40 protein-coding genes are annotated in these 42465 nt (G+C 67.8%); 4 read left to right on the forward strand and 36 right to left on the reverse strand.

What is annotated here, in order from left to right; translation table 11 throughout:
* Positions 1-287: 287 nt before the first annotated feature.
* The 7 genes from glmM to rplM all read right to left on the reverse strand — a co-directional run bounded on the left by glmM (position 288) and on the right by rplM (position 7165).
* A complete protein-coding gene (gene glmM, locus VKZ50_12865; protein HLJ60609.1) occupies positions 288-1655 on the reverse strand; it encodes a phosphoglucosamine mutase in 1368 nt (455 codons plus the stop codon).
* Positions 1656-1660: 5 nt separating this feature from the next.
* Positions 1661-2851, reverse strand: coding sequence for a CdaR family protein (locus tag VKZ50_12870; protein HLJ60610.1), 1191 nt, complete (start codon positions 2849-2851; stop codon positions 1661-1663).
* On the reverse strand, positions 2848-3705 hold the full coding sequence (gene cdaA, locus VKZ50_12875) for a diadenylate cyclase CdaA (protein ID HLJ60611.1): 858 nt from the start codon (positions 3703-3705) through the stop codon (positions 2848-2850). The genes VKZ50_12870 and cdaA overlap by 4 nt, the downstream gene beginning before the upstream one ends.
* Before the next feature lie 48 nt (positions 3706-3753).
* Positions 3754-4710 (reverse strand): ornithine carbamoyltransferase, encoded by a 957-nt coding sequence (argF, locus tag VKZ50_12880; protein ID HLJ60612.1) that lies wholly within the window; start codon positions 4708-4710, stop codon positions 3754-3756.
* Between the two features lie 322 nt (positions 4711-5032).
* Positions 5033-6148: a LysM peptidoglycan-binding domain-containing protein gene (locus tag VKZ50_12885; protein HLJ60613.1), complete on the reverse strand. Its 1116-nt coding sequence runs from the start codon at positions 6146-6148 to the stop codon at positions 5033-5035.
* A 160-nt stretch (positions 6149-6308) separates the two neighbouring features.
* Positions 6309-6689 carry a 30S ribosomal protein S9 gene (gene rpsI, locus VKZ50_12890; GenBank protein ID HLJ60614.1) on the reverse strand — a complete coding sequence of 127 codons (381 nt, stop codon included), beginning with the start codon at positions 6687-6689 and terminating at the stop codon, positions 6309-6311.
* A 14-nt stretch (positions 6690-6703) separates the two neighbouring features.
* Positions 6704-7165 carry a 50S ribosomal protein L13 gene (gene rplM / locus VKZ50_12895; GenBank protein HLJ60615.1) on the reverse strand — a complete coding sequence of 154 codons (462 nt, stop codon included), beginning with the start codon at positions 7163-7165 and terminating at the stop codon, positions 6704-6706.
* 240 nt (positions 7166-7405) lie between these two features.
* On the opposite strand from rplM, the gene VKZ50_12900 reads away from it, so the two are divergent.
* On the forward strand, positions 7406-8008 hold the full coding sequence (locus VKZ50_12900) for a phosphatase PAP2 family protein (GenBank protein ID HLJ60616.1): 603 nt from the start codon (positions 7406-7408) through the stop codon (positions 8006-8008).
* 80 nt (positions 8009-8088) lie between these two features.
* Here VKZ50_12900 and VKZ50_12905 read toward each other — a convergent pair whose 3' ends face one another.
* From VKZ50_12905 to VKZ50_12950, 10 genes are read right to left on the reverse strand one after another with little or no spacing between them, the layout of a single operon-like run.
* Positions 8089-9063, reverse strand: a complete 975-nt coding sequence (locus VKZ50_12905; GenBank protein ID HLJ60617.1) for a sugar phosphate nucleotidyltransferase — start codon at positions 9061-9063, stop codon at positions 8089-8091.
* Positions 9064-9075: 12 nt separating this feature from the next.
* Positions 9076-9786 (reverse strand): nucleotidyltransferase family protein, encoded by a 711-nt coding sequence (locus VKZ50_12910; protein HLJ60618.1) that lies wholly within the window; start codon positions 9784-9786, stop codon positions 9076-9078.
* A 16-nt stretch (positions 9787-9802) separates the two neighbouring features.
* Positions 9803-10798 carry an NAD-dependent epimerase/dehydratase family protein gene (locus VKZ50_12915; protein HLJ60619.1) on the reverse strand — a complete coding sequence of 332 codons (996 nt, stop codon included), beginning with the start codon at positions 10796-10798 and terminating at the stop codon, positions 9803-9805.
* Positions 10795-12990: a bi-domain-containing oxidoreductase gene (locus tag VKZ50_12920; GenBank protein ID HLJ60620.1), complete on the reverse strand. Its 2196-nt coding sequence runs from the start codon at positions 12988-12990 to the stop codon at positions 10795-10797. The genes VKZ50_12915 and VKZ50_12920 overlap by 4 nt, the downstream gene beginning before the upstream one ends.
* A complete protein-coding gene (locus VKZ50_12925; GenBank protein HLJ60621.1) occupies positions 12987-13955 on the reverse strand; it encodes a glycosyltransferase family 2 protein in 969 nt (322 codons plus the stop codon). The genes VKZ50_12920 and VKZ50_12925 overlap by 4 nt, the downstream gene beginning before the upstream one ends.
* Positions 13934-14659, reverse strand: a complete 726-nt coding sequence (locus VKZ50_12930; protein HLJ60622.1) for a sugar transferase — start codon at positions 14657-14659, stop codon at positions 13934-13936. Before VKZ50_12930 ends, VKZ50_12925 begins: the two co-directional genes overlap by 22 nt.
* A gap of 19 nt (positions 14660-14678) precedes the next feature.
* The gene (locus VKZ50_12935; GenBank protein HLJ60623.1) at positions 14679-15929 is read right to left on the reverse strand and encodes a glycosyltransferase family 4 protein; all 1251 of its coding nucleotides are present in this window, start codon (positions 15927-15929) and stop codon (positions 14679-14681) included.
* The gene (locus VKZ50_12940; protein HLJ60624.1) at positions 15929-17089 is read right to left on the reverse strand and encodes a glycosyltransferase family 4 protein; all 1161 of its coding nucleotides are present in this window, start codon (positions 17087-17089) and stop codon (positions 15929-15931) included. Before VKZ50_12940 ends, VKZ50_12935 begins: the two co-directional genes overlap by 1 nt.
* Positions 17086-18627, reverse strand: coding sequence for an oligosaccharide flippase family protein (locus tag VKZ50_12945; GenBank protein HLJ60625.1), 1542 nt, complete (start codon positions 18625-18627; stop codon positions 17086-17088). The genes VKZ50_12940 and VKZ50_12945 overlap by 4 nt, the downstream gene beginning before the upstream one ends.
* Complete coding sequence (locus VKZ50_12950; protein HLJ60626.1) at positions 18624-19862, reverse strand: glycosyltransferase family 4 protein; 1239 nt, start codon at positions 19860-19862, stop codon at positions 18624-18626. Before VKZ50_12950 ends, VKZ50_12945 begins: the two co-directional genes overlap by 4 nt.
* A gap of 172 nt (positions 19863-20034) precedes the next feature.
* Between VKZ50_12950 and VKZ50_12955 the strand changes: the two genes are divergently transcribed.
* Positions 20035-21018, forward strand: coding sequence for a galactokinase (locus VKZ50_12955; protein ID HLJ60627.1), 984 nt, complete (start codon positions 20035-20037; stop codon positions 21016-21018).
* A gap of 27 nt (positions 21019-21045) precedes the next feature.
* Positions 21046-22071, forward strand: coding sequence for a glycosyltransferase (locus tag VKZ50_12960; GenBank protein HLJ60628.1), 1026 nt, complete (start codon positions 21046-21048; stop codon positions 22069-22071).
* Here VKZ50_12960 and VKZ50_12965 read toward each other — a convergent pair.
* The 18 genes from VKZ50_12965 to VKZ50_13050 form a co-directional block, all read right to left on the reverse strand.
* Positions 22068-23531: an O-antigen polymerase gene (locus VKZ50_12965; protein ID HLJ60629.1), complete on the reverse strand. Its 1464-nt coding sequence runs from the start codon at positions 23529-23531 to the stop codon at positions 22068-22070. The two genes, VKZ50_12960 and VKZ50_12965, sit on opposite strands and share 4 nt — an antisense overlap.
* 117 nt (positions 23532-23648) lie before the next feature.
* On the reverse strand, positions 23649-24386 hold the full coding sequence (locus VKZ50_12970; protein ID HLJ60630.1) for a transaldolase: 738 nt from the start codon (positions 24384-24386) through the stop codon (positions 23649-23651).
* Positions 24383-24952, reverse strand: coding sequence for an HAD-IIIA family hydrolase (locus VKZ50_12975; protein ID HLJ60631.1), 570 nt, complete (start codon positions 24950-24952; stop codon positions 24383-24385). Before VKZ50_12975 ends, VKZ50_12970 begins: the two co-directional genes overlap by 4 nt.
* Complete coding sequence (locus VKZ50_12980; GenBank protein HLJ60632.1) at positions 24949-25545, reverse strand: SIS domain-containing protein; 597 nt, start codon at positions 25543-25545, stop codon at positions 24949-24951. Before VKZ50_12980 ends, VKZ50_12975 begins: the two co-directional genes overlap by 4 nt.
* A gap of 89 nt (positions 25546-25634) precedes the next feature.
* The gene (locus VKZ50_12985) at positions 25635-26666 is read right to left on the reverse strand and encodes a glycosyltransferase family 2 protein (GenBank protein HLJ60633.1); all 1032 of its coding nucleotides are present in this window, start codon (positions 26664-26666) and stop codon (positions 25635-25637) included.
* A complete protein-coding gene (locus VKZ50_12990) occupies positions 26663-27676 on the reverse strand; it encodes a glycosyltransferase family A protein (GenBank protein HLJ60634.1) in 1014 nt (337 codons plus the stop codon). Before VKZ50_12990 ends, VKZ50_12985 begins: the two co-directional genes overlap by 4 nt.
* A gap of 5 nt (positions 27677-27681) precedes the next feature.
* On the reverse strand, positions 27682-28419 hold the full coding sequence (locus VKZ50_12995) for a nucleotidyltransferase family protein (GenBank protein HLJ60635.1): 738 nt from the start codon (positions 28417-28419) through the stop codon (positions 27682-27684).
* Positions 28420-28462: 43 nt separating this feature from the next.
* Positions 28463-29539, reverse strand: coding sequence for a Gfo/Idh/MocA family oxidoreductase (locus tag VKZ50_13000; protein HLJ60636.1), 1077 nt, complete (start codon positions 29537-29539; stop codon positions 28463-28465).
* A gap of 34 nt (positions 29540-29573) precedes the next feature.
* Positions 29574-30449 (reverse strand): SDR family oxidoreductase, encoded by an 876-nt coding sequence (locus VKZ50_13005; GenBank protein HLJ60637.1) that lies wholly within the window; start codon positions 30447-30449, stop codon positions 29574-29576.
* Between the two features lie 54 nt (positions 30450-30503).
* Positions 30504-31703, reverse strand: coding sequence for an NAD-dependent epimerase/dehydratase family protein (locus VKZ50_13010; GenBank protein HLJ60638.1), 1200 nt, complete (start codon positions 31701-31703; stop codon positions 30504-30506).
* Positions 31704-31745: 42 nt separating this feature from the next.
* Complete coding sequence (locus VKZ50_13015) at positions 31746-32567, reverse strand: FkbM family methyltransferase (GenBank protein ID HLJ60639.1); 822 nt, start codon at positions 32565-32567, stop codon at positions 31746-31748.
* Complete coding sequence (gene rfbD, locus VKZ50_13020; protein HLJ60640.1) at positions 32564-33463, reverse strand: dTDP-4-dehydrorhamnose reductase; 900 nt, start codon at positions 33461-33463, stop codon at positions 32564-32566. Before rfbD ends, VKZ50_13015 begins: the two co-directional genes overlap by 4 nt.
* Positions 33445-34494, reverse strand: a complete 1050-nt coding sequence (gene rfbB / locus VKZ50_13025; protein ID HLJ60641.1) for a dTDP-glucose 4,6-dehydratase — start codon at positions 34492-34494, stop codon at positions 33445-33447. Before rfbB ends, rfbD begins: the two co-directional genes overlap by 19 nt.
* On the reverse strand, positions 34491-35060 hold the full coding sequence (gene rfbC, locus VKZ50_13030; protein HLJ60642.1) for a dTDP-4-dehydrorhamnose 3,5-epimerase: 570 nt from the start codon (positions 35058-35060) through the stop codon (positions 34491-34493). The genes rfbB and rfbC overlap by 4 nt, the downstream gene beginning before the upstream one ends.
* Before the next feature lie 11 nt (positions 35061-35071).
* Positions 35072-36133 carry a glucose-1-phosphate thymidylyltransferase gene (locus tag VKZ50_13035; GenBank protein HLJ60643.1) on the reverse strand — a complete coding sequence of 354 codons (1062 nt, stop codon included), beginning with the start codon at positions 36131-36133 and terminating at the stop codon, positions 35072-35074.
* A gap of 12 nt (positions 36134-36145) precedes the next feature.
* On the reverse strand, positions 36146-37090 hold the full coding sequence (locus tag VKZ50_13040) for a glycosyltransferase (GenBank protein HLJ60644.1): 945 nt from the start codon (positions 37088-37090) through the stop codon (positions 36146-36148).
* Complete coding sequence (locus VKZ50_13045) at positions 37077-38219, reverse strand: glycosyltransferase family 10 (protein ID HLJ60645.1); 1143 nt, start codon at positions 38217-38219, stop codon at positions 37077-37079. The genes VKZ50_13040 and VKZ50_13045 overlap by 14 nt, the downstream gene beginning before the upstream one ends.
* Positions 38220-38333: 114 nt before the next feature.
* Positions 38334-39737 carry a hypothetical protein gene (locus VKZ50_13050; protein ID HLJ60646.1) on the reverse strand — a complete coding sequence of 468 codons (1404 nt, stop codon included), beginning with the start codon at positions 39735-39737 and terminating at the stop codon, positions 38334-38336.
* Between the two features lie 455 nt (positions 39738-40192).
* On the opposite strand from VKZ50_13050, the gene VKZ50_13055 reads away from it, so the two are divergent.
* The gene (locus VKZ50_13055) at positions 40193-41770 is read left to right on the forward strand and encodes a hypothetical protein (protein HLJ60647.1); all 1578 of its coding nucleotides are present in this window, start codon (positions 40193-40195) and stop codon (positions 41768-41770) included.
* A 12-nt stretch (positions 41771-41782) separates the two neighbouring features.
* On the opposite strand, the gene VKZ50_13060 is transcribed toward VKZ50_13055, so the two are convergent.
* The coding region (locus VKZ50_13060; protein ID HLJ60648.1) for an NAD-dependent epimerase/dehydratase family protein at positions 41783-42465 on the reverse strand (683 nt) is incomplete at its 5' end.

A 42465-nucleotide genomic window follows, 5' to 3' on the forward strand; every position in this document is an offset into this window, starting at 1 on the left:
TGAGGCCTGGACCTGGCCTAGGGTCACCCGCCGAATGGGAGCCGATGGCTCCGCTCGAGATCCCCTACCTCGTCAACTCGCCCTCAACTACAGGCGAGTTCCGGCGCTTCTGTGAAGACGACGTCCCCCGCCACCCCCTTCCTGCCGTCCGGGTGTCGCGACACCCTGGTGCGGCCGATCAAAGCACGTGCCCATGATACCGCATCCAGGCCTCGATCACCATTGCCTCAAGGACGATCCCGCAAGGTCGAACTATTCCAGGTCAATATATCGTACGTGTGTTCGTGTCACGCAGACGGATCACGCGTCGTCACCGTCCCGTCGAGCCGCCGCGCGATGAGGTCGACGAGGCTCCGCGCCGTCTCGTGCGCGAGCGCGGCGACGTCGCATTCGGTCATCACGCGCACCAACGGCTCGGTGCCGGACGCGCGGACGAGCACGCGCCCACGCCCCGCGAGGCGCCGCTCCGCGTCGGCGACCGCGGCGAGAATCTCGGGGTCGTCCTGCCAGCGCTCCGGAAACTGGACGCGCACGTTGAGCAAGATCTGTGGGAACCGGTGCAGGAACGGTTCGGCGTGTTCCTCCACGGGGCGGCCCGATTCCAGCAGCACGTTCATGAGCTGCAGCGCGGTCACCAACCCGTCTCCGGTCGTCGCATGGTCGAGAAAGATCACGTGTCCGCTCTGCTCTCCGCCGACGCGCGCGCCGGTTTCGAGCATCCGCTCCAACACATACCGGTCGCCCACGCGCGCGCGCTCGAGACGGACGCCGCGCGCGTGCAGGGCGACCTCGATCCCCATGTTGGTCATCACCGTCGCCACGAGCAGGTTGCCGGGCAGCGTGCCCCGCGCCGCATGGTGAAGCGCGGTGATGCCCATGATCGTGTCGCCGTCGAGCACGCGGCCGCGGCGATCCGCCGCGATCACGCGGTCGCCGTCCCCGTCGTGCGCAAACCCCAGGTCGGCCTGGTGTTCGAGGACCGCCGCCTGGATCACCTCCGGATGCGTGGACCCGCAGCCGGCGTTGATGTTCGTGCCGTTGGGGGAGGCGTGCAGGGGAATCACGGTTGCGCCGAGGCGCTCCCACAGCCGCGGCGCGACGTGCGCGGTCGCGCCGTTCGCGCAGTCCACCGCGATGCGCCAGCCGTCGAGCCGCGCCCCGGCGAGCCCGACCAAGTAGGCGAGGTACCGCTCCGCTGCGTCGGCCACATCCTGGATGCGGCCGACGGCCGCCCCGGTCGGCCGCGGCAACGACGGAGCCTCGTCCATCATCACCTCGATCCGCGCCTCCATCTCGTCCGGGAACTTGAACCCGGTCGGTGCGAACAGCTTGACGCCGTTGTCCTCCATCGGATTGTGCGACGCGGAGATTACGGCCCCGGCGTGCACGTCGAGATCGCGCGTCAGCAACGCGATCCCCGGCGTCGGCAGGACGCCGAGGCGGAGCACGTCGGCGCCCGCAGAACAACACGCCGCGACGAGCGCGGCCTCGAGCAGGTCACCCGAGATGCGCGGATCGCGGCCGACCGCGAACCGTCCCCGGCCGCCGGGCGAGAGCACGTGCACCGCCGCGCGGCCGAGCCGGTCCACGAGGTCGGTGGACAGATCGGCGTTGGCGACGCCGCGGATGCCGTCCGTCCCAAAGAACCGCCCCATCGCGGCTACGGCGCCACGGTCAGGGTGATCTGGGCCGGCGTGATTGCGAGCAGCCGGACGCCGTTCGGCAGGACGACGCGCGGCGCCACACGGCGGGCGCCGCGTGCGGGCCCGGAGGCGTCCACCTCGACCATGAGGGCGGACGGCGCGAGCCGCTGCACGGCGTCCTGCGGGCCCTCAACCTGGACGTCCACGTGGTCTGGCGCCGCCCGCGCGGCCGAGCCCTTGGGCACGCCCGAGATGCGCACCGGCACCCCCGGGAGGACCCGAGAGAGCAGCATCCGGCCGATGCGCACGACGACCGTGACCTGTTGGGTTTGGGCGGCGCTGCCCTGCGGGAGGGCCAACGCCACCTTCCGCGTCACGTCGCTGCGCGCGCCGCCGATGTCGATCGGCGCGGTGGTCGCGGTCTGGATCGCCTGCAGCGCGGTCACCGACCCCGACACTGCGACGGTCTGCGGCGTGATCGTGACGCCGGTCACGGCGAGCCCCGAGGCCGGCGATCCGACGAGCGCCGGCACCACGGGCACGATCTTGGTGATCGTCCCCTCGCGCACGGGCAGCGTCGCCTGCACGATCGACGGATCGATCGTCAGGCCGCGCACCTCCTGGCCGGTCGCGTCGAGCAGGTGCACGGGGACCGAGCTGAAGAGCTGCTGTCGCAGCTGGGAGGTGTCGAGCGTCACGACGACGTGCCGCACCTCCTGCACCTGCGTCGCCGCGCCGCTGATCGCGACGTGATCGGGCTGGACGCGCGGCGTGCCCAGCGTCACTCCGGGGGGCGGCACGCCGATCAGGCTGACCTCGACCGCGAACCGCTGCCGCATGAGCGCGTCGATCACCACGACGGCCTCGGCCGGGGTCCGCTCGACGACGCGCACCTCGGGAGGCGCGGCGATGTAGACCGGCTCCCGGTGCTCGCCGGGGCGGAGCCCGCTGAGATCCACGGACGCGTCAAGCAGCGCCGGCGTGAGCAGGGCGAGCGCGGAGCGCGGTCCCTGCAGATGCACCTGCACGCGACTGGGCGCCTGCACCACCACCTCGGACGCGCCCAGCCCGCGCACGTGGAGGTCGAGCGTCATGATGCGCTCGACGAGCGGGTTCTGCGCCGTGGCCACATAGAGCCACATCACGGTCGCGATCACGACGGAGAGCACCGCGTAGACGAATCGCGTGTTGGCGAACCGCCGCCTCATGCCTCCTTCCTCCACGGCCAGAACGCTGGCACGCGGAGCGGCGGCACGCGCGGCACGTGAAACACGCCGGCTCGCATCGGCGCCGGGCCGGCGAGCGCGAGCAGGGCCACCTTGAGCTCTTCCTCGCTCAGGCCGCGCCGTACGCGTCCTTCCCGGGCGAGCGAGATCGTCCCGGTTTCCTCAGACACCACGACCGCGACGGCGTCCGTGTCTTCCGTGATGCCCAGCGCCGCGCGGTGGCGCGTGCCCATCCCCCTGGCCAGCCCGGGGCGTTCGCTCAGCGGGAGCAGGCAGCCCGCGGCCGCAACGCGGTTTCCCCGCAGGATCAACGCGCCGTCGTGCAGCGGGGTGTTGGGATAGAAGATGTTGATCAGCAACTGCACCGTCACAACCCCGTCCACACGGATCCCCGTGTCGATCACGTCCTGCAGGCCGACCTGGCGCTCGAGCACGATGAGCGCGCCGATCTTGCGGGAGCCGAGCACGCGCGCCGCCCGTGTGACGTCGTTGATGAGCCGGATCGCGGCTTCGCGGTCCAGCCCGTGGGGACTCAGCCCCACGAGCGAGACGCCGCCCCGGCCGAGCTGCTCGAGCATGCGCCGCAGCTCCGGCTGGAACAGGATCAGCAGCGCGATCGGGACGACCAAACCAACGTAGCCCAACAGCCACTGCAGCGTGTACAGGCCCAACCAGCGGCTGACCACGTACACGCCGAACAGGACGGCCAGCCCGCTGACAAGCTGCACCGCCCGGGTGCCGCGAATCAGCATCAACACCTGGTAGACGATGATCGTGACGACCAGGATGTCGACGAGGTCCCACACGCGAAGCGGAAACGGTACCGGCCAGGGCATCCCGGCCACCTCCGGCGCGGCGCCGGTCGATCGGGGCGCGCAACCCCCTTACAACGCCAACGCGAGAAGGGACTTCTGCACGTGCAGGCGGTTTTCCGCTTCGTCAAACGCCACCGCGCGCGGCCCGTCCAGCAGCTCGTCGGTGATCTCCTCGCCGCGATGGGCGGGGAGGCAGTGCGAGACGACCGCATGGCGCGGGGCGTGGGCGAGCAGCGCGGCATTGACCTGGTACCGCGAGAACGCGCGGCGCCGGCCCTCGAGCTCGGCCTCCTGCCCCATGCTCGTCCAGACGTCGGTGTACACGAGATCCGCGTCCCGCACGGCCCACACCGGATCGTCGGTCACGTCGACGGTCGCGCCGTCCGCAGCGCACACCCGCGCATCCCGCAAGGTCTCCGCGTCGAGCTCGTACCCCGGCGGCGTGGCGATCGCCATCGACGCTCCGAGCCGGACGGCGCCAAGGACGAGCGAGCGAAGCACGTTGTTCCCGTCGCCGATCCACGCGATCCGGACGCCGCCCACGCGTCCGAAGCGCTCCTCGATCGTCAGCAACGCGGCCAGCGCCTGACACGGGTGCTCCCAGTCCGACAGCGCGTTGATCACCGGGACGCGGGCGTGCGCGGCCAGCGCCACCACGTTCGCGTGCGCGAAGGTGCGCGCGGCGATCCCGTCCACCCACCGCTCGAGATTGCGGGCGATGTCGGGGTACGACTCCCGGGTCCCCATGCCGATGCTCCGCGAGTCGAGATAGATCCCGTGGCCGCCGAGGTGCAGCATCGCCGTCTCGAAGGTCACGTGGGTGCGAAGCGACGGCTTGGCAAACACGAGCGCCAGCACTTTGCCGGCGAGGAGCGGTGGGCGGTCACCGTGGCGGCCGCGCTGCTTCAGCTCCGCCGCCACGGCCAGCACGGTGCGCATTTCCTGGACGTCGAGATCGCGGATCGCGAGGAAGTCCCGCCCCCGCAGCTCGACCTGTGCCCGCTCCACCGCGTACGGCCTCTCCACGGTCCGCGCTCCCCTCCGCCGCTTTGGGTTCGAGGCATGTTGGTGATGCATAATTATACATCCTCGGATCATAATAATGCAACACGGAGGTCGCGTCTACGCGGGCCCATCGCCCCGCGCCGTGGACGCGTGTGCGCGTCGAGCGCGGCGTCGGTCGCCTGCGATCGCGCTCTCGTAGTCACCGGGAACCCGAGGCAGCGAGCGTCCCTCGAGGACACAGTCGCGCGCCGCACGACGCCGCGGACCGTGGCAACATGTCCCCACGGCGAGAGGCGGCGTCTCGTTCAGGATCGGTCCGGGGACCGGGTGCCGCACGCGCGATCTACAGGATGCGGCGGGCCCCCAGGTAGTGCGAGACGTAGTACGATTCGTCGAAGCCGTCGACCACGACGCGGTGAGCGGTGCCGGACGCGTGCACGAACCGCCCGTCGCCGATGTAGATGCCGACGTGGGACGCGCCGCTGCCGTCGGTGTCGAAGAACACCAGGTCTCCAGGGGCCAGGGCGTTCGGGCTAACGGGAACGCCCGTCGCCCACTGATCGTACGACAGGCGCGGGAGACCGGGGACGTAGGGCGCATAGACGAGGTACACCAGACCGGAACAATCCACGCCCGCCCGGCTCGTCCCGCCCCAGACGTAGGGCGTGCCGAGGTACTGCATGGCCGTGGCGACCGTTCGTCGCGCCAGCAAGGTGGCCCGCATCGACAGCGGCACAGGGGTTCCCATGCCCGGCGTCGCGCGACCGGGAACCGTCAGCGTGTCGCCGTAGCGCCCGACCGCACTCGAGCCCGCGCCTGGCGCCACTGCGGGCGGCTCCGCGACCGCCACAAGATCGCCCAACGACGCCTGGGGCGTCGACGGCCCCGCGCTGCGGCCGCCTGTGGGAATCACGAGCGCCTGTCCCACGTGCAGGGTGCCGGATGCGCCCAAGCGATTGGCGTCCTGCAGCTCGGCGACGGTCAGCCCGTGCATCCGCGCGAGGTGATAGAGCGTATCCCCCGGCTGCACGATGTACGTCGTCGGGGACGACGCCGGTGGAACGGCGGGAGCGCGGGAGGTCGTCGCCAGCAGCGAGCCGATGGTACTGGGCGATCCAGACGACTCACCGCCTCCCTCTGAACCGATGGAGCCGGTCGGCGGAACGGTGGCGCCCCAGCCCGCGCCGCGGGACGGTAGTGACGCGGGGCCCGCTGCGGCGTGACCGGGCGAGGCGGAATCCGGGATCGTGAGCACCTCACCGACGTTGAGCCTCGACGGATCGGCGAGGCCGTTGGCTTCGATCAGCAGTGACACGGGCACGCCGAAGTGCCGAGCGATGCTGTAGAGAGTATCGTGCGAAGCGACGGTGTACCGGGTCGTTGCGTCGGCCGGCAATGCGGCCGCGAGCGCGACGCCCAGCGCGCCTACCCCGATCATGACCCATGCGACGACGCGCATGCTCCGCTTCCCCTTTCGCCCCATCCCGTTGGTGCCGCTTATTTCGTGCCCGGGACGGGCGTCCGTTAGACCGGAGCAGCTCAGGCTGCGATGAATGCCGGTATGGCGCGTAGAGCGTGCGACGGGCGACGCTCAAAGCGCCGCCCGTCGCGACCTGCCGCTACCGCTTCGAGTATTGGAACCCCTTGCGCGCACGCTTGTGGCCGTACTTCTTGCGTTCCTTCTGCCGCGGGTCGCGCGTCAGGAGACCCGCCTTGCGCAGCGGGGACCGGAGTTCACCGTCGAGCGACAGCAGCGCGCGCGCGATCCCGAGCCGGATCGCGCCCGCCTGGCCCACGACGCCGCCCCCGCGGACGTCCGCGATCACGTCGAACCGTCCCTCAGCGTTCGACACGACGAACGCCTGGCGAATCGAGGTGAGCAACGGCCCCTTCGGGAAGTGCTGCTCGACCGCGCGCCCGTTCACCGTGATCGTCCCGCTCCCCGGCACCAACCGAACCCGCGCCGTGGCCTCCTTACGGCCGCCCGCGGCCAACGTCATCACCGGCGCTTCCATCACTGGTCACGTCCCTTCGTCGAGGTCTCGCCCCGCCGCGGCAGTTCGAGCGCGACGGGCTGCTGGGCCGCGTGCCGGTGCGCATCGCCCCGGTACACGCGCAGCTTCCGCAGGCACTCACGCCCGAGCGGCGTCTTCGGCAGCATGCCGCGCACCGCCTCTTTGAGGACCGTCTCGGGATGCCGCTGCAGCATCTTGCCCGCCGGCGTCGCCCGAAGTCCGCCCGGGTAGCCGGAGTGTCGATGGTACATCTTCTGCTGCGCCTTGCGTCCGGTCAGGCGGATCTTGTCGGCGTTGATGATGACGACGTAGTCTCCGCTCACAGACGGCGTGAACGTCGGCCTCGCCTTCCCCCGCAGCACGGCGGCGACGCGGCTGGCCAGACGACCAAGCACCTGCCCCTTTGCGTCCACGACGTACCACCGCTGGTGTTCGCCCGGCTTTGCCATGATCGTGCGCATCTGGTCCCCCTCACAGCTCGCGCGCGGCACCGGTGGAGGCCCGCGCGCGTCGACAGCACCCGGGATTGTATCATGCGGCTCTCCAGACCGTCAAACGCGTGCGCTCGCGATGATACCCTTCTCCCGCGCCCCAAGTGTAGCCTCACAGCGCTCGTCTGTCGATGGCCTGCGCCCGCGGCCCCCATCGGACACACGGGAGGCCGCGGGGAAACGCCCGCGGCCTCCCGAAGAGATCCGCCCATGCGCGCGTCTCCGGCCCGCCTGATCGCCTCGCTCATTCTGTTCCTGGCACTCGCGGCCGTCGCCGCCCATGAGACCGGCCACCGGTGGGACGTCGCCGTCACGACCTGGGTGCACCGCGCAGCGCCGGCGCCAGACCTCCCGACCGCGCTCTACGTCTTCGCCGGCAACGCCGAAGTCGTCGTCGCGGGCGCCGCCCTCGCCGGGCTGCTCCTCCTCCGCCGGGACCGGACGCGGGCCGAGGCGGCGTTCGGGCTCGCGGGGAGCCTCGTCGTGCTGAGCCTGCTCGCCGTGGCACTGAAACACCTGGTGCCGCATCCCGGGCCGCCGGACGCCCTGCAGCGCCACGTCTTCCGGATGGGGATCAGCGTCCCGACGCCGTTCAGTTTCCCCTCGGGCCATACGCTGCGGGCGACGTTTATCGCGGGGACGGTGCTGCGCGGCGCGCCCGTCGCCGCGATCGCGGTCGTGGGATCGATGATGGCGTCCCTCGTGTACCTGGGCGACCACTGGGCGAGCGACGTCCTCGGCGGGCTATGTCTTGGGTGGGCGGCGGTTGAAACCGCACGCGCGGTGTGGTCCCGCCTGCGAGTGGAGCCGTAGATCCCCGCCGCACAAGCGCGGCCCGGCGGCGAGGAAGGAGCGGTTGCGCGCCTCCCCGTCCGGCATCGCGCCGGGTCGCGTCAGGAGAGCTCGACTTCTGAACTGTCGCCGAGGTTGATGCGTCCGAGCCGCCCGGTGATCGCGGCGTTTTCCCCGATAATCGAGCGGTCGAGTAGCACGCGTTCCACGCGCGCGTTCGCGTTGATGATGCTCTCCTGGATCACGGCGTTGACCACGCGCGCACCCTCGGCCACGGTCACGTAGGGCCCGACCACCGATGCCTCCACGACAGCGGTCTCCGCGACAAACGCCGGCGGGATCACGACCGAGCCGGGCACCTGGATCGGCAGCGGGGCGCGTTCGAGCAGCGCGTGGTTGGCGTGCAGCAGGGCGGACGGCGTCCCGCAGTCGTACCAGCCGTTCACGGGGAACGTCCGGAGGTGCTCGCCTCCATCGATCATGAGCTGCAGGGCGTCGGCGAGCCAGTACTCACCGCGCACGACGTGCCGTTCGTCCACCAGTCGCTCGAGCGCCGCGCGGAACGGCGCCGGGCGCTGAATCATATACACGCCCACGACCGCGAGGTCGCTCGGCGGTGTCTCTGGCTTCTCCCACAGATGCCGCACGAACCCGTCAGTGTCCAGCTCAACGACGCCGAAGGCGCGCGGATCCTGGACGCGGTGCACACCGATCGCCGAGTGCGGCATCCGGACGGCCGCGTGCAGGTCCGCCTCGACGATCGTGTCCCCAAACACGATCAGCGTGGGGCCCGTGAGGTGCTCGCGGGCGAGATAGATCGCGTGCCCGTTCCCCTTCGGCTCGTCCTGATAGACGAAGTGCGCCCGGAACGCGTACTGCTCCTTGACGAACTCCTCCACCTTCTCGGCGAGGTAGCCGACGACAAAGACGATCTCGTCGACGCCGAGATCGCGCAAATCATCGAGGATGTACGCGAGGATGGGCTTACCCGCGACGTTCATCAGGACCTTCGGCTGCGTGTGCGTATGCGGACGCAACCGCTTCCCCTGGCCGGCGACCGGAATGATGGCGTTCATCGCACCGCCTCCTCAGCCTTCGCGGAAGAAGCTCAGCAGCCGACCCTGCAGCTCCGAGCCGACCTCCGTGACGTCCTTGATCGTGTCCACGCCCCGCCAGTACGCCTCGGACCGAAACGCGCCCAGGCGCCGCGCCTTCGCCAACTCGGGGAACGTCGTCGTCTCGTGATCGCCCCGCTCCGGCAACCGGTCGCGCAGCGAGGGCGAGAGCACGTACACCCCGGCGTTGATCCAGTACGGAAGCCGGGGCTTCTCGAGAAACTGCGTGACGAGATCGTCGGCGTCGACGTCCACGATGCCGTAGGGGCTCACGAACGGCGTCAGCACGACCGTCGCCAGCATCCGCCGAGCGAGGTGCCCCTCGAGCACGGGGGTGAGGCGCAGGTTCGTGATGATGTCGCCGTTGGTCGCGATGACGGCGTCGGCGCCTTCGGGCACCTGCGACAGCGCGAGCTTGAGCGCGCCGCCCCGACCGAGCGGTTCCCGCTCGACCGCGTACGCGATCCGAAGCCCGAGACGCGCCCCGTCGCCGAAGTAGCTTTCGATGACCTCGTGGCGGTACCCGCACGAAATCACCACGTCGGTGACCCCCTGCCCCGCGAGCCACTGCAGCTGATATCCGAGGATCGGGATCCCCATGATCTCCACCATGGGCTTCGGCCGGTCCTCGGTGAACGGCCGGAGGCGCTCCCCCTTGCCGCCGGCGAGCACGATCGCATGCATCACCGTCCGTCCTCCCCTAGAACCGCGCGTCCTGGGCGATGCGGTCCCAGTGCGTCATGAACCACTCGCGCGTGCGCCGGACGCCGGCCTCGAAGTCGGTGCCCGGATGATACCCGAGCAACTGCCCCGCCTTCTCCACCGAGGCGCGCCGCCTCGTGATATGATCCCACGAACGCCGCCCCACGTAGCGCACGCCGGCGGAGTTGTCCGTGATCCCGTTGATCAGCGTGGCGAGGGTCTGGACCGTCACCTCCCGCCCCGACGCGAGGTTGACTGCTTCGCCCACCGCGGCCTCCGAGATGCCCGCCGCGAGCAACCCCTGGACGATGTCGCCCACGTAGGTGAAGTCGCGGGTCTCCTCCCCGGTGCCGGTGATCGGGAGCGCCTCCTTCCGCATCGCCCAGTAGAGGAAATTGGGGATGACGTTCCGGTACCGGCCCGGGATCTCGCCGGGGCCGTACACGTTGAAGAACCGCGTCCGCACCACCGGCACCTTGTAGTAGTTCGAGAAGTAATTGCAGTAGAGCTCGCCGAGAAGCTTGGTGATCTGGTACGGGGTGTCGAGGTCGAGCGAGACGAAGTCCTCCGTCAGCGGCAGCGGCGCCTTGCTACCGTACACCGAGCACCCCGACGACGCGTACACGAACCGCCGCACGCCGACGAGCTGCGTGAATTCCAGCATCTTGAGCGTGCCGAGGCCGTTCACCAGCAGGTCCTGCTCCGGGTGATCGACCGAGTTCTGGTTGGCGAACAGCGCCGCCAGGTGGAACACGTAGTCGGGCCGCTCTGAGAACGCCGAGCGCAGCGTCTCTCCGTCGAGCACGCTGCCCTCGATGAAGCGCACCGTGGGATGGTCCGGAATGTTCCACCGGCTGGCGGAGGACAGGTCGTCGACCACAAAGACCCGCGCCGCCCCGGCCTCAGTCAACGCCGAGACAAGGTTGCTCCCAATGCATCCGGCGCCCCCGGTCACCAGGACCGTGCGCCCGTCGTAGCTGTGTTCCGCCGTCATCGCTGGTCCCTCCCGTCGTCCCCATCCCCGCCGCCCCGGCCCGCCCCCGGCACCTCTACCGCCACGGGCGCCCCGGTGCGCACCGAGTCCAACACCGCGAAGCAGCACGCCGTGTTCGCCGCGTACGCCGCCATCTCTACCGGCGGCGGCGCCTCGCCCTGCACAGCGGCGACCCACGCGGCCAGCTCCTCGGCGTGGCCGCGCGCGGCCTCGCGGAGCGTGACCCGGCGCACCCGGCCGCCGCGGGCGAGCGCGGCCCGCCGGAAGTCCTCGAGCGTACACGCGATTCCCCGGCCGAACACGTCCAGCCGCTCCCGCCACGCCGCCCGATCGGCCCCGTCGGCGTACACGATCGTCCCGGCCGACCCGTCGCGAAATCCCAACGAGATCACGAATGACACCCCGGGCTCGCCCTCCGGCGCGCTGGCGCGCGCGAAGACCTGCACAGGGTCCGCGCCGGTCAGGTACTGAAGGAGATCCACGAAGTGGCCGCCCTCGCCCAGCCAGCGTCCGCCGCCCTCCACCGGATCGTGTACCCAATGATCCGCTTCGACGGCGCCGGCGTTGACGTGGTAGGCGAGCGTCAGGGGATGCTCGTCTCCCAAGAACGTCTTGATCCGCCGCACGATTGGCGAGTAGCGGCGGTTGAATCCTACCACAAGGACGCGGGGCGATGCCGCGTACGCGGCCAGCACGCGCGTTAGTTCCTGCGGGGTCAGGGCGAGCGGCTTCTCGACGAAGACGTGCTTGCCGGCGCGCAGCGCGGCCTCCACGAGCGACGCGTGCGTGTCGTTGCGCGTGGCGATCACAACCGCGCCTGCGTGCGGATCGCCGAGCACCGCGTCCGGATCGGTCGTGCAGAACTCGAAACCCAGCCGATCCGCCGCGGTCCGCGCCGACAGCCCCGAGGTGGCGGCGACCCCCCGCAGCCGGACACCGGGGATCTGCCGCAGCGCGGGCAGCAGCACCGTCTGTGCGAACAGCCCGCTGCCGATCACCCCGATGCCGACGCCCGCGCCCGGCTCGCGCGACGCGACCGCACGCGGAAGCGGGATCGTGCGGTCCCGGGGCGTCTCCTCAGGATAGAGCAGGACGACGCCGAGATGCGGGGCGCCGCTTTGGATCAGCGCGTACGCATCGGCCGCGCGGTCGATCGAGAACCGGTGGGTGATCAACGGCTCCGTCCGCACGGTCCCCCGCGCGAGTCCGCCGACGAACGCGGCCATGTTGCGGCCGGCGGTCCACCGGACATACCCCGGCGGATACGCCACGCCGCGGCGCTCGTACGCCGCCTCCTCCGCGCCGGGGCCGGAGGCGCGCGAGAGTACGAACGCGAGCTCCTTCTTCCAGAACGGACGGCGCGGAATCTCCATGCCAGTCACGCCAACCATCACGACCGTGCCCCGCACGCGCGCGAGCTCGGCGGCGAACTCGATCGGACCGTTGCCGGCGGTGGACGCGGTGATGATCACCGCGTCGGCGCCGATCCCGCCCGACAGTCGGAGCGTCGCCGCGGAGGCAGCGGCCGCCTCCACCGTCGCCGCATCCGCCCCGAGGCGCTCCGCGAGCGCGACGCGTTCGGCGTCGACGTCGTGCGCCACGACGCGGCACCCGGCGCCGCGAAGCAGCTGGACCGTGAGCTGCCCGAGGATCCCGAGGCCGAGCACCGCGACGACCTCGCCGAGACCGACCCCGGCGCGGCGCACACCGTGCAGCGCGATCGCGCCGAGCATCGCGAACGCCCCGGCTTCCGCCGACACCTCCGGCGGGAGCGGCACGCACAACTGCGCCGGCACGACGACGATCTCGGCGTGGTTGGCCCAGCCCGCACCCGCGCAGACAACCCGGTCGCCGGGAGTCATCCCCTCGACCCCGGCCCCGACGGCGAGCACCGTGCCCGCGCTGCTGTAGCCGAGCGGTTGCGACATCTCGAGGCGCCGGAACGACTCGCGGACCGTGGCGCGGAGCCCGTCCCGGCGCATCTTATTGAGCGCCTCCCGGACGAGGTCCGGCCTCGCCCGCGCCTTCCCGACCAGGCTCTTGCCCGCCAGCGCGATCACCGATCGCTCCGTCCCGGCGCTCACCACGGACGCCGCGTTGTGCACGAGCACCGCGCCGGGCCGGCCCTGCGGCACCGGTACGTCCGCGACGCTCAGCGCCCCGGTCCGGGGACTGAGGACGACCTGTTTCATGGCTCCGCCGAGGGACCGACCCGCGAGGGCGCGGGTGCGCTCGCGGGCTTCTCGGGCGCCCCGGCCCGGCGCGCTTCCAGCACGTGCGCATCGACCAAGACGCGGTACCAGAGCGCCTGCAGCACGTAGTAGATAAATCCCTCCCGGCCGTCGAGAAAACCGCCGCGCAGCACGTATCGGTACGTGAAGTACGCGAGCGCGCGCACCCCGAGCGGCGTGCGGCGGTAGACGCGCTCGTACCACCACCGCGACCGTTCGGCGGGATCCCCGCCCCGCAGACGCGGCGTGACCGCCTCCGCGGGCGCCCGGCGCACGAGATCGGCGGCGGCGAGCGCCGCGTACCGCGTGTGCCGCTCCACCCACCGCGCGAGCGGACGGCGGTCCTCGTGGAGCAGATCGTGCTCGAGCCTCGCGGTCGGACCGTCCACGAGCAGGTGCTCGTCGACCCCGCGCTCCTCGCAGCGGGCCAGGCGGTGCCGCATGATCCGCAGCAGCCACACGGGATAGTATCCGCCGTGACGGAGCCAGCGCCCCAGGAAGATGAACCGGCGCTTCACATAGAATCCCGCGACGTCCCCGAGCGGCGCGGACAACCGGCGGCGGAGTTCGTCGCGGAGCTCGGGGGTGACGCTCTCGTCCGCATCGAGGAACAGCACCCACTCGTGCCGAAACGGCAGCGTCCGGAGCGCCCACGTCCGCTGCGCCGCGTAGCCGCTGAACGCGTGGGTGACCACCTGCGCACCCCAGGCCCGTGCCACCGCCACCGTTTGGTCGGTGCTGTTGGAGTCCACGACCCAGACGTCCGCGGCCCAGCCGGTGACGCTCGCGAGCGCGTTCGGCAGGTTCAGTTCCTCGTCGTGGGTCAGGATGATGACGGCGAGGGGGACGTCGCCGCCGCGCGCCGGGTGCTCGGGAACGTACGTCCGGTCGACCCCGGAGCCGGTCACCCGATCGTGCGATGCCATTCTGGGCGGCCCCGCCGGGGCCAGCGCCCGGTGACGCTGATGAAGACGGAGAGCGCGAACAAGCGCAGGTCCAGCCCCAGGCTCATCCGGCGCACGTAGAGGGCATCGTACTTGAACTTCCGCTGACGGCTGATGTCCCGGGGCGCGTAGACCTGCGCCAACCCCGTGAGGCCAGGCCGCACGGAGATGCGCACGTGATAGTTGGGGACGTCCTCGATGCGGTGATACTGGCGGCGGCGCGGGTCGACTTCGATCTCCTGCGGCAGCAGCGCGCGGGGCCCCACGAAGCTCATGTCACCCCGCAAGACGTTCAACAGCTGCGGGATCTCGTCGAGCGCCGCCGCCCTCAGGATCCTCCCGACCGGCGTGATCCGGCTGTCGTTGACCGTCGCCTGCCGGTGGACTCCACCGACCGCGTGTTCCCGCATCGTCCGGAACTTGATCACGTGGAACGGCACCCCGTCGCGCCCGACGCGGACCTGGTGAATGAACACGGGACCCCGGTCGCCCACCCACACCAAAAAGGCGACCACGAGGCACACCGGCAGCAGCAGGACGAGACCGGCCAGCGCGAGGGCGATCTCGATCGGCCGCTTGAGCGCATACCCCTCCGGCGCGCGCTGAACCCGCGCTGCTTCTGTGCTGGAGTCGCCCATCGGGAACGCGCCGATCTTCTCCTCCGGGGCGTGGCGGACAGAACTCATGTTCATATCTTAACCGATTTTAGCCTCGCTCGAGAGAATCTCCTGCGGTGGGACGCGTGCGCTTCACGACGTCGGTGATCAAACGGTCGTACGCGCCCGTCGCGCTGCTCCGCGAGTAGTGGGCCTCCACGTACGCCCGTCCCGCCTGGCCCATCGAACGGCCCAGCGCGGGGTCCCGCGCGAGCCGCCGGATCGCCGCAGCCAGCGCCGCCGCGTCGCCCGGCGCGACGCACACGCCGCCGCCCGAGGCCTCGACGAGCCCGCGGGCATCGCCTTCGGGGAACGCCGCGACAACCGGGCGCGCGGCGGCGAGAATGCCGGCGATCTTCGACGGAACCACCGGTGTCGCCACCGACGCCTGGAGCGTCGCGAGACAGCAGTCGGCCGCGTTCAACAACAGCGGATACCGCTCCACCGGTTGGAACGGCGCGAACCGGACGTTCTGGAGGCCGCGGGCGCGCACGAGCCCCTCGGCCTCCTGCCGCCGCACCCCATCGCCGACGAGCAGGAACACCACGTCGCGCTCGTCTCGCAGCTGCGAGGCGGCCTCGACGATCACCGCCAGATCCTGTGCGTACCCCATCACGCCGGCGAACAGCACGACGAAGGCGTCCCGGAGACCGAACTCGGCACGGTACTGGTTGTCGCGCGGGCCCGGGGCCGTTTCGGTCGTATCGATCCAGTTGTGCACGACAGTGATCTTCCCGTCGGGAACCCCACGCGCCGCAACGAGCGTGTGATTTCCCTCCGAGTGGACCGTGATCGCCGCCGCGTGCCGGTACGCGCGGCGCTCGAGCCAGCGGAGGACCGCAACCACGACGCGGTTCCGGGCCAGCCCGAGGTCGATCAGGGTCTGCGGGTACACGTCCTGCACGTTCAGCACGTACGGGGCGCGCCACCAGCGTCCCAGGATCTCGCACGCGAGTGCCAGGGTCAGCGGCGGCGAGTACGCGATCATCACGTCGTGCCGCCCTTCGCGAAGCCCGGCGGCCGCCATCGCCCCCGCGAGCGTGAAGTGGGTGAGCGCCCGCACCACCGGCGCGACCTTCACAAACGGGAGCACCTGGATGCGCAGCACGCGGACCCCGTTGCGCGCTTCGCGCGCGGGAACCGACACCGCCTCGACTTCGGCCATGTTGGCGGGTGGGTACGGCGTCAACACGGTAACCGTGTGCCCGGCCGCAGCGAGATCGTCCGCGAGCTGCGACATCAACACGGACACGCTGCGGATCTCAGGAAGATAGTGCGGGGTCAAGAGAAGAACGCGCATTACGGCCGGGTGCCGGGCGACGGTTGTCGCGCAACGACGCGGGCGTAGGCGACGGCGATGCGATCCCCGTAGGCGTCCCAACTCCACCCGGCGGCCGTCGCGACCGCGGCCTCGCTCATCGCGGCCCGCCGGTCCTCGTTCTCGTACAGGGACAGCAACGCGCGGGCCAGCGCGTCCGGGTCTGCTGCCGGCACCACGAGCCCCTCGCGGCCGTCCGTGATAATGTCCTCGGCGCCGGTGTTCGGGGTGACCACGACCGGCAGGCCGCTCGCCATCGCCTCAAGGATTACCAGGGCCAATCCCTCCTCGACCGATGGTAGCACAAAGACCGAGGCGCCTCGATACGCCTCAGCCAGTGCCGCCTGGGAGAGCTTGCCGAGATGGCGGAACGGCGTACGCGACCGGCCGAGGATCCCGCGCAGGTCGGGCGTGCTCTCGCCGGCGAGCCAGAGCTCGACGCCGGGAACGCGCAGCCGCGAGACGGCGTCGAGCAGATGGGGCGTCCCCTTCCGGATCCCCAGCCCCGTCGCGATGATCCGAAACGGCCGGCCACGTGTCCGGGCCGGTGAAAAATTCGTGAGGTCCACCCCGTAGGGCACGTGCAGCAGGCGGTCGCGGGGCACGCCGTGGTCGAGAAAGCTCCGCACCGTGAACTGGCTCGGTACGCAGATGAAATCGGCCTCGTCGTACTCCAGCAACTGTCGGGCCACTAGGCGGGGATCCATCGGCGGCCCCGCCACCCCCCAGCGCCGGTACTCCTCGACCAGGAGCGCGCGTTGGGTCAGGACGTGCGTGGAGCCGCGGTCCAGGATCGTGCACGCGCCGCGGGCGCGCGCGACCCGGCCGGAGACCACGGAGAAGAGCGAGAAGCCCACGAACAGGTCGCAGCCGCCGACGTGCCGCGCCGCCCATCGATCGAACGTGACCGCCTTCCAATAGTCGAACCGGTCGCCGCCGCTGCCCCGGGTAAGGCGGAGCTTGCGGGGACCCCGCAGCAGAAGCTCCGGGACGGGATTGAACCTAACGCGTTCCCGCGGAATACGCTCGCCGCGCATCGGGGGGTGTGTGCTGATCAACCGGTGGAGCAATCCCCGGCGTTCGAGCTGCTCGGCGAGGCGAAACGCGTGAAACGTCCCCCCGGCGGAGACCGTCACCTTCATCGCGGGTCGTCGGAGCCCACTGGGTCGGCGGCCGCGTCCGGCACCTGGCCGTTCGACGCGCCCGGTTCTGCCGCGCGCGTCGGCAACGCCTCCCCTTGAAAGGCCGCAACCAGCGCCAGCAGGTGCTCCTGCAGCTGTTGGCGGTCGAAGATGAGCAGGCACACCACGTAGAGGGCGCCCGATGCGGCGAGGCTGGCGGCAAACCCCGCGCGCCCGGTCCACGGCAACACGTGCCACGTCCGGCTCAGGGCGATCGCCCCACCGGCCACGACCGCGGCCACGGCCGGCCGCACGTAGCCGCCGAGCGCCAGGGAGCCGATCTCCCTCCGGAGCGACAGGTAGCTGGAGCCGAGCCCGACGACCTCGCTGAGCGTCATCACCCCCGCCGCCCCCGTCGCGCCCCACTGATGGATCGCCGGTACCAGGAGCGGGAGCGACACGGCGAGCTGGACGACGCGGAACCGCACCGCCTGCTCGATCCGGCCGATCCCGGTCAGCAGCACCTTGACGTTCTCGGCCACGGGGTACACGAAGCCGAAGATCGCGAGCCACGGGAGGATCGTCGCGGTTTCGTCCCACCGTGTGCCGGCGCCGTACAACAGCCCGACGAGTTCGTGCGGGAAGAGCGCGAGCCAGATCAACACCGGGAACATCAGCCGCACGAGGAGACCATGGGTCAACCGGTACGCGTAGGCCACGGCGTCGGCGCGTCCCTGCAGCCTGGCGTAGACCGGGTACGCGACCTGGACCGCACCGAACGAGACGATGTAGTGGCCGAACTCGGCCAGATAGCGCGCGCGGTCGTAGAATCCGAGCACGACGGTGCCGGAGAGCACCCCGAGGAGCGCCGTGTCGGCCCGGTACCACAGCGTCTCGAGCCCCCGCGTCACGAACATCTGCCACCCGAACTGCCACAACCGGCGCGCGGTCTCGTGGTTGTACCCGCCTCGGTAGCGCCAGCGGCTCGCGATGCGGTTGCCGATGAGCGCCACCCCGGAGAGCATGACCTCGCGCCCGAGCAGGCTCCACACGCCGGCGCCGGCGCGTGCGAGGCCCAGCGCGACGATGATTGACAGGAGTGAGGTGACGAGACGCACGATCGAGACTGGGTTGTACGCGAACTCCTTTTCCAGTTGCGCCTGGTACACGTAGGAGAACAGCGTGAGGTTGCGGACGGCAAACAAGGAGAAGAACAGCGGGATGAACGGCCCCGGGTAGTGCCGGCTCAACACGCCGCACAGCACGACCCCCCCGGCAAGCATCCACCAGTACAACCGCCGGCTGAGCACGTACGCCGTTTCGGAGACGTTCGGGGCGTCCCGCATCTGGATGATGCCCTGAGAGAAGCTGAACGCGGTGACGATCGACAGCAGGTCCACCAGCGAGCTCGCCAGCGCAAACTGTCCGAAGTCCTTGGGAAACAGGAACCGGACGAGCACGAGGGTGACGCCGAAGTTGAGGGCAAACGTCATGTAGCCAGTCGTGCTCAGCCACAGGGCGCCGAGGAGCGCGCGCCGGGCTCCGGAGGCGGCTCTCACGGGCGGTCGGCCACCCCGGCGCTGCGGTCGGCGGTAGGCGCGACCGCCGCACGATCCGGATGCAGGGAACGAAGTGCCTCGAGGATGCCGCGGAGGTCGGCGTCGTACGAGTACCCGGACACGATCTCACGCGACCGGGCGCCCATCCGCGCGCGCCGTTCCGGATCGCGCAACACCCGGCGCAGCGCGTCGGCGAGCGTGGCCGTGTCGCCCGCGGGGTAGACGAACCCGTTTTCGCCGTTTCGCACGAGGTCCGGGGCCGCACCGACCGCGTCGCTCGCGACGACCGGCAGGCTGAAGCACATCCCCTCGTTGAGGGCGAGCCCCCACGGCTCGTATCCTGACGGCAGCACCAGCACGTCCGCGGCAGCGTAGTACGGTGAGACCTCACCCTGGTTAACGAACCCGGTGACGCGGACGTGGGCGAGGCCGCGCCGCGCCGCTTCGGCCTCCATCTCCCCTCGCAGCGGGCCGTCCCCCATGAGCACGAACAGCGGGGCGTTGTCCGCCGCGAGCCGTGCCGCCGCCTCGACCAGATCCATGGGGCGCTTCTTGGCGATCAATTTTCCGGAGTACAGAATTACCGGACGATCGGCCGCCCATCCCAGCTGCCGCCGCAGCGCCGCACGTTCAGGGCGCAGGCGGTCGGCGTCGGCCATGAACCGCTCGTTGTCGACGGCGTACGGGACGGAGAAGATGCGGTCCTCGGGCACGCCGTAGGCCCGGTAGAACGCGCGGTTACGCTCGCCGATCGCCAGCATCCCCCGCATCCGCCGCAGCACCGGCCCGAGCAACACGCGCTTCCCGGCGCGCACCCAGGGGCGGCGCCGGCCGAGCAGCGTGGACTCGCCGCGCAGGAACAAGGGCGTCCGGCTCGCCCACGCCCCGAGAAACGCGAGCCACTCGGTCGCGTGCGCGTACCCGTGCACGATCACCGCGTCGTAGCGTTCCCGGCGCAGCACGCCGATCACGGACGGGTGGACGTACCGCAGAAAGTGGTCGGCGGCGGGAATCGGCGACCGGTTGGGCAGGACCCGCCACGCATACCCGTCCAGCATGGGGAGATCCCAGCGCACCGCGACGTCGAACTCCGGGTCGTGGTACTCTCGTGCCCCGACGTCGTCCATGTAGTAGACGGTGAGGTCGAGCTCCGGGTGGGCTGTGAGGCGGCGAATCAACGGCACCTGGTACTGGATCGGATGCGAGATGAGGTACGCAACGCGGAAGGCCGTCATGCGCGCCCGTCCACGGCGTTCTCGCGCCCGAAAGCAGAAGAGAGGGTCACCACGTCGCCGTCTGAGCGTACCACGACGCGCCCCCGGGCGTCGAGGTGCCCGGCACCGCGCCGCGGCGCTGTCGTGCCCGCATCGGGAGGATCTCCTAACGACGGGGCGAAGCCCCGAGCATATGATCATCACCCGCAGCCCACTCCGCATCACGCTCGGCGGCGGCGGCACCGATCTCCCTTCGTACTATCGCGAGCACGGGGGCTTCGTGATCGGCGGCGCCATCGACAAATACGTGTACATCACCCTGCACCGCACGTTCGTCCCGCACCTGATCATCAAGTACTCCAAGACCGAGCGCGTCACGGCCCTCGAGGACATCCAGCATCCGATCATCCGAGAGGCGCTGCGGCTGACGGAGGTCGCGATCGCCAGCTTGGAGTTGACGAGCATGGCGGACATCCCCGCCGGCACCGGGCTCGGCTCGTCCGGCAGCTTCACGACCGGCCTCCTCAAGGCGCTCCACACGTTCAAGAAGAACCTGGTCCATCCGGAGGAACTGGCCGAGCAGGCGTGCCGCATCGAGATCGACATCCTCGGCGAACCCGTCGGGAAACAGGATCAGTACGTCTCGGCGTACGGCGGGGTCGCCTGCTTCCGCTTCCTGCCGAACGGGCGCGTCGAGGCGGAACCGCTCAAGACCGATCCCGACACGCTCTCCACCCTCGAGGACAACCTGGTCTTGTTCTTCACGGGCTACTCTCGGGCGGCCTCGGAGATCCTGCGGGACCAGGACGACCGGAGCAAGTCCCGCGATGCGACGATGCTGGACGAGCTGCACTTCGTGAAAGATCTCGGTCTGAAGAGCCGAGACGCTCTCGAGCAGGGAGATCTGGGACGGTTTGCGGAGCTGTTGAACGTTCACTGGGAGCACAAGCGGCGCCGCTCCCGCGGCATGTCGAACAGCCAGATCGACGATTGGTACGCGCTAGGGATGCGCCACGGTGCGCTCGGGGGCAAGCTGATCGGCGCCGGCGGCGGCGGGTTTTTGATGTTCTACGCCGAGGACAAGGTCCATCTCCGCCGCGCGATGCGCCAGGCCGGCCTCCCCGAGGTCAGGTTCCGCTTCGACTTCGAGGGCACGAAGATCATCACCCAGTCGTAGCCCGGCGAGAGACGCCCCGGCGCGCCGATGCGGATCCTGCTGGTGGACACCACGCTGTACCGTCCCACCACGCCGCTGTTCCTGGACGCGCTCGCCGCGTCCGGCCACCCCTACCGGTTCGTCGACGAGGGAACGTTCCTGGCCCCGCTCGAGCACTCCCTGATCCACAAGGTCGCCTACCGCCTGCTGCACCGCCGCCCGTTGAGCTACTGGCGGTTCAATCGCACGCTCCGCCGCGAGGCCTGGAGGTTCCGCCCGGACGTGGTCCTGATCGTGAAGGGCACGTACGTGGCGCCCGGCACGCTCCGCGCGATCAAGCGCGAGACGGGCGCGTTCCTCGTGAACTACGCGACCGACGATCCGTTCAACCCGGCGCACTCGACCCCGGACCTGCTCGCCTCGATCCCCAGGTATGACCTGTACTGCTCGACGAAGCACGCGATCCTGGGTGATCTGCGGGAGGCGGGCGCGCGCCGTGTCGCCCATCTCTTCTTTGCGTACCGGCCCGACTTGCACTTCCCCGAACCGCCCGCAAGCGACGAGGAGCGGCGGCGGTTCTCGTCGGACGTGGCGTTCATCGGCGGCGCCGATCGGGACCGCCTGCCCTACGCGAGCGTGATCGCGGGCATCCCCGGCGTGACGCTGGCCTTGTACGGCGGGTATTGGGACCAGTACCCGGACCTGCGACCATACGCGCGGGGATTTGTGGTTGGGCGGGACTATCGGCTGGCGCTCGGAGGTTCCAAGATCGCGCTGTGCCTGGTACGGCGAGCCAACCGCGACGGACACGTCATGCGGACCTTTGAAATCCCCGCATGCGGTGCGTTCATGCTGGCCGAGGACACGGAAGAACACCGCCGGCTCTTCACGGAGGGGGTCGACGCGGCGTTCTTCGAGTCACCGGAAGATCTCGCCGCGCAGGTGCGCCACTACCTCGCGCACGACTCGGATCGGCGTCGGATCGCGATCGCCGGGCACCAGCACATCACAGAGGGCGGCCACACCTATCGGGACCGACTTGCGGAGATCCTCGCGCTGGTCAGTGCGCGCTAGACTCGCGGCTTGCCGTCCTCGACCAGATGTGCGCCCGCGGCGGACACCTCGCCCAGCCGGCCGAAGGCCCGCTCCTGCGCGTACACCAGCAGTAACGTGAACCAGAACCCCACCGCGCCGAAGTAGTTCCCGCGGACCGACATGAACAAACCCATGGTCACGAGGGCCAGCGCCTGGGTATCCGCCAGTCTCGCGTTATCCCGCGCGCGCAAGAACACCCACTGCGCCCCCGCGCCCATGAAGGCGCTCAGAATCAACGCCCCAGCGAGCCCGAAGTCCGAGTAGAAGATGGCGATGTAGTCGGTGGTGTTGAATACACCGACTCCGACAATGTTCGCGTAGAAGCGAGGGTCCGGTGAAGCCGACATCGCCGATCCGTCACGACCGACGAACCGGTGGAAGAGCGTATAGAAACCACTAAGCGTGTTGGCACCCGGGACCGGGCTCGGCAGAGGCTTGGCGATGAACCAACTCGATGAAACATAGTTTCCCACAATATCGCCATCCACGTGCCGGAACGTGGCATTGAACACTCGATCCTCGAGCCATCTCCGCGGCTGTGGGCCGTTCGTTACGAGTCTGGAATCAATCTGATTTGTCGTCGACGGTGGTGCCGCGAGGACGCCAACCACGCAGCCGCTGCCGGAACGTAGCGCGACGACGGGCTTCCCGAAGAATCTGGCCACCGGAACAGCACGAAGAACGCCGACGAGCAGGAACAGACAGAACACTCCGGCAAGCGCGGTCGCCCACGTCGCGTACTGCACCGGCGAAAGTCTCGATCCCCAGTATATAGTCGCAGCATAGTATACGGCGCACGCTAGGAGCACGACGAGACGTAACCCCTCCTGATCGGCGGTCGCAAGATCGTTCAGAAAGGCCAGCACCAACAGCGCCACAACCATCGCGATGCTTACCATGTCTTGGCGGCGGGCCAACCACACCCCGAGATTCAAGAGCGCAAGGTTCGTCAACAGGGTTGTAAGACTGGCAGGCAACGGATAGTGAAAGCTCCCGTGAACTAAGTCGTAACGGACCTGGCATAGCGCGGCAAACGGGTCCCCGTACCTGTGGAGGACCATGCCCACTTTGTACGCGACCACACAAGCCAGCACCACAATGATCGACGCCGTAGCGGCGCGAAATACGAATGAGAACTGCGCAATGGAGCGCCGTCGATCAGGACGCGCGGCGGCGAGCGGCCGATGGGAGCGGAACAGCGTGGCAAGACCGGCACCTGCAAGGACCATGAGCAGGCTCGCCAGGTGAAGCGCCGCTGCGAATCCCGTAACCGGAACGGAGAACAAGTGCAACAGGAAAGGGTCTAGTGCGTAGAGGACAAAGATCACAAACCACACGCCAACGAACACGGTGGATGGAGTGAGCAAGTACCGAAAGCGCCGGACAGAGCACCACGCGGCGAGCAGCAGCAAGACGCCGCTGCCGACTATCTCTCCCATGGGGGAACACGATTCACGGGGTCCGATCGCTTAGCACGGCGCCTGATCGCATCTACCGTCACGGCCTGCTCCGTCGAGCCGTCGAGTCGGGATCTCGAGGACCCCTGCGATCGATCCTCAAACCCTCGGTCGGGCAGACGCATCGAGCGAATACCCGGCCTTCACGGCGTCCCCGCGGAACATGCGGACTGTGTCGAGGGAGAACTCGTGAAGATCCTTGCCGAGCTGCCCGATCTTCGCCAGGATGTCGGGCGTGACCGTGATCACATGACATCCGATCGCGTCGGCCTGCACGACGTTGAGCACCTCGCGCGGGCTTGCCCAGATCAGCTCGGCGTTCGGCGCCAGCGCCAGCAGCTCCAACGCGGCCGCCATGAGCGGCACCGGATCGCGCCCCGTGTCGGCGACCCGCCCCGCGAACACTGAGACGAACGCCGGGGCGCCGCCGGCCACGGCGGCGGCGACATCCCGCACGTGGTCGAGCGCGAGAAGCGCCGTCACGTTGACCTTCACGCCCGCGCTCGTAAGATCTCGCACCAGTGGAATCGACGACTCGCCGCGGGTGTTTGTGATCGGGATCTTGACGTAGACTTGCTCGCCCCACCCCGCGATCTCGCGTGCTTGCCGACGCATCTCGGCGAACTCGTCGGCGAACACCTCGAACGAGATCGGACGATCGGGAATGTGCTCGAGCACGTCCAGGGCGAACGCTCGGTAGTCTGCGACCCCGGCCTTGCGCATCAACGTCGGGTTTGTCGTAAAGCCGCGGACCAGTGGGTTCCGATAGAGTTCGAGCATCGCGGCCTTGTCGGCTCCGTCGGCGAACACCTTCACGTTGAGCACCGGTGCCGTCATCGCGCTCCCTCCTCCGCTCGCGCCGCGCGTTGCCGGACGATCCAGTCGGCGGCGTCGCGCAGCGTTCCCGTGGTGTGATCAGCGGGGAAACCGTACGACGGCTCGCCCCACCCGGACCCGAGCAGTACCGTAATGCATCCCGCGCGACGACCGGCCTCGACGTCCTTCCACCGATCGCCGACCATGAAGCTTCCGGCAAAACTGATTCTATATCGCTCGGCCGCCTGGAACAAGAGCCCGGGGCGCGGCTTGCGGCACTCGCACCCGTCACGATCGTCGTGATAGCAGACGAACATCTCCGTCAACGGCAACCTCGCGAGTAGCGCCGCGTTGATCGCCTCGACCACCTCGCGGCGTTGTGCGCCTCGGGCGACGTCGGGCTGGTTCGTCACGCCGATCAGAAGAAACCCTGCGCGCGCAAGCGTGGCGAGCGCGTCCGGGACGTCGTCGGGGATCTCGAGCTCCGCGAGGCTCTGCGGAGGATGTGGACGGCCCGCGCGCACGATCGCGCGGTTCACCACACCGTCGCGGTCGAGGAACACGGCGGGACAAGCCCCGTGGTTCACCGCACGGACTCCCACTTCGTGGTCGCGCGCTTCAGATCCGGGTGCGACACCAGCAGATGCCAAACGACCGCCTGAAACGCCTCCGCGTGGGGAGTGACGCGGTCCGGACTCACCGTAGGGATAAGGACGCACGCATTGGCCACCTGCGCAGTGTACCCGCCAGTCCGTCCGACGATGCCGACCACGCGAGCGCCGATTTGTTTCGCGTACTGGAGCGCCCGCACGAGGTTCGGACTTACGTTCTTCTCGAGATCCCCTCCGCCAACCGAGAACACAAGCACCAGGTCCCGGGGCTGCAGCCTGCTGGTTCGGAGCCACGCCTCGAAGACCGTCGGCCACCCCTCGTCGTTGGTCCTCGCCGTCAGCTCAGAGACGTTGTCCGTCGGGGCGTAGGCCTCGATCTCCGCGATCTTCCGGAAGTCGTTGACGGCGTGGGACGCGTTCGCGGCGCTCCCACCGACCCCGAGGATGAACAGCCGTCCCCCCTGCGCCCGCGTCTCTGCCAGCAGGGCGACGGCCCGGTCGATCGCGGCGACGTCGAGTTGCCGCACGATCTTGGCCGTCTCATCAAGATAATGCCGCGTGAAGCTCATCTCAACGCCTCCTCAATCCCCCGGAGAGCCGGCGGCACGGTTTGTCGCGGAACCACAGCGCGCCCGACGACGCGTGCCGACCCGAGCGGTTACCGCTCCGTCCACGCCCACGATGCGCGGCCGGCGCGTCGATCGCACAGCCGCCTGAAGAACCCGGCCGCCCACGCGAAGTGCATGCTGGGAAACGCCGCCGCGAGCCACGGCCACAGCGCCCATTTTCGTGATCCGACGCAGATGGACGCCGCGACCGCCGCGTCACACACGAGATACAGCCCAACGAGCGCACCGAAGCCGGCAAGCGCCCACCGGTTGGCAATCGACAGCAGCGCGAGGACCACGAGCATCGCCACAAACGCCGCGGGCACCACTTGACGCCACGAGGTCAGGTTCCCGTGCTTTAACAGGTTTCCGGCCCGGGCTCCGCCGTACCGGAAGTACAGCCGCCAGAGCTCCCCCAGGCGTTCGCGAGGGTAGTAGCCGACGACCGTCCCCGCATCCAGGTACACGCGGCCTCCGCCTTCGCGGATCCGCTGGTTGATATCGGAGTCCTCGCTCAAGAGCGGCGACTCCTCGTCGAACATCCCCACCCGCTCGAACACCTCGCGTCTGAAGCAGCCAAGGTACACGGTGTCGACGAAGCCGCTTCGTTTACCGAGCCGGAACTGGGCGTTGCCCGCGCCGAAGGGGTGCGACATCGCCAGTCCGATCGCTTCCTGAGGGGTGCCTGACGCGACGGCGCGCTGCACCCCGCCAACGTTGTCCGCACCGCTCTCCTGCAGCGCTCGAACGCAGCGTTCGAGGTAGTCGCGCGGCAGTATCGTCCGGGCGTCCACACGCGCGATCACCTCGCCCTGCGCCGCGCGGATCCCGATGTTCATCGCCGCCGGTCGCTGCCGTCCCGGGTTGTCGAGCACGCGAATCTCCGGCGCCGGCAGCGCTTGCACGCGTTCGAGCGCCTCCCGCGTTCCGTCGTCGCTCATCCCGTCCACAACCAGAATCTCCATGTGGTCGTGCGGATATGTCTGCTCGAGCAACCGCCGCACACAGCCTTCGATGTGCCGCGCGTCGTTTCGGACGGGCACCACGACGGACACGAACGCGTGGCTCGCGTCCACGGTCATCCGCGCGCCGCGCTCGGGGCGCTTCCCGGAGCGCCCGTCCGCTCCGCGGGCCGGATCCGGCGCGAGAACGACCGGCGCTGACGCCACCGCCAGATCTTGATCGCCAACGTGCGGAGCGCCGGCTCCGGGATCGCTGCCACGGCCGCGCGGGCCAAGAGCGCGCGCGGCCCTGGCAGCGCGTCTGCAACGATGCGCCCGAACCCGCGCTTGTCACCTTTCGCGAGATACGCCGCCGCCAAATTGGCCCGGCACCGCCGTAGTACCTCGTCGGCGCCGAACGCCGTGCGTTCTTCTTCGCTCATCTGCGCGAACAGCCGCTCGAACATCTCCAACGCGTTCCGCTTCAGGATCCATTGGATGTCCATGGTCGTGTTGCTGTTCTCGCGGATCTCCACGACGACCAGATCCTCCGGTTGGTACCCGAACCGCACGCCGGCGCGCATCAGCCGCAGGCACAGGTCCCATTCCTCGGGATAGTAACGATCCTCACAGAAGAAGAACCCGCCGCGCAGGATGTCCCCGCGGACCATCAGCGTATTCGGGTTGACGAGCGAGGACCGAAGTAGCGCGCGGAACACATCGCCGTCCGGGATATTGGCTCGGCGGCCGTAGAATTGGTGCGGAGCGTCGCTGAAGAAGTGCAGCGCGTCACAGAACACGGCGCCGCAATCGGGGCGGGTCTCGAGGAACGCGACCTGGCGACCGACCTTCTCGGGCAGGTAGTAGTCGTCGGCATCAAGCAGCGTGACGTACGCGCCGGTGCTCGCACGGATCCCGTTGTTGCGGGCCGGACCCTGCCCCCGGTTCGGTTGCGACAGGTAGTGCACGCGCGGGTCGCCGGAGCCGCGGGCGATCCCGGCGGTACGGTCGCTGGAACCGTCGTCGACGACGATGATCTCAAGATTCCGGTACGTCTGGGTGAGCGCGCTCCGCAGGGAACGCTCGAGGAACCGCTCGGCATTGTACGCGGGAACGATCACGGACACCAGCGGTGAGGAGGCCCTTTCCATCGTCTTCAGCCTTCGTGTGCGGCCGCGTCTCCGGGACAACGCGACACGGTTGGCCAGATCCGCTCCAGCAGGGCGAGGTCCTGGGGGCGGTCGATCCACCAGAGCCCCTCGTCGTGGGACATCCGGTAGCCGTACAGCGCTTCCCCACGCGCGAGCAGCGCCGGAAACACGTCCCGGCCGAAATCCACGAGACCGGTCGCCGGGATCTCGTCAAGCACACCTGGCTCGAGCACCAGGATGCCTGCGTTCACCCAGTGGCTGAAAATCTCGCCCGGCCGCGGTTTCTCGACGAAACGGCGGATTCGCCCGTCGTCGTCCACCGCGACGATGCCGCTGTGCGCGGGATCCTCCCGGTGAAACAGCGCGACCGTACCCAACCCGCGTCGCGCGCGGTGGAACTCCCAGAGACGGTCGAGCCGGCACGTGCTCAGGTTGTCGCCGTACCAGACGAAAAAGGGACCGTCGAAACACGACGCTACGCGCTTGACGGCGCCGGCAGTGCCCAACAGCTCCGCCTCGTACGAGTAGGTGATCCGCACGCCGTAGGCGCCTCCGTCGCCGAAGTAATCGCGCACGACGTCCGGCAAATGGTGCAGGTTGATCACGACATCGCGAACACCGTACGACCGCAGCCACGAGAGGGTGTGCTCGAGCAACGGGCGCCCGTCCACGCGGACCATGCACTTGGGGATCCGGTCGGTCAGCGGCCGCAGGCGTGTGCCGAGCCCTGCGGCTAGGAGCATCGCCCGCGTCGGGCTCGCGAGCGCGCCGTGTGAGGCGCCAGACTCAGGGGTCGCCCGCATTCAACCGCACCACAGCGCCCGTTCGCGCCGATTCGTAGAGGGCGTGGGCCGCGCGCAACGCCTGCCAGCCGTCGTAGCCGCTCGCGAGCGGCTCGCGACGCTCGCGAATCGCGCTGGTGAACTCGGCCCACTCCGCAGCCCACGAGATGTCCTCTTCGGGGAACTCGAAGTGCCGCTCGTCCGGCGGCCCAGATTCCGGACGACGGCGCCCGAGCGTGAGCCGCTCCGGCCCGTAGCTCCGGCCCAGCCCTTCCGCGATCAGGTAGCCGTCGCGTCCGAAGACCTCAAATGAGAAGAGATTCTTCCACTGCGTCCAGCTCGCATGCACGGACGCAACGCGCCCCTCGGACGTGCGGAACAGGCCGAACGCGTTGTCCTCAACGGGAGCCGTCCCGGGCGGCACCGGTGGGGGTGTCCAGAAGTACGTGGGAACGAACCCCACGCCCTCAGCGAATTCGCCAAGGAACCATCGGCACAGATCGATCGCATGGATGCCCTGATCGAGCAGTTCCCCCCCGCCTGCCTTCTCGCGATCGGCGCGCCACTCGACCGCGTAGCCAGGCCGTCCGCCGTGGCCGTACCGGCATCTGATGAAACACGGCACGCCGATTTCGCCCTGTCGGACCAGCACGTGTGCCTGCCACACCGCGGGGTGGTGGCGATGATTGAAGCCGACCTTGATCACCGGCCCGCCGCCCCCTCGAGGTCCGGCGGCATCGAGGATCGTGCGGGCCTCCTCCGGGGTGCGCGCCATCGGCTTCTCCACCAGCACGTGCTTGCCGGATCGAGCCGCTTCCGCGGCCACGGGGGCGAGCCAGTCATGGGTGGTCGCGACGACCACGGCGTCGACATCGGCCCGGCGCACGGCGGCTCGCCACGACGTCGTCGCCTCACAACCGAGAAGGCGTGCCGTCTCCCCCGCGCGCGCGGCGTCGAGGTCTGCGACGACCACCACCTGCCCTGTTGCGGCCGACCGCACGATGGCGGCGCGGCGCCGGCCGATTACACCACACCCCACGATCGCCACCCGAAGCCTGGCCGGCGAGCTCACGCTGGACATGGACAGTACCAAGACCGCGGGGAGATGCCCCCGGTCACCCTTGCTCCTCCTGCGCCTTCTTAACCAACGGCAGCAGCGTATGGCGATCGAGCCGCCGCAGCGTGAACCAGGCGCTGTCGCGCAGTTCGGTGATCCGCGCGGCGTCCCAGGACTGCCATCCGTCATGCGGCGCGGCGATCAGCTTGCCCGTCAGCCCGTCGGCCCGCTCTGACACGAGGAAGGCGACGAGGTCCGCCGCAAGCTCCGGGGGGACGCCGCCCTGACCGGTAGTGCGCAGCGCACGGATCCGTTCCAGCAGCGGCCCGGCGCGCTCACCCGCCGCGAGGACCTCATCCTGCAGGGCGGTATCGACCGCGCCTGGCGCGATTGCGTTCACCTGCACGTTAAACTCCCGCGTTTCTTCCGCGAGCGTCTCGGTCAGTCGCACCACGGCCGCCTTGGACGTACCGTAGGCCGAGAACCGCGGAAGCGGCGCAGTGGCCCCACCGCCCGACAGGTTGACGATCTTCCCACGTCGGCGTTCGATCATGTGCGGGAGGACGGCGCGGCAGCACAGGAACGTACCGATCAGGTTGACGTGGATCGCCCGCACCCAGGCGTTCTGGTCAACGTCCCACATCGGCCCGATCGGACCGTACACGCCGGCCGCATTGACGAGGACGTCGATACCGCCGTACGTGTCGAGGGCCGCGCGCGCGATCCGGGAGGCGTCCTCGGGATGCGACACATCGGCCGACACCGTGTGTGCCGCGCCGCCGAGGCGCCGGATCTCGCCGGCGACGCGCTCCAGCTCGGCCGCCGTACGCGCCACAAGCACGAGGCGAAATCCGTCGCGCGCAAGCGCGTGCGCGACCGCCCGGCCGATCCCCCGGCCGCCGCCTGTGACGATCGCCGCCTGTGTTTCAGGCATGCGCGCGCCTCCGAGCGCAGCGACCGAGCCGAGCCGGGATCGACGCATGTTGCGTCATCGCCGCGCCCGTTGCAACACGCCCTGCTCCCGCATCACGCGCTCCGCCTCCTCGAGGTATTCACGGCTTCCGGTCTGCGTTGTGATCCACGCCACGTACTCGGTGACGCTCCGCTCCACGGGAACGGTCGGCTCCCATCCGAGCGCCCTGAGCCGGGAAATGTCCGAGATCGTGTGGCGGGTGTCGCCCAACCGGAAGTCCCCGGCGATCTCCGGTGTAAGCGGACTCTTGAACGCACCGAGCATCAACGCGGCCAACTCGAGCACCGTGACCGCGCGTCCGCCGCCGACGTTGAAGACCCCGAAGTCCGCCCTGGAGTCCTCCATGACAAGGACGTTGGCGCGTGCGACGTCCCGCACGTTCACATAGTCGCGCAGTTGCCGACCATCTTCGTAAACCACGGGCGGCAGCCCGTGCATGAGGCGCAGGGCAAACCGCCGGGTGATCCCCGAGTAGGCGTTGTAGAACGAGTTTTGCGGCCCCTGCACGTACGTGTAGCGCATGCACGCCGTGGGAATACCGTACCGCCGTCCCAGGCGGTCGGCCAGCAACTCGATCGCGTACTTCGAGACCCCATACGTCGTTCCGGGGCTGATCGTCGCCTCATCGATGAGGAGCGGCTGCATCTCGCCCCCGCACGCCGGGCAGTGGATCTCCCAATCACCGCGGCGAAGCTGCTCCAGCGGACGCGGGCCCGGCACCCGTATGCCAGACGCGGGCAGGTTCAAGAGCACGCCGGGCCCTGCCCGGAGTTGCTCGTGGATCGAGGGCGCCATGTGGCCTTCGGCGCACCGCGTGCAGAAGTACCGACCTTCTCCGCTCACCGCCTGCGACGACGCGAACACGATCTTCCGCACGGGATACCGCCCGCGGTCTGCGACGATCAATTCGAACAGCAGCGCGGAACTCTCCGTGTTCGTGTGAATGAACTGTGAGAACTCCGGCAGGTAGTCCTGGTACGCGGCCAAGTGAATAACGTAGTCCGCGCCAACGAGCGCCCGCTGCATCGACGCCCTATCCACGACGTCGCCCTGAACGAACTCCGCCGCCGCGGGCACCCAGGGCGGCTTGCCTCGCGGATGCACGCGGGGTTGAAGGGAGTCCAGAATGCGAACGTCGTAACCCTTCGCAAGAAGCACGTTTGCGGTGTGAGAGCCGATGAACCCGGCTCCGCCGGTTACGACGCACAACGCCATGAGCAGCTGACCTCCGCCCGCGTGCGCCGCGGTGACGCCGCCCTAGCGGACAGGGTCCGAGGGCCTCCGTGACGTGGCATAAAGAATACACGGGTGCGGAGAGACCTCGACGTGGAACCCCGCACCCCTCAGCAATTGTACAATCTCGGCGACGTCCCCGTTGGGATGGTACTCCATGATGAGCGTCCGCACCCGACGCAGCACCGCCGGGTCGGCACCGCGCAGAATGTCGTACTCCGCGCCCTCGCAATCCAGCTTCACATATTCGCACACCGTCTTGCCGCATTCCGCGACGAGATCGTCGAGCGTGACGCATTCCACGGATAGCGATCGCATTCGTCCGTTCTGCAGCCAGTCCGGGTGGATGGATGGAAAGAACGTCGATCCCCCGGTATCGTCCTCAACGGTGTACAAGGTCTTCGTTCCGCGCGTGCCCGCCACTGCGACGTTGCGCGTCGTGACCTGCATCTCGTACCCATTCAGGCGCGCGTTGTCCAGCAGTCGCTCGACGTTTTCGCCGATCGGCTCATAGCAGCGCACGGACGCCCCGCGCACGGCCGCCGCCAGCGCAAAGATCCCGCACTGGGACCCAACGTCGATCACGGTCTCGCCCGGCCGAATCTGGCGCAGCACCCGATCGTACACACCGTGGGCAAACACTTCGTCGACGATGCCAAGATCGCTCGTCCCGAGCCGAACCCGGAACCGAAGGCCGTTCCACAGCTTGATCTCGCGAACGTCGCCGCGCCGACCGCGGCCCAGGTAGTCGAGGAAACGCGCGAGCGGATCGCGGTAAACGCGACACACGTCCGCCGCGTGGCGTGCCCGAGTTAGCCAGCGCCGCGACGCGTTGATCCCGCTCACGCGTCCCCCACGAGTACGAGGTGGCCCTTTTCGATCAAATAGGCCCTCAGTGCTTCCTGCCACGGGCGTCCCCACGACCCACTGGTCTCGCGCCGAACGCTCGCAAGGGACGAGTCACGCGGCCGCCGGGCCTTCGCCGGATACTCGGCCGAACGAATCGGCTCCAAGCGGGCTGGAACCTGCGCGAGCTCGAGGATCTGCCGCGCGAACTCGTACCAGCTGCAGTGGCCGGCGTTGGCAACGTGCACGACCCCGTCCGCGCGTTGGCGGATGAGCGCCTCAAGGGCGCGTGCAGCGTCCACAGCGTACATCGGCGACATCCGGATATCGGCCACCACGCGGAGCGTGTCCCCGCGCGCCGCTTTGGCCAGGATCGTCTCGATGAAGTTGCCGCCCTTTCCTCTGGCGCCCGCCGCTCCGTACAGACTGGCCAAACGCACGACAAGCCACCGCGTACTCGCCTGGCGAACGAGATCCTCGCCAGCGAGCTTCGACTCGCCGTACACGTTGATCGGGCGGGGCGCGTCGTCCTCCGTGTAGGAACGACCGAGCTCGCCGTCAAACACGTAGTCCGTGCTCACGTAGACGCACGCCGCCCCGATCGTTTCGCAGGCCCGCGCGATATAGAACCCCCCGCACGCGTTGATTCGAAACGCCGTTTCTGCTTGATCTTCGCAGTCGTCGACTCGGACATATCCGGCGCAGTTCACCACGACGTCCGGCCTCGACGCTCTCAACACGTCTTCGACGCCAACGCGATCCGTGCATTCGATGCGCGTGTGATCGAGCGGCGTCACCTCGTAGGCCCCAGCCTCGGTCAAGGCGCGTATGACTTCGGTACCCAGTTGGCCGGCGCTGCCGACCACCGCCACGCGCATCAGGGTAACCGCTGCCACGAGCGCGAGTAGACCGCGTCGTAGTAGGTATCGTAGTCAACCGCGAGTACCTTGCCGATCCACTCTTGATGTGACACGTACCACTCGAGCGTCTCCCTCAGGCCCTCATCGAACGTAACGCGCGGACGCCAGTCGAGCTCGTCCCGGATGCGGCCCGCGTCCATCGCATACCGGCGATCGTGACCCGGCCGGTCGGGGACGAGTTGGATCCGATCGAGCAACCGCTGCGGCGCCTCTCCCGCGCGGGCCGCGAGCCCGCGGCACACCGCCCGCGCGACCTCCAGGTTCGTGCGCTCCTGGCCCGCCGAGACGTTGTAGACGGCCCCGGGGCGGCCACGCTCCAGGATCGCGAGCAGCGCACTCACGTTGTCGCCGACGTAGAGCCAGTCCCGACGTTGCAACCCGTCGCCGTAGACCGGAAGCGTCTCCCCTCGCAGGGCGTTGCGGCACAGTACGGGGATGAGCTTCTCAGGGTACTGAAACGGCCCGAAGTTGTTCGACGATCGCGCGATCATCACCGGCAACCCACGAGTCCGCACGAAGGCCAGACAGAGGAGATCCGCCGCCGCTTTGCTCGCCGCGTACGGACTGCTGGGGCGAAGCGGACTCTGTTCGTCGCTCGGCAAGCCCTTGTCGGTGTCTCCGTAGACCTCATCTGTCGAGATGTGCAGGAAACGCTCAGGTCCGTACGTGGCGGCCGCTTCCAGCAGGACGTGCGCGCCGATCACGTTCGTCTGGAGAAACGGAGCGGCGTCCAGAATACTCCGATCGACGTGTGACTCCGCGGCGATATTGATCACGCCCCACGGCCGCTCCTCGCGGAATACCTCCGCCACTAGCGCGCTGTCGACGATGTCGCCCTTCACAAAGCGATACGCCGGCCCCTCGGTGACGCCTGGGAGATTCTCCACGTGTCCGGCGTAGGTGAGCTTGTCCACGTTTACCACGCGCCAGCCGCTCTGTGCCAGCAACGACCTCACACAGTGGCTGCCGATGAACCCGCAGCCTCCGGTGACAAGCACCGTCCTCACCGCGGCACCTCGATACCGGGGAAGTCGTCGCCAAGCCCAGAGAGCGGAGGCAGCGCGACGTCCCTCGCAGAAACGATGGGGTTCTTCACCGGCCAGTGCACCCCGATTTTCGGATCGCTCCAGATCACGCCCCGCTCGTGTTCGGGCGAATATTCATCGGAGGTCTTGTAGTGGACGTCTGCTTCCGTGCTGAGCACGCAGAACCCATGCGCGAACCCGGCAGGTACGAACAGCATCCGGTGGTTCCGATCGGAGAGCGTCACGCCGACCCACCTGCCGTAGGTAGCGGACCCGTGCCGCAGGTCCACGGCGACATCAAAAATCTCGCCGCGCACCACACCTACCAACTTCGCCTGCGCCCGCGGCGACGCTTGGTAGTGGAGGCCGCGAAGCACGTGCTGGCCCGATCGAGAAACGTTGTCTTGCACGAACACGGCCGCGATGCCGGCTGCCTCGAAGGTCGAACGCCTGTACGTCTCCTTCAAGAATCCGCGACGGTCTTCGAATCGCTCAGCCTCCACGAGGACGAGGCCGGCAATCTCGAGTGGGGTGAATCGAAATGGCATCCAGCGTCCTCCTACAATAATAGCTCGGCGTCGTCTCCGATCATCAGGCGCACCGCGCGACGCTCATCCGAGTGCGTAACAATGGCGTTGCGACCGACGATGCTGTCCTCAACGCGCGCAACGCCATCCAACGTCGCGCCGTCAAGGAGCACAGAGTGCTGGACCGATGAACGCCTGATCACGCAACCGTGACCGACGCTCGTGTACGGGCCGACGGACGAGTCCTCTATAAGAACGTTCGCTCCGATCACCGACGGCCCGCGCACCTCGCTACCGCGCACACGCGCGCCGGGGTCGAGGGTCACTCGACCAGACACGCGGCTGTCCTCGCAGACCTCGCCGCGAACGGAGCGGAGGCACCACTCCTCGAGCACGACGCGGTTCGCCGCAAGCAGGTCGTCCTTCTTGCCGGTGTCCAACCACCAACTTTCGAGTCGAATGCTCCGCACTTGTCGTCCCGTATCGAGGAGTTGCTGGATCGCATCTGTGATCTCCAACTCGCCGCGCTTCGACGGAGTGATGGCAGCGATCGCCGTGTGAATCGCGGGGCCGAAAATGTACACTCCGACGAGGGCGAGGTTGCTCGGTGGCTCGTGAGGCTTCTCGATTAGGCGCACGACGTGCCCGTCTTCGTTCACCTGCGCCACGCCGAACATCCGAGGGTCCGGCACGTCCTTTAGGAGGATCATCGCATCGGGGCCAACTTCCTGGAATTCTCGGAGCAGGCCGACGAGCCCGTCGCCAATCAAGTTGTCCCCCAAGTACATGACGAACGGCTCGTCCTTCAGGTACGGCCGCGCGACCCGAACGGCATCTGCGAGACCGAGCGGCTGCTCCTGGACGATGAAGGTCAGGTCGAGATCCAGCGACTCCTTCGTGAGTGCCGCACGGACCTGCGCACCCGTTTCTGGCGAGATCACGACGCCGACGTCGCGAATGCCGGCATCTCGAATGTGCCGCAGGCCGTAGTGAATAATGGGTCGATTGGCCACGGGAATGAGCTGCTTTGGCATCGTGTACGTGAGGGGTCGTAACCGCGTGCCCCGACCGCCGGAGAGTACCAGCGCCCTCATTGACCGGCCTCCTTACGAATCACTCGGGAGAAACCGGTTGCGACGTGATCCGATCATCGCGTCCCACACGCCGATCGTGACACACGCCAGTTTGGCCAGACGACGATCCTCAAATACCACCATCTTGACGAGTGTCTTGCCCAAATTGATCAGTGCAGCGACCACCCACATCGGTTCGTAGAAAAAATAGGCTGCAAAGATACGCAGCAGGTTCCGGGTAACGTAATAGTAGCGCCACGGCTCGTGGTTTGGAACCACAACAATCCGGCGCCCGAACCGGCGCTCCTCCATCTTACCCGCGGCATGCGTCATGAGGGGTCGACAGGAGACCAGGATCCGAAACCCATGTCTACGCAATCGCAGACAATACTCGAGGTCCACACCTTCGATAAAAAAGTCGTCTCGAAATGGTCCCGCCGCTGCATAGGCCGCGATCGACAGCGCGCTACCCGAGGTGATCGCGGCCTTCGCCTCAAGAAATCGCTGCGCCGAGGACGCGCACCGCACTGCGATCTGCCCGCTGTGTCTGCTGCGCGCGTTGGCGTTAAGCAGGCCGACCGTCTCACCAAACGGACACGAGTCGTACAGCCCGCCAAGCGACGCCACGAGGTCAGAATCGACCTCCGAGTCTTGGTCCAGGGTGAGCACCCATGAATAACCGAGCGCTTCGGCGCGACGAAGCCCTTGGTTTAGGGCGGTCCCGATGCCAAGGTTCCTAGAGTTTTCGATAAGCTCGACGCGCGCGCTCGTGGAGGAGCGCAGCATCTCTCGAGCATGCCACGGAGAATGATTGTCCACCAGGACGACATGACCCACCTGTGCTGTCGTTCGAGCAAGTCGAGTTGGAAAATCGCCGTCCGGGCCGTACGTCACGATCACAGCAGCCACGCTCGCAGCCGAGACCGCACCCGTATCGCGCTCACCCGCAGTTCGCGAGACGCGATCAACTTCCGCCATCGCCACGCGAATCACCCAAACGGAGGACCTTGGTAACGGTGTCGACAAAGTGCTCGGCGAGGAAGGGCTTGAACCGGTCGCTGCACAGGTATCGCTCGCCCGCATCAAGATACCGCTGGTACTCGCGCTCCCCCAGTCCCGCGAGGTACTTCGCCATCTCCGCGTCGGACGTGAACTGCCGCCTGTCGACAAACGCCTCCGAATCGACATAGTCCGTGATGTCCGGCGCGCCTAAGTATATTGGAACGCAACGGGCGCGCATGCAGTCGAAGATCTTGATCGACACATAGCCCGGTTGATCGATCATGTTCTCATAACACACTCCAAACCGATAGTGCGGATAGATCTCCCACTTGTGGCGAACGGTCCCGCGATACGAGGGGTAGAACTCGCGAAGCACCTTCGGATCGCGTATGCGACGCCAGAGGTATGCGCGCAACCTTGGATTCCACCCCTCTCCGTACAGATCGAATGCATCCGGATAGTTCGATTCGAAGAACCGAACAAGACGTCTCCGCTCAGTATACAGTTCGCGGGGATGGCGCGAGAACTTGTACCCCGAGATGTCGACGAAGAGCTTCCGTTCCGGGAAGGGTGCCGGCGTAACGACCGGAAACGTGGTCGGATTTGGGATGTAGATCCGATGGTACCGTTTCCCGTCCGCAAGGGTCGGGTCCCAAGTGAAGACGACCGGAAAATGCGCGTGAAGACCGCGATCGTAATTCCTCGGGAACACGCATGGCGGTTCATACATGAACAAGACTAACTTGTGCTCCATGCCGGCGCGGAGTACTTCCTGAAAGAGATCCCGAGATGACTCCCCGCATGCGCGAGCTTTGGCCGCTTCCACCAGTCGCGTCGGGAGAGAACCAGACCCCACTCGCCACGTGTCCCAAAACACCACCCATCGGCACTCGTCCAACAACTGATCACGGGCACCTTCGAAACGATAGCCGGATGCGACACAGCGCTGCTGCAACTTGATATAAGGCTCGGTGATGTGGTCGCGGGCATCGGGGTCGAGAAGCGTGTGTTCCGCGGAACCCCGCACGTGGTTGATGATGAGCCGAGCGGCGGTCCCCGGCCGGAGTAGGGTCCGACTCGTTTTCGCCGCGTGAACCCGCAGCATCAGGCTCCACCTCCGCTCAGGGGTTTGTTCAGGCGGCGTAAGAACCCTCCTGCCGTTTCTCCGACACCTGAGCGATGCCGAATCGGACGAAGTTCCAACGGCACTCCCATCAAGTTACGCCGTGCACGGAATATTGCGCGCCGCTGTGGGTTCCGTCGACGAACCGACGAGCATCAGCACCAGTAAGAGGGAATGCAGATAGTCCCCAACCGGAGTCCCCGACGCGAACGACACAGCCCAGACCAAAAGGAATGCCAACACGACCCCAAGGTACGTCACGTAGTCCATCAGGCTTCGGGCGCGCCGGAACCCGGCTGGAACCGCCCATAACGACCCACCTAGGACCCCCAACAGGCTCGCTGCGGACAGAACGCCGCCGTACATCCACGCCGCCAAGACGTTATTCTGTGCGTTCACGTGGGTCTGGAAGGGGTTCTTGAACGAGTATCGTTGTTCGTAGTTGAACCCGACTCCGAACGGGTGGGCAAGCGCGACTCCCAGAAAGTAGCGCCAGATCTGCGGTCTGCCGAGCGACTCGTCGCCCGCGGAGGATTGCGCCATCGGCCGCAAGTCGCTCGCCTGCATCCGGCTACCAAACGTGGCAACCGCATGCGGCGGCGGCACAAGCACGATGAGCACACCGATCAGCGCGAGGACAAGCGCCGCGCCAGCATAGTGCCCCGGTCCGCCGAGTACCTTACGGCACAGCACCGCGGCACCGCCGACCAGCAGCAACATCAATACGATCAGCACGCTTCGCGAAACCGACCAGAACGTGATGAACACCAAGCCCCAAAGATAGATCAGCGCGGCGACCGCACCGCCGGCGCGACGAGCAAAGATTCCCAACAACGAGATCGGCCAGATCATGGCCGCCGCAACGCCGCCACTCACCCCCAGTTGGGTGGGATTGGACGTAAGGCCCTGGAAGCGATATCCGTCGGGTTCCATGAGCCGGAGACTTCCGAAGGCCGCATGGTACACGTCGGGCCTGGCGAGGAGCAACACACCCAACACCAACGGGATCATCGGGGATGCCCACAACGTGACGTTGAGCCAACGCCGGAAACCCTCGTCGCTCTTCGCAAGGACGTACGTGATGGGGACGAGGATGATGCCCAAGCACGCCTTCAGCGTTTCTGCGAGACCGAGAGCGTCGAACCCCAGATGATACCGGATCGCAGATAGCCCGGTGGCGACGAGGGCGGAGGCCAAGTACAAAGCGAGCGCTGCGGCCACGACTCTCTCCGGGACCGACAGACTCCCCCACCGTGGGAGGCGCGCGCTGACGGCAAAAAGCGCCACGACCGCCGCCGCCGCAAAGAGAAAGTCGGACCGATAACTAATCGTGTGAAGCGTCATGATCCCGTGCTGGCTGACCGGTCGGTAGTAGATGAGGGACGCCGCACCGCACAGAATGAGAACCTTGATGGCGCCGGCCGTCACCGAACCGGGCGCATGACGACGCGCCCTCGCGGTGGCCGGGAATTCCGGTGCCGCCTGCTGGCTATCCTGCACTGCGAACCCTCTTGCACTGGAAGCCACGCGCCGAGCGCGGAGAGAACGTCTTGCGGGCACCCATCGTAGTACGCGCGCAGATCACGATACCATTCTAACACGGAAGCGCACGACAAGTGCCACGCGTCGCGAGCGGGCCAGGGGGTGCACACACCATGCGGCCGTCTCGAACGTGGAGGCGGGCTCCACGACGGCGCCGCGTCGACCGGCAACACCGACGCGGGCGGACCGATCCCGAGCCGACAGTGGAGCAAGAATGAGACCACGAGACACTTCCGAGCGCGCGCGGGCGAACGAGTCAACTGCAGCGCCGCGTGCACATCCGACCGCCCAAAGCTGCCGTGGACACGGAACTGTTACAGTTGCAGGGAGGACGGAACCTGGAGCGGTACGAACCGAACGTTTGCACCAACGACAGCGGCGAGGCCTGCGATGATACCGCGACGGAGACTTTGATGCTGGCTAAGCTTCTCGAACGCGCCGTCGGATGGGGCCTCGTGATCGGCGCCGCCTCGCTCGTGTATTTCACGCCCGTCACGACCCAGCGAGTGTTCACGCTGCGTTCGCTGCAGTATCGTTCTGACTTTGTGTTCCTGTTTGTGGTAATCGGTGCAATCGCCCTCGGGATTCGCAGCGTCATGCGTCACAGGAGGATCGAATCGCCCCGGGAGGATTTGACGCTCTACCTTGCCCTGGCCCTGTACCTCGCGGCGTCGTTGGCGGCGACCGGTTTCTCGCTGCACCTCCGAGGGTTGGGCTTCGACCTCACCGGCGTAGCCAATCTGACGAAGACGGTGCTAACCGTGGGCCTGTTCGTCACGGTGTATAGTCTCACGAAAGACAACGACCGGCTGTACAGAAACGTCGCAATGGCGCTCTTCGTGTCTCCGTTGATCCCGCTCGCGGCCGGCGTGCTTTTTGTGGCCGGCCCGTTGGCGCGGTTTGCCACGTTCCGCTGCACGGGCAATCACGCGCTGTTCTCGTGGGGCGAGCGATTCCAGGGTCTGACCTCGGATCCGTTGCAGTTCTTTGTCAATGCTTGTGTTGCGCTTGCCTTTGTGTGGGTGTTGTGCCTCAATAGCCTGGAACGGCGACGTGCGACAGCTAGCGCTGCGAGTCTGATCTACGCGGGCGCTCTCATTTACTTCGCCCTGTGGACGCAGGCAAGAGGGGGCGTGATTGCGATCGCGGCGAGCCTGGTCGTCGGCGCCGTGGCGACGAGTTCGTATTGGCGGCAGGTGCGCTGGCGCTACGTTCCGAGCGGGGCGCTGGCGATTGCTTTGGTGCTCTTGGCATGGTTGTGTCTTCCCCCGGATGTACGACAAGCGGTCGTCGCTCGATTCCATGCGGGGGAGGCCCCGGTGCTTGCGACGCCTGCGACAGTTCCGACGGGCGGCGTGGGCCCGACCTCGCACGCAATCGCTACGCGGCGTCCGATAGACCCCTGCGGCACCGACGCCGGGCGGGGTCTCCAGTCGACCGCCGGATCCACAGGCAGGACAACGCAGGATTCCCTCGGCGCCGAGGAAGCGCAGCAGTCAGCCGACGCGCCCGTGCACTCGACGCCCGCCGCGAAGAGCGGCGCCGCCTCGGGCCAGAACACGCCGATCTTGCTCGCGCCGGGCGAGGACGAGAGACTGAGCATCTGGCGATACTACGCGGGCGTGGCGCTGGCTCATCCGCTTGGCATCGGGTTCAACTACGCGCGCGAATTCTACTACAGCACACCGCACGAACCGCAGGTCACAGTGCACAATCCGTTCTTGCTCGTGTGGATGTACGGAGGCGTGTTCGCGGAAGCTGGCCTGCTGGTGCTCCTGTGGATCGTGTGCCGATCAGCGTGGACCAACATTGCGGGCCGGCGTGTTCGTGGTTCGTCCCTGTACTACGTCGGCGCCGTCACGGCACTAGTTGGGCTGTTCGTTTTCGCGGCACTCGGAGATCTCTCATTCATGGACTTCACCATCTGGATACTGATGGCGATGGTCGTCGCCAAGCGCGCGCCCGCGACCCCAGGCGAGAAGAATCCATAGCGTCCAGCGATCTCATCCGCGCTCCGGCCGCGCAGGTTGGGCGCACTCAAGATACCATCGGATCGTGCGGGCGACCCCTTCGCGCAACGAGGTCCGTGGCCGCCAGCGAAACACCGCCGCACATCGGTCCACGTTCATCACCTTGTACGGCGCGCCGTCGGGGTATGAAGTGTCATACCGAAGAGTTCCGCGGTAACCGACTTCCTCCGCGATCATCTCCGCCAATTCGCGGATTGACACGCCGGTGCCGACACCGATGTTGATCGGCTCGACGGTGTGCGGGATCGTTACCGCCCGGAGCATCGCCTCCACGCAGTCGTCGACGTAAAGCCATTCGCGCACCGGATTCCCGGAGCCCCACACCACCACTTCGGGCCGACCCAAGCGATGGGCGCTCGCGATCTTCATCACAAGCGCTCCAAGCGCGTGCGAACGGACTTCGTCGAAATGGTCCTGAGGCCCGTACATGTTGGGCACCACTAAGTTAATTGTCTCGACTCCGTACTGCCGGTAGTACCCCCAACTCTGCACGTAGCTCGCCTTCCTGACGAAGCCGTACACAAACACGGACTCGTCGAGTGGGCCGTTCCACCAGGCGTCCTCGCGAAACTCCCGATCCAGATCGCGGGGGTACGAACAGTTGGAAATCGGGTTCACGATACGCCGCACCCCGAACTCGCGCGCCAACTCGAACA

The sequence above is a fragment of the bacterium genome (genome assembly GCA_035295165.1).
Classification (GTDB): domain Bacteria; phylum Sysuimicrobiota; class Sysuimicrobiia; order Sysuimicrobiales; family Segetimicrobiaceae; genus JAJPIA01.

Bases quoted from the DNA above. Each gene is read 5' to 3' on its own strand.
- glmM (HLJ60609.1), bottom strand. From the start codon at position 1,655: ATGGGGCGGTTCTTTGGGACGGACGGCATCCGCGGCGTCGCCAACGCC.
- VKZ50_12870 (HLJ60610.1), bottom strand. From the start codon at position 2,851: ATGAGGCGGCGGTTCGCCAACACGCGATTCGTCTACGCGGTGCTCTCC.
- cdaA (HLJ60611.1), bottom strand. From the start codon at position 3,705: ATGCCCTGGCCGGTACCGTTTCCGCTTCGCGTGTGGGACCTCGTCGAC.
- VKZ50_12885 (HLJ60613.1), bottom strand. From the start codon at position 6,148: ATGCGCGTCGTCGCATGGGTCATGATCGGGGTAGGCGCGCTGGGCGTC.
- rpsI (HLJ60614.1), bottom strand. From the start codon at position 6,689: ATGACGTTGGCCGCGGGCGGCCGTAAGGAGGCCACGGCGCGGGTTCGG.
- rplM (HLJ60615.1), bottom strand. From the start codon at position 7,165: ATGCGCACGATCATGGCAAAGCCGGGCGAACACCAGCGGTGGTACGTC.
- VKZ50_12900 (HLJ60616.1), top strand. From the start codon at position 7,406: ATGCGCGCGTCTCCGGCCCGCCTGATCGCCTCGCTCATTCTGTTCCTG.
- VKZ50_12905 (HLJ60617.1), bottom strand. From the start codon at position 9,063: ATGAACGCCATCATTCCGGTCGCCGGCCAGGGGAAGCGGTTGCGTCCG.
- VKZ50_12910 (HLJ60618.1), bottom strand. From the start codon at position 9,786: ATGCATGCGATCGTGCTCGCCGGCGGCAAGGGGGAGCGCCTCCGGCCG.
- VKZ50_12915 (HLJ60619.1), bottom strand. From the start codon at position 10,798: ATGACGGCGGAACACAGCTACGACGGGCGCACGGTCCTGGTGACCGGG.
- VKZ50_12920 (HLJ60620.1), bottom strand. From the start codon at position 12,990: ATGAAACAGGTCGTCCTCAGTCCCCGGACCGGGGCGCTGAGCGTCGCG.
- VKZ50_12925 (HLJ60621.1), bottom strand. From the start codon at position 13,955: ATGGCATCGCACGATCGGGTGACCGGCTCCGGGGTCGACCGGACGTAC.
- VKZ50_12930 (HLJ60622.1), bottom strand. From the start codon at position 14,659: ATGAGTTCTGTCCGCCACGCCCCGGAGGAGAAGATCGGCGCGTTCCCG.
- VKZ50_12935 (HLJ60623.1), bottom strand. From the start codon at position 15,929: ATGCGCGTTCTTCTCTTGACCCCGCACTATCTTCCTGAGATCCGCAGC.
- VKZ50_12940 (HLJ60624.1), bottom strand. From the start codon at position 17,089: ATGAAGGTGACGGTCTCCGCCGGGGGGACGTTTCACGCGTTTCGCCTC.
- VKZ50_12950 (HLJ60626.1), bottom strand. From the start codon at position 19,862: ATGACGGCCTTCCGCGTTGCGTACCTCATCTCGCATCCGATCCAGTAC.
- VKZ50_12955 (HLJ60627.1), top strand. From the start codon at position 20,035: ATGATCATCACCCGCAGCCCACTCCGCATCACGCTCGGCGGCGGCGGC.
- VKZ50_12960 (HLJ60628.1), top strand. From the start codon at position 21,046: ATGCGGATCCTGCTGGTGGACACCACGCTGTACCGTCCCACCACGCCG.
- VKZ50_12965 (HLJ60629.1), bottom strand. From the start codon at position 23,531: ATGGGAGAGATAGTCGGCAGCGGCGTCTTGCTGCTGCTCGCCGCGTGG.
- VKZ50_12970 (HLJ60630.1), bottom strand. From the start codon at position 24,386: ATGACGGCACCGGTGCTCAACGTGAAGGTGTTCGCCGACGGAGCCGAC.
- VKZ50_12980 (HLJ60632.1), bottom strand. From the start codon at position 25,545: ATGAGCTTCACGCGGCATTATCTTGATGAGACGGCCAAGATCGTGCGG.
- VKZ50_12985 (HLJ60633.1), bottom strand. From the start codon at position 26,666: ATGACCGTGGACGCGAGCCACGCGTTCGTGTCCGTCGTGGTGCCCGTC.
- VKZ50_12990 (HLJ60634.1), bottom strand. From the start codon at position 27,676: ATGGAAAGGGCCTCCTCACCGCTGGTGTCCGTGATCGTTCCCGCGTAC.
- VKZ50_12995 (HLJ60635.1), bottom strand. From the start codon at position 28,419: ATGCTCCTAGCCGCAGGGCTCGGCACACGCCTGCGGCCGCTGACCGAC.
- VKZ50_13000 (HLJ60636.1), bottom strand. From the start codon at position 29,539: ATGTCCAGCGTGAGCTCGCCGGCCAGGCTTCGGGTGGCGATCGTGGGG.
- VKZ50_13005 (HLJ60637.1), bottom strand. From the start codon at position 30,449: ATGCCTGAAACACAGGCGGCGATCGTCACAGGCGGCGGCCGGGGGATC.
- VKZ50_13010 (HLJ60638.1), bottom strand. From the start codon at position 31,703: ATGGCGTTGTGCGTCGTAACCGGCGGAGCCGGGTTCATCGGCTCTCAC.
- rfbC (HLJ60642.1), bottom strand. From the start codon at position 35,060: ATGCCATTTCGATTCACCCCACTCGAGATTGCCGGCCTCGTCCTCGTG.
- VKZ50_13035 (HLJ60643.1), bottom strand. From the start codon at position 36,133: ATGAGGGCGCTGGTACTCTCCGGCGGTCGGGGCACGCGGTTACGACCC.
- VKZ50_13040 (HLJ60644.1), bottom strand. From the start codon at position 37,090: ATGGCGGAAGTTGATCGCGTCTCGCGAACTGCGGGTGAGCGCGATACG.
- VKZ50_13045 (HLJ60645.1), bottom strand. From the start codon at position 38,219: ATGCTGCGGGTTCACGCGGCGAAAACGAGTCGGACCCTACTCCGGCCG.
- VKZ50_13055 (HLJ60647.1), top strand. From the start codon at position 40,193: ATGCTGGCTAAGCTTCTCGAACGCGCCGTCGGATGGGGCCTCGTGATC.